At 65.3% G+C, this 56670-nt stretch carries 56 protein-coding genes and 4 CRISPR repeat arrays; of the genes, 43 read left to right on the top strand and 13 right to left on the bottom strand.

Features of this window, described 5'->3' with window-relative positions; translation table 11 throughout:
• Nucleotides 1–218: 218 nt before the first annotated feature.
• From ACLJRL_RS07030 to ACLJRL_RS07015, 4 genes are all read left to right on the top strand, one after another.
• Nucleotides 219–728, top strand: coding sequence for a hypothetical protein (locus ACLJRL_RS07030; RefSeq protein ID WP_410655245.1), 510 nt, complete (start codon nt 219–221; stop codon nt 726–728).
• A 107-nt stretch (nt 729–835) separates the two neighbouring features.
• Nucleotides 836–2725 (top strand): FG-GAP-like repeat-containing protein, encoded by a 1890-nt coding sequence (locus ACLJRL_RS07025; protein ID WP_410656141.1) that lies wholly within the window; start codon nt 836–838, stop codon nt 2723–2725.
• 268 nt (nt 2726–2993) lie between these two features.
• A complete protein-coding gene (locus ACLJRL_RS07020) occupies nt 2994–3821 on the top strand; it encodes a hypothetical protein (RefSeq protein ID WP_410655244.1) in 828 nt (275 codons plus the stop codon).
• 82 nt (nt 3822–3903) lie between these two features.
• On the top strand, nt 3904–4158 hold the full coding sequence (locus tag ACLJRL_RS07015) for a hypothetical protein (RefSeq protein ID WP_410655243.1): 255 nt from the start codon (nt 3904–3906) through the stop codon (nt 4156–4158).
• Nucleotides 4159–4296: 138 nt separating this feature from the next.
• On the opposite strand, the gene ACLJRL_RS07010 is transcribed toward ACLJRL_RS07015, so the two are convergent.
• On the bottom strand, nt 4297–4515 hold the full coding sequence (locus ACLJRL_RS07010) for a hypothetical protein (protein ID WP_410655242.1): 219 nt from the start codon (nt 4513–4515) through the stop codon (nt 4297–4299).
• A 103-nt stretch (nt 4516–4618) separates the two neighbouring features.
• Between ACLJRL_RS07010 and ACLJRL_RS07005 the strand changes: the two genes are divergently transcribed.
• The 8 genes from ACLJRL_RS07005 (at nt 4619) to cas6e (ending at nt 16353) form a co-directional block, all read left to right on the top strand.
• Nucleotides 4619–5065, top strand: a complete 447-nt coding sequence (locus tag ACLJRL_RS07005; protein ID WP_410655241.1) for a histone-like nucleoid-structuring protein Lsr2 — start codon at nt 4619–4621, stop codon at nt 5063–5065.
• A gap of 641 nt (nt 5066–5706) precedes the next feature.
• A CRISPR array of direct repeats spans nt 5707–6283; the repeat unit is 28 nt; unit sequence GGACCAGCCCCGCTCGCGCGGGGAGAAC.
• Nucleotides 6284–6375: 92 nt separating this feature from the next.
• A CRISPR array of direct repeats spans nt 6376–7197; the repeat unit is 28 nt; unit sequence GGACCAGCCCCGCTCGCGCGGGGAGAAC.
• 93 nt (nt 7198–7290) lie between these two features.
• Nucleotides 7291–7626: direct repeats of the CRISPR family, unit length 28 nt; unit sequence GGACCAGCCCCGCTCGCGCGGGGAGAAC.
• Between the two features lie 94 nt (nt 7627–7720).
• Nucleotides 7721–8177: a CRISPR direct-repeat array (repeat unit 28 nt; unit sequence GGACCAGCCCCGCTCGCGCGGGGAGAAC).
• 788 nt (nt 8178–8965) lie between these two features.
• Nucleotides 8966–11365 (top strand): CRISPR-associated helicase Cas3', encoded by a 2400-nt coding sequence (gene cas3, locus ACLJRL_RS07000; RefSeq protein WP_410655240.1) that lies wholly within the window; start codon nt 8966–8968, stop codon nt 11363–11365.
• Nucleotides 11362–11682 (top strand): hypothetical protein, encoded by a 321-nt coding sequence (locus ACLJRL_RS06995; protein ID WP_410655239.1) that lies wholly within the window; start codon nt 11362–11364, stop codon nt 11680–11682. Before cas3 ends, ACLJRL_RS06995 begins: the two co-directional genes overlap by 4 nt.
• Complete coding sequence (casA, locus tag ACLJRL_RS06990; protein ID WP_410655238.1) at nt 11679–13271, top strand: type I-E CRISPR-associated protein Cse1/CasA; 1593 nt, start codon at nt 11679–11681, stop codon at nt 13269–13271. Before ACLJRL_RS06995 ends, casA begins: the two co-directional genes overlap by 4 nt.
• Nucleotides 13268–13870, top strand: coding sequence for a type I-E CRISPR-associated protein Cse2/CasB (casB, locus tag ACLJRL_RS06985; protein ID WP_410655237.1), 603 nt, complete (start codon nt 13268–13270; stop codon nt 13868–13870). The genes casA and casB overlap by 4 nt, the downstream gene beginning before the upstream one ends.
• A gap of 16 nt (nt 13871–13886) precedes the next feature.
• Entirely contained in the window at nt 13887–15017 is a 1131-nt protein-coding gene (gene cas7e / locus ACLJRL_RS06980) for a type I-E CRISPR-associated protein Cas7/Cse4/CasC (RefSeq protein ID WP_410655236.1), read from the top strand.
• Nucleotides 15014–15712, top strand: a complete 699-nt coding sequence (gene cas5e / locus ACLJRL_RS06975; RefSeq protein WP_410655235.1) for a type I-E CRISPR-associated protein Cas5/CasD — start codon at nt 15014–15016, stop codon at nt 15710–15712. The genes cas7e and cas5e overlap by 4 nt, the downstream gene beginning before the upstream one ends.
• Entirely contained in the window at nt 15703–16353 is a 651-nt protein-coding gene (cas6e, locus tag ACLJRL_RS06970; protein ID WP_410655234.1) for a type I-E CRISPR-associated protein Cas6/Cse3/CasE, read from the top strand. Before cas5e ends, cas6e begins: the two co-directional genes overlap by 10 nt.
• A gap of 393 nt (nt 16354–16746) precedes the next feature.
• On the opposite strand, the gene ACLJRL_RS06965 is transcribed toward cas6e, so the two are convergent.
• Complete coding sequence (locus ACLJRL_RS06965) at nt 16747–17973, bottom strand: hypothetical protein (RefSeq protein WP_410655233.1); 1227 nt, start codon at nt 17971–17973, stop codon at nt 16747–16749.
• Nucleotides 17974–18712: 739 nt separating this feature from the next.
• On the opposite strand from ACLJRL_RS06965, the gene ACLJRL_RS06960 reads away from it, so the two are divergent.
• On the top strand, nt 18713–19618 hold the full coding sequence (locus tag ACLJRL_RS06960; RefSeq protein ID WP_410655232.1) for a DNA-processing protein DprA: 906 nt from the start codon (nt 18713–18715) through the stop codon (nt 19616–19618).
• Nucleotides 19619–20617: 999 nt separating this feature from the next.
• Here ACLJRL_RS06960 and ACLJRL_RS06955 read toward each other — a convergent pair.
• Together ACLJRL_RS06955 and ACLJRL_RS06950 are read right to left on the bottom strand one after the other, a co-directional pair.
• Nucleotides 20618–21435 (bottom strand): IS5 family transposase gene (locus ACLJRL_RS06955; protein WP_410655231.1). Its coding sequence is split into 2 segments (ribosomal slippage): nt 20618–21081 and nt 21081–21435, totalling 819 coding nucleotides; the frame shifts between segments, so codons are not numbered across the junction.
• A 1646-nt stretch (nt 21436–23081) separates the two neighbouring features.
• Nucleotides 23082–23561, bottom strand: a complete 480-nt coding sequence (locus tag ACLJRL_RS06950) for a GNAT family N-acetyltransferase (protein ID WP_410655230.1) — start codon at nt 23559–23561, stop codon at nt 23082–23084.
• Between the two features lie 185 nt (nt 23562–23746).
• Between ACLJRL_RS06950 and ACLJRL_RS06945 the strand changes: the two genes are divergently transcribed.
• The 11 genes from ACLJRL_RS06945 to ACLJRL_RS06895 all read left to right on the top strand — a co-directional run bounded on the left by ACLJRL_RS06945 (nt 23747) and on the right by ACLJRL_RS06895 (nt 31808).
• Nucleotides 23747–24112, top strand: coding sequence for an effector-associated constant component EACC1 (locus ACLJRL_RS06945; protein ID WP_410655229.1), 366 nt, complete (start codon nt 23747–23749; stop codon nt 24110–24112).
• Nucleotides 24109–25602: a caspase domain-containing protein gene (locus ACLJRL_RS06940; RefSeq protein WP_410655228.1), complete on the top strand. Its 1494-nt coding sequence runs from the start codon at nt 24109–24111 to the stop codon at nt 25600–25602. The genes ACLJRL_RS06945 and ACLJRL_RS06940 overlap by 4 nt, the downstream gene beginning before the upstream one ends.
• A gap of 672 nt (nt 25603–26274) precedes the next feature.
• Nucleotides 26275–26748 carry a YbaB/EbfC family nucleoid-associated protein gene (locus ACLJRL_RS06935; protein WP_410655227.1) on the top strand — a complete coding sequence of 158 codons (474 nt, stop codon included), beginning with the start codon at nt 26275–26277 and terminating at the stop codon, nt 26746–26748.
• The gene (locus ACLJRL_RS06930; protein WP_410655226.1) at nt 26745–27056 is read left to right on the top strand and encodes a hypothetical protein; all 312 of its coding nucleotides are present in this window, start codon (nt 26745–26747) and stop codon (nt 27054–27056) included. The genes ACLJRL_RS06935 and ACLJRL_RS06930 overlap by 4 nt, the downstream gene beginning before the upstream one ends.
• On the top strand, nt 27053–27442 hold the full coding sequence (locus tag ACLJRL_RS06925) for a hypothetical protein (RefSeq protein WP_410655225.1): 390 nt from the start codon (nt 27053–27055) through the stop codon (nt 27440–27442). Before ACLJRL_RS06930 ends, ACLJRL_RS06925 begins: the two co-directional genes overlap by 4 nt.
• Nucleotides 27439–28170 (top strand): hypothetical protein, encoded by a 732-nt coding sequence (locus ACLJRL_RS06920; RefSeq protein WP_410655224.1) that lies wholly within the window; start codon nt 27439–27441, stop codon nt 28168–28170. The genes ACLJRL_RS06925 and ACLJRL_RS06920 overlap by 4 nt, the downstream gene beginning before the upstream one ends.
• The gene (locus tag ACLJRL_RS06915; protein WP_410655223.1) at nt 28167–28766 is read left to right on the top strand and encodes a DUF3558 domain-containing protein; all 600 of its coding nucleotides are present in this window, start codon (nt 28167–28169) and stop codon (nt 28764–28766) included. The genes ACLJRL_RS06920 and ACLJRL_RS06915 overlap by 4 nt, the downstream gene beginning before the upstream one ends.
• Before the next feature lie 11 nt (nt 28767–28777).
• A complete protein-coding gene (locus ACLJRL_RS06910) occupies nt 28778–29179 on the top strand; it encodes a hypothetical protein (RefSeq protein ID WP_410655222.1) in 402 nt (133 codons plus the stop codon).
• 8 nt (nt 29180–29187) lie between these two features.
• Nucleotides 29188–29784, top strand: coding sequence for a DUF3558 domain-containing protein (locus ACLJRL_RS06905; RefSeq protein ID WP_410655221.1), 597 nt, complete (start codon nt 29188–29190; stop codon nt 29782–29784).
• Nucleotides 29784–31019: a hypothetical protein gene (locus ACLJRL_RS06900; RefSeq protein WP_410655220.1), complete on the top strand. Its 1236-nt coding sequence runs from the start codon at nt 29784–29786 to the stop codon at nt 31017–31019. Before ACLJRL_RS06905 ends, ACLJRL_RS06900 begins: the two co-directional genes overlap by 1 nt.
• A gap of 21 nt (nt 31020–31040) precedes the next feature.
• Nucleotides 31041–31808 (top strand): ESX secretion-associated protein EspG, encoded by a 768-nt coding sequence (locus ACLJRL_RS06895; RefSeq protein ID WP_410655219.1) that lies wholly within the window; start codon nt 31041–31043, stop codon nt 31806–31808.
• Between the two features lie 49 nt (nt 31809–31857).
• Here ACLJRL_RS06895 and ACLJRL_RS06890 read toward each other — a convergent pair whose 3' ends face one another.
• The 8 genes from ACLJRL_RS06890 to ACLJRL_RS06855 all read right to left on the bottom strand — a co-directional run bounded on the left by ACLJRL_RS06890 (nt 31858) and on the right by ACLJRL_RS06855 (nt 37108).
• A complete protein-coding gene (locus ACLJRL_RS06890; protein WP_410655218.1) occupies nt 31858–32088 on the bottom strand; it encodes a hypothetical protein in 231 nt (76 codons plus the stop codon).
• Between the two features lie 207 nt (nt 32089–32295).
• Nucleotides 32296–32559 carry a hypothetical protein gene (locus tag ACLJRL_RS06885; protein WP_410655217.1) on the bottom strand — a complete coding sequence of 88 codons (264 nt, stop codon included), beginning with the start codon at nt 32557–32559 and terminating at the stop codon, nt 32296–32298.
• Nucleotides 32560–32652: 93 nt separating this feature from the next.
• A complete protein-coding gene (locus tag ACLJRL_RS06880) occupies nt 32653–33171 on the bottom strand; it encodes a hypothetical protein (RefSeq protein WP_410655216.1) in 519 nt (172 codons plus the stop codon).
• Complete coding sequence (locus tag ACLJRL_RS06875) at nt 33168–34085, bottom strand: helix-turn-helix domain-containing protein (RefSeq protein ID WP_410655215.1); 918 nt, start codon at nt 34083–34085, stop codon at nt 33168–33170. Before ACLJRL_RS06875 ends, ACLJRL_RS06880 begins: the two co-directional genes overlap by 4 nt.
• A gap of 64 nt (nt 34086–34149) precedes the next feature.
• Nucleotides 34150–35034: a helix-turn-helix domain-containing protein gene (locus tag ACLJRL_RS06870; protein ID WP_410656140.1), complete on the bottom strand. Its 885-nt coding sequence runs from the start codon at nt 35032–35034 to the stop codon at nt 34150–34152.
• A gap of 475 nt (nt 35035–35509) precedes the next feature.
• Entirely contained in the window at nt 35510–35815 is a 306-nt protein-coding gene (locus ACLJRL_RS06865) for a hypothetical protein (RefSeq protein WP_410655214.1), read from the bottom strand.
• A 253-nt stretch (nt 35816–36068) separates the two neighbouring features.
• A complete protein-coding gene (locus tag ACLJRL_RS06860; RefSeq protein ID WP_410655213.1) occupies nt 36069–36722 on the bottom strand; it encodes a hypothetical protein in 654 nt (217 codons plus the stop codon).
• On the bottom strand, nt 36719–37108 hold the full coding sequence (locus ACLJRL_RS06855) for a hypothetical protein (RefSeq protein WP_410655212.1): 390 nt from the start codon (nt 37106–37108) through the stop codon (nt 36719–36721). Before ACLJRL_RS06855 ends, ACLJRL_RS06860 begins: the two co-directional genes overlap by 4 nt.
• Nucleotides 37109–37359: 251 nt before the next feature.
• On the opposite strand from ACLJRL_RS06855, the gene ACLJRL_RS06850 reads away from it, so the two are divergent.
• From ACLJRL_RS06850 to ACLJRL_RS06830, 5 genes are all read left to right on the top strand, one after another.
• The gene (locus ACLJRL_RS06850; RefSeq protein WP_410655211.1) at nt 37360–38250 is read left to right on the top strand and encodes a DUF5753 domain-containing protein; all 891 of its coding nucleotides are present in this window, start codon (nt 37360–37362) and stop codon (nt 38248–38250) included.
• On the top strand, nt 38219–38428 hold the full coding sequence (locus ACLJRL_RS06845; RefSeq protein WP_410655210.1) for a DUF397 domain-containing protein: 210 nt from the start codon (nt 38219–38221) through the stop codon (nt 38426–38428). The genes ACLJRL_RS06850 and ACLJRL_RS06845 overlap by 32 nt, the downstream gene beginning before the upstream one ends.
• A gap of 57 nt (nt 38429–38485) precedes the next feature.
• Nucleotides 38486–38752, top strand: a complete 267-nt coding sequence (locus ACLJRL_RS06840) for a DUF397 domain-containing protein (RefSeq protein ID WP_410655209.1) — start codon at nt 38486–38488, stop codon at nt 38750–38752.
• A gap of 265 nt (nt 38753–39017) precedes the next feature.
• Nucleotides 39018–40385 (top strand): MFS transporter, encoded by a 1368-nt coding sequence (locus ACLJRL_RS06835; RefSeq protein WP_410655208.1) that lies wholly within the window; start codon nt 39018–39020, stop codon nt 40383–40385.
• A gap of 86 nt (nt 40386–40471) precedes the next feature.
• Nucleotides 40472–41662, top strand: coding sequence for a GGDEF domain-containing protein (locus tag ACLJRL_RS06830; protein WP_410655207.1), 1191 nt, complete (start codon nt 40472–40474; stop codon nt 41660–41662).
• Here ACLJRL_RS06830 and ACLJRL_RS06825 read toward each other — a convergent pair whose 3' ends face one another.
• A complete protein-coding gene (locus ACLJRL_RS06825; RefSeq protein ID WP_410655206.1) occupies nt 41663–42058 on the bottom strand; it encodes a winged helix-turn-helix transcriptional regulator in 396 nt (131 codons plus the stop codon). It abuts the gene before it with no gap.
• A 305-nt stretch (nt 42059–42363) separates the two neighbouring features.
• Here ACLJRL_RS06825 and ACLJRL_RS06820 point away from each other — a divergent pair, with 305 nt between their 5' ends.
• The 14 genes from ACLJRL_RS06820 (at nt 42364) to ACLJRL_RS06755 (ending at nt 55816) form a co-directional block, all read left to right on the top strand.
• Nucleotides 42364–43002 (top strand): methyltransferase, encoded by a 639-nt coding sequence (locus ACLJRL_RS06820; RefSeq protein WP_410655205.1) that lies wholly within the window; start codon nt 42364–42366, stop codon nt 43000–43002.
• Between the two features lie 1153 nt (nt 43003–44155).
• Entirely contained in the window at nt 44156–44587 is a 432-nt protein-coding gene (locus ACLJRL_RS06815; RefSeq protein ID WP_410655204.1) for a hypothetical protein, read from the top strand.
• 80 nt (nt 44588–44667) lie between these two features.
• Nucleotides 44668–45366, top strand: a complete 699-nt coding sequence (locus ACLJRL_RS06810) for an SAF domain-containing protein (RefSeq protein ID WP_410655203.1) — start codon at nt 44668–44670, stop codon at nt 45364–45366.
• Nucleotides 45363–46232, top strand: coding sequence for a hypothetical protein (locus ACLJRL_RS06805; RefSeq protein WP_410655202.1), 870 nt, complete (start codon nt 45363–45365; stop codon nt 46230–46232). Before ACLJRL_RS06810 ends, ACLJRL_RS06805 begins: the two co-directional genes overlap by 4 nt.
• A 110-nt stretch (nt 46233–46342) precedes the next feature.
• A complete protein-coding gene (locus ACLJRL_RS06800; RefSeq protein ID WP_410655201.1) occupies nt 46343–47749 on the top strand; it encodes a CpaF family protein in 1407 nt (468 codons plus the stop codon).
• Nucleotides 47746–48672 (top strand): type II secretion system F family protein, encoded by a 927-nt coding sequence (locus ACLJRL_RS06795; RefSeq protein ID WP_410655200.1) that lies wholly within the window; start codon nt 47746–47748, stop codon nt 48670–48672. The genes ACLJRL_RS06800 and ACLJRL_RS06795 overlap by 4 nt, the downstream gene beginning before the upstream one ends.
• Nucleotides 48669–49574 (top strand): type II secretion system F family protein, encoded by a 906-nt coding sequence (locus tag ACLJRL_RS06790; protein WP_410655199.1) that lies wholly within the window; start codon nt 48669–48671, stop codon nt 49572–49574. The genes ACLJRL_RS06795 and ACLJRL_RS06790 overlap by 4 nt, the downstream gene beginning before the upstream one ends.
• Nucleotides 49575–49629: 55 nt before the next feature.
• Nucleotides 49630–50565 (top strand): hypothetical protein, encoded by a 936-nt coding sequence (locus ACLJRL_RS06785; protein WP_410655198.1) that lies wholly within the window; start codon nt 49630–49632, stop codon nt 50563–50565.
• A gap of 60 nt (nt 50566–50625) precedes the next feature.
• Nucleotides 50626–50880, top strand: a complete 255-nt coding sequence (locus ACLJRL_RS06780; RefSeq protein ID WP_410655197.1) for a hypothetical protein — start codon at nt 50626–50628, stop codon at nt 50878–50880.
• Between the two features lie 41 nt (nt 50881–50921).
• A complete protein-coding gene (locus tag ACLJRL_RS06775) occupies nt 50922–51347 on the top strand; it encodes a hypothetical protein (RefSeq protein ID WP_410655196.1) in 426 nt (141 codons plus the stop codon).
• Nucleotides 51348–51421: 74 nt separating this feature from the next.
• Nucleotides 51422–51814, top strand: coding sequence for a TadE/TadG family type IV pilus assembly protein (locus ACLJRL_RS06770; protein ID WP_410655195.1), 393 nt, complete (start codon nt 51422–51424; stop codon nt 51812–51814).
• Nucleotides 51811–52263 carry a TadE/TadG family type IV pilus assembly protein gene (locus tag ACLJRL_RS06765; RefSeq protein WP_410655194.1) on the top strand — a complete coding sequence of 151 codons (453 nt, stop codon included), beginning with the start codon at nt 51811–51813 and terminating at the stop codon, nt 52261–52263. Before ACLJRL_RS06770 ends, ACLJRL_RS06765 begins: the two co-directional genes overlap by 4 nt.
• Complete coding sequence (locus ACLJRL_RS06760; RefSeq protein WP_410655193.1) at nt 52260–52673, top strand: hypothetical protein; 414 nt, start codon at nt 52260–52262, stop codon at nt 52671–52673. The genes ACLJRL_RS06765 and ACLJRL_RS06760 overlap by 4 nt, the downstream gene beginning before the upstream one ends.
• Entirely contained in the window at nt 52670–55816 is a 3147-nt protein-coding gene (locus ACLJRL_RS06755) for a BTAD domain-containing putative transcriptional regulator (protein ID WP_410655192.1), read from the top strand. Before ACLJRL_RS06760 ends, ACLJRL_RS06755 begins: the two co-directional genes overlap by 4 nt.
• Nucleotides 55817–56670: the final 854 nt, after the last annotated feature.

Genomic DNA, 56670 nt, shown 5'->3' with positions numbered 1-56670 from the left:
AACGTGTCGACCTTTGAAAGGTGCTGGATAATCCTCAGTGGACGGGACGTTTGACCTGCTGAAGCGCCGCTTGTAGCATCTCGGCGGGCAAGGGGGTGGGACTCATGGCTTGAGAAGTCGTGGGTGTCCTGCGCGTCCGTCATCCGACGCGACAATTCTGGTGCGGCGACTCTTGTTCCTTGGTTGTGCTTTTCCAGGAAAGTGGGAGAACTGTGCTCATGCGTGTCAAGGGGGCCGTTTCGGCCGTCTTTGCCCTGGTGGCCGTCGGCTTTGTGTTAACCGCGGTCGACGCCCGGGGCGCTGACGAACCGGCGGTTTCGGCCGATGTCGGCCAGGTTTCACTCGTCGAGGACTATCAGCATCCGAACAAGGAGGGTGCGGCCGCCATCGGCCTGACGCTCAAACATGGAAACGGAAAGATATTCTGGGTCGACTGCGCGATAGGCGCAGACCTGGTCACCGTGGAAAGCGACAGCATTACCACGCCGAGTCACGTCGCGTGCTTCAAGGTCGTCGGCATTGATGGCTACCTGGCCTTGGAGATACCCTCAACCTACTTCGTGAAAGCCGGAAGCCATAAACTCACTGCCACGCTGACTGGTCGAGTCAACGGCCAGGACATCAAACGCGACTACAGCATCAAGCCAGGGCAACTGACCCCTGTCGGCGAACCCGTATACCCGGACGAAGGGCCAGCCGCCCTGGTCGAATTGCGATCGGTCGCTTGACGATCGCAATTCGCGTAGTTCTGCCTGACGATTCATGCTGAAGCGATGGGGATAAAATGAAGTATCGAAGACGGCGGTTTGCTGTCCTGTTCACCGTCACTGCGTTGGTGGGCGGGGCCTCCACGGTGCCCGCCCATGCCGTCTCCGGTGGGATACCTGTCACCGACGGGAACTACGGTTTCACTGCCAAGATCGACATGGAGGGTGCGGCCTGTAGCGGTGCTCTTGTGGCGCCGGACTGGGTCATCACGTCGGCGTCCTGTTTCGCCGGCAATCCGCAAGGTGGTCTTCCCGTCAAGGCGGCCACCGTCACCGTGGGCCGCACCAATCTCGCTGGCACCACCGGCAAGGTCGCCAAGGTGACGAACCTTGTGGCTCATGCCAGCCGCGGGGTGATGCTGGTGAGGCTTGATACGACGATCACCGATATCGCGCCGGTGTCGCTGAGGGCCGCTGCCGCGGTGGGTGGTGAGAAGGTGCGGTTGGCTGGCTATGGTCGTACTGCCACCGAGTGGGTACCGGACAAGCTGCATTCGGCGTTGTTCACCGTCGGCACCCCGACAGCCGGCGATGTTCCTCTCACTGGTGACAACGGGGCCGACGCGTGTAAGGGCGACGCGGGCGGCCCGGTGTTCCGTGAGGTCGCGGGCAAGGTCGAACTGGTCGGTGTGGTGGGCGCTTCCTGGGAGCACGGGTGTCTCACCGTGACCGAGACCCAGCAGGGCACTACCGCTACCCGGACCGACGATCTCATCGACTGGGTCCGGGATCAGATCATCGTGCTGGCAACGAAGGCGAACTCGCACGCCATCACGGTGAGCTGGAGTCCGCTGGCACCGCAGGACGACGCGGGATACCGGCTGTACGCCGCCACCACCCCGGAGGTGCCGATCGACGCGGCGCATCTGCTGACCACGACTCGGACGGCGACCTTTGTTCACAAGTCGTTGCGTGCGAAACAGAAGTGGCACTACCGGGTGGTGGCGAGCACCGGGGATGGGTACACGACCCGGCCCAGTGCCACTGTTTCAGCGACGACGCTGCCCCGGCCGGTGTCCGACTTCACGGGTGACGGCAAGGACGACATCGCCACCTTCGTCCGCGGCACCGGCGGTGACGTCTATGTAGCCAGTTCCGACGGCGGCAAGTTCGTCGGCGACGCGAAGCTGTGGCACGACTACTTCGCGGTCGGCGCCGAGGTTCCGTTGGCCGGGGACTTCAATGGTGACGGGAAGACCGACGCCATCACGTTCGTCCGGGGGACCCGCGGGGACGTGTACGTCGCGTTGTCGGACGGTTCGAAGTTCGGTGCGAGTGTGCTCTGGCATGAGTACTTTTCCGCCGGTGCCGAGATTCCAGTGGTCGGCGACTTCAACGGCGACGGGCTCTCGGATATCGCGACGTTCCTGCGCGGTACCTCGGGCGACGCGTATGTCTCGTTGTCCGACGGTACGAAGTTCGGTCCGAGCGTGATCTGGCACGACCTGTTCGCGACCGGCGATCAGATGCCCGTGATCGGTGATATCAACGGTGACGGCAAGGACGATGTGGTCGCCTTCGCTCGCGGAGGCAGCGGTGACGTGTTCGTCACCTTCTCCGACGGAACCAAGTTCGGTGCTCCGGCATGGGGCCACGAGTCCTTCGCCTACAACGACGAGATCCCCGCTGTGGGTGACTTCAACGGTGATGGCCGGGACGACATCTCGACGTCTGTTCGAGGTGCCGGCGGTGACCTGTACGTGGCGCTATCCGACGGTGCGAGGTTCGGTGTCGGCGTTCTCTGGCATGACAACTTCGGTATCGGTTCGGAGATTCCCGCTGTCGGTGACTTCAACGGCGACGGCAAGACCGACGCGGCACTCTTCAAGCGCAGCCCCACCGTCGACGTCCTCGTAGCCCCATCCGACGGCGCGAAGTTCGGACCCGCCGCGCTATGGCACGACGCGTTCGCCTACAACGCCGAGGTACCCGTCCCGCGGAGCATCCTCATTCTCTAGTGAGGCGACGCTGGGGAACCTGACCGTCGATCAGTGAGTCTTGACGGCGGGTTCCTCGGCGGCCGCGCGCATCACCGGTGGGTGAATCGCGTCGGTGGCGACCGTGCTCAGTCAGCGTCCAGGGCGTCGCCGGGGGCCTATGGTTTGTCAAGCTGCTGCGGCAGTGGGCATGCACGTCGGCAACACCTCCAGCTAGGCTGACCAGTCGCAGATCGGCGACATGAATCGGCAAGCGTCGGGTGCGGGCCTACGTAGCTGAGGGAGCTGGATGGACGAGGTGCAGCTGTCACCGGACCGGCGGCAGGTGGCCTCGCCTCTGACCCCGGAGATGCTGGCGCCGATGGACGAGCGCTGCGAGGTCGTGCAGTTCAATCAGCCCCTGACAACGGACGAATACCAGCGGCTGAGCGACTTTCTGATCGACTATCCACGGGTGACGCTGCGGGCGTACTCGTACTACCAGGGCAGCTTCACTGACTTCGAGTATCTGCGGTACTTCCCGCATATCCGGCATTTTGAGGGCCAACACTACCTGGCGGAAAGTCTCGACGGGTTGCGGCACCTACCGGATGATCTGGTGTCGCTGGAGCTGGGGAAGACCAAGAAGCGGTTCAGCCTGCGGGCGATCGAGCACCTCACGAACCTGCAACTGCTGGACCTGACCGGGTTTACCAAGGACATCGAGGTCGTCGAGACGATGACCGAGTTGCGGGCCCTGCAATTCCGGTCGATCACGCTGTCCAGCCTTGCTGTGCTAAGACCGCTGCAGCAGTTGGCCGCGTTCAACCTAATCGGAGGCGGCACCAAGGATCTCGACGCCCTGCCGCAGCTCGGTTCGCTGGAGGCCCTGGGGTTGTGGCAGATTCGCGGTTTGAGTGACGTGTCGGCTGTCGGACGGATCGCTACGCTGCGGTATCTGTCGTTGTTCGAGCTCAGGCAGGTCACCAGGCTGCCCTCGTTCGCCGGTTGCCCGATGCTGGAGGTGATCTCCTTGAACACGATGAACGGCCTGACCGAGATTCCGCCCGAGGTCGAGGCCCTGCGGCGGGCGGCGTCCGGGAAACACCCGGCGCTGGCGCACTGGGACGTCAAGTAATCCAGCTTACGGTAACTGGGTGTCCTGCGGAACTTGCTAAGCTGCTTGGGGCTCGGGTATCCAGGCCGGGGTTCGACGGCTGATGACCGTCGACGCTGGCCCCACCAGCCCGTTGATCAGACCGGCTGGCCAACTCGCCGATCTTGCTTCGTGGTCGGTTTCCTTCCATGCCGCCGGGATCGAGCTCGGCAAGCTCGCCCGAGCAGGAACCCTTCGTCGCGGCCTGCGGGCCGTTCTCGCCCATCACGTGATCTTCCATTGGAACCGAATGGGCTTGCCCTACAACGCGCAGAGCCTCCTTGCCCACGCCGCGAAAGCTGTTGTCTTCGAGGATTGAGCGTGACCGTCCGCTGCAACCAAGCCGCAGATCAGGTGGGCGCGACGCCGGTGGCTTCGTCGACAACGAGGCCACCGTGTCCAGCACCCTGTCCACCCAACTGTGGTCCCGGCGATCTTTTCCTTGCGCACCAGGCGATCAGGGCGCTGTGAAGCGGTAGTCCGCCGAGTCCCCATTGCCTGGGTTGGTGTGAAGGCCGTCCTCGACGGCCAGTTCGCTCATGCAGCTGATGACGGTCAACGCGGCAAACGAGTCGTAGACCAGGACCGACGTTTCCTTGTTCTTTTGCAGGTCTCGGTTCAGGACAGCCGCGGCGTGGGTCTCGTAGAACTTGGGCGGGCGGAATTTCGGAATCACGTCGTCCGATGTGTGTCCTGCCGCAACGCTGGTGAACTGCAGCTAGGCTCCGAAGTTCGTTGGCGCGTAGGGGCGCTGGTCGACTTGGTGAAAGGCTGTACGGATGGCTCAGAAGGTTAGTGTCGAGATTATCGATGATCTCGACGGTGGTGAAGCGACGCAGACGGTGCCGTTCGGGCTCGACGGTGTGCAGTACGAGATCGATCTCTCCGATGAGAACGCGCAGGCTCTGCGCGATGAGCTGGAACGCTACGTCGAGGCAGGTACCCGTACCGGCGGGCGCAAGCTCCGGGTCGCGGCCGGCCAGTCCACGGCGAATGGAAGCGGCGGCGCCACGACGTCTGCTGATCGTGACCGTAACCAGCAGGTCCGTGCCTGGGCGTCAGAGAACGGGTACGCGATCGCCGAACGCGGGCGCATCCCGAACGAGATCTACGAAGCGTTCGGCAATGCCGCGCCGGTCGAGGACGTTGAGCCGGATCCGGTGGAGGAAGCTCCGGTGAAGCCGGCACGCAAGCGAGCACCGCGGAAGAAGAAGGCTGAGAGCTAGCAGCCCGCCGGCTGCTCTGGTCCGGCGACATGGCGCACGGTGCATGTCGCCGGTTCAGGGCCGGTGCCGAGTCGCGGCCTGTTCGTCGGGCCGAGTAGCTGTGAGCACTGACAAAGTGAGAAGGGGCCGGATCGCAACCGGCCCGGTGATGACATGGCGATGGGCGTCGTCGTGACCGGATTCAGGCTGGCGTGGGGCCTGTTTCGCGTAGTGTTTGCAGCTGTGACAAGGTAATTTCTGCGTAAGTGCGGTCTCAGGGGTCGACACCCAGGCGCCAGATAACTGTCGGCAGTCACGTTGCTTGTGTCCGGTGTAAAGTCGCAACCGTCCGAGACTACAATTTTCGATAATCTGGGAGAACTGCTCAGGCCGCCGCCATAGTCGACATTGTATCCCCGCGCCTTGGTTCACGAGCAGAAAATGCGGATTGCCACGCATTCGCATGACGCCGGCTTCCTCGTCAATGATCAGTGTTTCCAGCACTTCGCCTTCCGGCAACGGCGGCGGCGAGCGGCGACGGACCAGCCCCACTCGGGCGGGGAGAACTTGAGGTAGTCGTGGATCTGGCCGACCTTGGCGGGAGCAGCCCTGCTCGCGCGGGGGAGAACAAACTACGAGGTGCGGCACGGTAGCTCTGCTACGGACCGGCCCCGCTCGCGCGGGGAGAACCAGGCGGCGCCTAACTTCGGCGGGCTGGAGTCGGGACCAGCCCCGCTCGCGCGGGGAGAACCGGCCGGCCTCGCAGGACGGGTTGCCGCACCAGGGACCAACCCCGCTCGCGCGGGGAGAACCTGGTCAGCCCGAACCGGCCCGATCGCTCGACCGGACCAGCCCCGCTCGCGCGGGGAGAACCGCCGCCAGTACTCGCCGATCACCGTGTCCTGCGGACCAGCCCCGCTCGCGCAGGGAGAACACCGACCACTTCGAGGTCTTCGGCGACGCCACCGGACCAGCCCCGCTCGCGCGGGGAGAACCGGCGGAAGCGAGCCGCCGACCGGATGGCCGCGGGACCAGCCCCGCTCGCGCGGGGAGAACCGGACGAGAAACCGGACGGGGAAGTCGTGCTACGGACCAGCCCCGCTCGCGCGGGGAGAACAGGTGCCCGTGTGCGCCGGTCGCGTCGGTGACGGGACCAGCCCCGCTCGCGCGGGGAGAACAAGGAGATCCACGAAGCGGGCGTCACCGTCGAGGGACCAGCCCCGCTCGCGCGGGGAGAACCGCGAGGCGGTCGACGAGCAGAACGCCAACGGCGGACCAGCCCGCTCGCGCGGGGAGAACGTCGCGCTCAAGCCCGAACGCCGCGTCGACAGGGGGCCAGCCCCGCTCGCGCGGGGAGAACGGCGACCTGGCCGCCTACTGGTACGCGGACCCGGGGCCAGCCCCGCTCGCGCGGGGAGAACCGGCCTTGACCGTCCTGGGTGGTTCTGCTGCCCGGGCCAGCCCCGCTCGCGCGGGGAAAACGACACGGTGATCGATGTCGTCGGCGGGCACGACGGACCAGCCCCGCTCGCGCGGGGAGAACGTTCTGATAATGCCTATTATCGAAACATCCGTGCGGACCAGCCCCGCTTGCGCGGGGAGAACTAGGGGGGTGTGTCTTGGTGTATGGGCTTGAGGGGACCGGCCCCGCTCGCGCGGGGAGAACCCCGGGGTGTGCCCAGTCGCAGGGATGACGTCGGGACCAGCCCTGCTCGCGCGGGGAGAACAAGCTGAAGCAGTTCGCCGAGCTGATCGGCCGGGGACCAGCCCCGCTCGCGCGGGGAGAACGAGCCGACTTCGGCCGATCTGGCGGCCGTCGAGGGACCAGCCCCGCTCGCGCGGGGAGACCCGAAAACCGGTCACCATCGGTCACCCGACTGCGGACCAGCCCCGCTCGCGCGGGGAGAACTTGGTGCGCTGCTCGGCAGTGCGATAGCCCGTGGGACCAGCCCCGCTCGCGCGGGGAGAACTTCAGTGACGCGTAGGAGTTCTCGACCGGCGCGGGACGAGCCCCGCTCGCGCGGGGAGAACTTTGACCTGTCTCCGGACGGCCTTCACGCCACGGGACCAGCCCCGCTCGCGCGGGGAGAACCATTCACCCCAACCGGCCAGCTTGCGCTCAGCCGGACCAGCCCCGCTCGCGCGGGGAGAACACGGACCGGCCTGATCCAGGGCTACTGCCAGGCCGGACCAGCCCGCTCGCGCGGGGAGAAAGGCTACATGGCGATCCTGCGGAACCTGAGGAACGGACCAGCCCCGCTCGCGCGGGGAGAACCGCGCCGGCCACGTCGCCGCCTACCGCGAACGCGGACCAGCCCCGCTCGCGCGGGGAGAACCACCGCCACTGCACGGAATGCCAGGACGGCGACGGACCAGCCCCGCTCGCGCGGGGAGAACAAGCGCCAGGGCAAGACGGCTGACGGCCAGTACGGACCAGCCCCGCTCGCGCGGGGAGAACCGTGCCGGGCGGCACGGCCACCCACATCTACAACGGACCAGCCCCGCTCGCGCGGGGAGAACCCCGCGCAACCCGACCCTGAACGACCTGGCGGACGGACCAGCCCCGCTCGCGCGGGGGCGACGACGCGCGCGGCGGAGGATTCGAACCTCCAGACGGACCAGCCCCGCTCGCGCGGGAGACGACACCTGGCGTTCGGCGAGGCCTGCGGCGATGGCCGGACCAGCCCCGCTCGCGCGGGGAGAACACTGCGGCGCTGATCTCCCCGAGACCGGTCCCGGGGCCAGCCCCGCTCGCGCGGGGAGAACGCCATGGGGGTCGCTGCCCGCGGGCACGACCTTGGGACCAGCCCCGCTCGCGCGGGGAGAACCTTTTGGGAAGGAACCCTTTCGTGGGTAGACAGGGACCAGCCCGGCTCGCGCGGGGAGAACTGAGTTGTCCAACGGGATGCGCGCGGTCTGGAGGGATCAGCCCCGCTCGCGCGGGGAGAACCTGCACGAGGCCTTCGCCAGACCGCGTCCAGAGGGACCAGCCCCGCCCGCGTGGGGAGAACATCGTCAGCAGGGCGGGCTACGCGCCGCAGACCGGACCAGCCCCGCTCGCGCGGGGAGAACTTCGGCCGGTCCGCTGCCGACGGCTCCGAGTGGGGACCAGCCCCGCTCGCGCGGGGACGACCGTGAACTTCTGGCAGGACAACAACACTCAGCCGGGACCAGCCCCTGCTCGCGCGGGGAGAACTTTGTCGGTGGCAGCCGGGCTGAATCGCCACGACGGACCAACCCGCTCGCGCGGGGAGAGCTCACAACGACGAACAATAGCTGCTGGTCGGGGCGGACCAACCCCGCTCGCGGGGAGAACGTCGAGCTCGACACCAAGAAGGCCTCCGCCGAGGGATCAACTCCGCTCGGGTGAGGGAACCTGGCCCCGCTGGTCGGGTTCAGTCACGACGTCGTCGGCTACGGACCAACCCCGCTCGCGCGGGGAGAACCCGGTGAGCAATCACCGTTTCACGTCGGCCTGGGGCCAGCACCGTATGCTCGCGGACGTCGTTGCGATTCCCTGCCGACCGCGGTAAAGGAAGGGTTGGCATCGGGTACGCGACGTCGCTGCTAAGCGCGTGGTGGGGCCAGTCCGGTGCACATGTGCGCCGGACGCCGCGGCCGACGAGGATGAAATGTTCGGGACGAGCCTTGCGTGAAGGCCGGTGATGCTGGCGTACGAGTTACTCCCGGGTCTATGGCTGCGAGTATTGGGTTGGTTAATCGCGGGCGCCGTGCCTTGAGATCGTGTCGGGCGTGTACATATTCGTCAGGTTCTTATCGATCCGTCGGGGCGGCAGTCTGGGGTTGTTGAAAACGTGGATCTTGTGGATGTATTAAGCGGATTTCTGTCTCAAAGGAGGGGGTGTTCGTGAGGAGTTCGGGGGTGGCTAGAGTAGCGAATCTTGTTGGGGGCGGCTAGGTGTGGTCGGAGAGAAGGGCTGGGCGTTGGGTTCTGTCTTTCCCGTGTCAGTGGTGCCGTGGGGGAAGTCTGAGGCGCATGGTGGCTGCCATCCGCTGATATGTCACTCGTTGGATACTGCCGCGGTTGTCCAACGGTTGGTTGACGTCGTTCTGGGCGTGACTTTGCGACAGCATTTGGCCAGGCTTTTTCCTGATCCTGCTTTGTCGCGGTCTTGGTTGCCGGTGTTGTGCGGGGTGCATGACATCGGTAAGTATTCGCCTGATTTTCAGGTGTTGGATTTCGAGCTTGCGGTACGGCGTTTCGGTGAGTGGGTGTTCGAGGATCTCGAAGCGGTGCGTAAGCCTGCTGGGATGGGGCGACGGGTGGATGCGCCGCACGGGATCCTGACTGCTCTGCACGTGAGGGGCATGCTGGAGTTGTGGGGCGTTGCCAAGGGGCCGGCGTTGGGTGTTTCGCAGGTGCTGGGCGGGCATCACGGCTATTTCCCGGCCGGCGAGGCGGTTGTTCAGGTGCGGAAGGAGCGCAACGCTCACGGTGGTGAGGTGTGGGCGGCGTGGCGTACGGCGCTGGTTCTTGATCTGGTCAGGCTTCGAGGTGTGCCGGATCCGAGCTTTGCTGGGTGGCAGGATTTGGTGCTGTCGTTGCCCGCGGCGATCGGGTTGGCGGCGTTGACGACCGTGAGCGACTGGGTGGCTTCGGATGTCCGCAACTTTCCCTTTCTGGAGCCGGGCGTTGATCTGGATGCGTATGCGACGGCTTGTGAGGTGAGCGCTGACGCGGCGGTCGCACGGTTGGGGATGTCGCCGTGGTCGCCGCCTGAGCGGACAACCTTCGGGACGCTGTTTCCGCACGAACCGCGTCCTGTGCAAGAGGTTGTCGAGCGTGTGGCCTCGGAGTTGACGGAGCCGGTTCTGTTGGTGGTGGAGGCGCCGACGGGGGAGGGGAAGTCGAAGGCGGCGCTGCAGGCTGCGACGTCCATGGTGCGTCAGCTGGGGGTGGCGGGTTTCTATGTCGCGATGCCGACTCAGGCGACCGGCAATCAGATGCTGGTGGAGATCCAGTCCATGCTGGATGGTCTGGGCGACGCGACCGCGGTGAATCTGGTGCATGCCGGTGCGAGGGACTTCCTCGCCGAGACGACGCTGAGGCCGACCGGGGTGGCGCGGGGCGAGGGCGGCGACGATGTAGCCGCCCAGGCCTGGTTTACGCGGAAGAAGAGCCTGCTGGCGCCGCTTGGGTGCGGGACGATCGATCAGGCGTTGAAGGGTGCTATCCGTTCGGGGCACGTGTTCGTTCGTCTTGCCGCGTTGTCGAACAAGGTGGTCGTGTTCGACGAGGTCCACGCGTATGACGTCTATATGTCGACGTTGCTGGAGCGGTTGCTGATGTGGCTGGGTGCGCTCGGCGCCCCCGTTATCCTGCTGTCGGCGACGCTCCCGGCTGGGCGCCGGCACGCGCTGATCGCGGCTTGGCAGGCCGGTCGCCGTGGGTGCTCTCCGCACCGGATTCCCGAGGTGTCCTCGACGGTGTCTTACCCGCGCGTCGCGGTCGCCACGGGAACCGGTGTCACCGAGCACCCTGCGAAGGTCTCTGACCTGAACAAGGACCGCCGGATTCACCTGAGCCGTGTCGATGACGATGAGATCGTTGAGTGGCTTCTTGAGCAGGCGAGCCGGGATCGTTGTGTTGCGGTGATTCACAATCTCGTGCGGCGGGCGACGAAAACCTACGACGCCTTGAAGGACCTGATCCGGGAACTTCCTGAAGCCGAGCGGCCGCTGCTCATCGCGATCAACGGCACGCTCCCCACAGGACAGCGCCGTGAGGTCGAGAAGCAGCTACGGCAGTGTTTCGGCGTGGACGGTGCCCGGCCGCGTCGGGCGATCGTGGTTGGTACGCAGGTTCTGGAGCAGAGTCTGGATCTCGACTTCGACATCATGCTCACGGATCTTGCTCCGATGGATGCGCTGATCCAGCGGGCCGGCCGGATCCAGCGGCATCGGCGCGACCAGTCGCGCGGAGAACTGCGTCTGGTCATCACCGGGGTCACTGACATGCCGGAGGGGCCGCGGTTCCCGCCCTATCTGCGGAACGTGTACGCGCCGGCCGTGTTGATGCGCACGTGGGCTCTGCTTCGTGACCGGGAGCAGATCGACTCACCCTCTGAGGTGCCGCACCTCGTCGATCACGTCTACGGAGGTGATATCGAGTGTCCGCGGGGCTGGGTCATTGCGTGGCGGAAGGAAGTGGAGCATCTTCGCGCCCTGCACGCCCGAGACAAAGCGGCTGCCGGAACCCTGTATCTCCCCATGCCGTACGCGGTCGAGGATCTTGCCGAGCTCACCGAGCGGCCGAAAAGTACACGGCAGACACGAAAGCAGCAGGGGAGGCGCCGATGACGGACGACGAGCTCCATGTCGAGCGGTCGGTCCGCGTGGTGCTGTATCGCCGCGACTCCGTGGGCACCATACGTCCGATGTGGAGTGACGGATCAGATGAGCTGTTGGATTCGGCCACTGTCCTGGTCGCTCCAGAAAACGTTCCCAGACAGGTGGTGCACGCCGTGCTGGAGTGCGAGGTGCCGTCCGAGTTCGCAGCGGATCCGTGGCTCAACGAGCACCGGGCGCTGGTCTTCGACGACAACAGGTGCGAGGTCGGCGGGTACACGCTGGCCTACCACGACCAGTTCGGTGTCTACGCGATCGAGGAGACATGACGACCCCTTTCGACCTGAGCACCGAACCCTGGATCGCGGTGGTTCGCCTCGACGGCACGCGAGGCGACGTGAGCTTGCGCGACGTGCTGCTGCAGGCACACGAGATCCGCAGGATCGTGGGAGAGACCCCGCCGATGACCGCCGCGCTGTACAGGCTGGTCTTGGCGCTGCTGCACAGGGTTTGCGGGCCGGCTCGCCGCGACGACTGGCGCGACCTGTGGTCGACCAAGGCGTTCGACGATGCCCCGCTGGTTCGCTATCTCGAAGCGCACGGGCACGAGTTCGATCTGTTCCATCCTGAGGTGCCGTTCCTGCAATGCGCGGCACTCCCGGAGGAAAAGGCAGGTACCGTCGCGAAGCTGATCCCGCACAAGTCCGTGGGAAACAACGCGACGTTGTTCGATCACACCGTCGTGTCGGATCGTGTGGAGTTGTCGCCGGCCGCGGCCGCGCGGTGGCTGGTGACCGCTCAGGCTTTCGACCCGGGCGGTATGAAAACCCCGTACGAGAAGGTCAAGTCTTCGAAACGTGCACCGTGCAGCAGCCTGGGGGTCGTGCTCGTCGAGGGACAGACGCTGAAGGAAACCCTCCTGTTGAACGCGGTCTCCTACGATCTCGAGGCCGAGAAGCCACCGAACACCACCCCGGAGGACGCTCCGGCCTGGGAACAAGAAGCGCCTATCCCCGCTCCGGGAAGTCGTCCTTTCCTCGGGTGGACCGACCTGCTGACATGGCCGTCTCGGCGTGTCAGGCTGCTTCCTGAGTCGGTCAGTGGAGAGCAGGTCGTCGCCCACGCGGTCATGACTCCCGGTGTGCGTCTTGAGGGCAACCCGCTCGACCAGGAGATCATGACAGCGTTCCGTACACCCCGTGCTGCGAACGGCAAGATAAAACCCGGTACCAAGATGCTGCCGATCCGGCTATATCCCGTTCGCGGGGTCTGGCGGCACAGCGTCGAACTGCTGTTGCACGACCCGTGGGAGGAAGAGCGGACACGGCAGCGTCCCCGTGCCCTGAAACAGATCGCCTCGTTGACCGAAGCCGGACACATCCCAGACGACACCGTCTACACCTTGCGTGTGTTCGGACAGAAGCTCGATAAAAACGCGTCCGTTGTGGAGGTGTATCTCGAGGAGGAGGTTCCGGCGCCGGTCGCCTTGATCCGGGCGACCGACGATGCACTGGCCGGGTTGATCGGTACCGCAATCGAACTCGCCGACGAAGCCGGTGCCGCTCTGCGAGGGATGCAACGTGAGTACCACAAAGACATGCGTGCCCGGCCGGACGTCACGCTGGACCTCGCCTACTGGCCGGCGCTGTCGCGGCCGTTCGAGGTGTTCCTGCGTGCGGTCAGCACCGCCCGGTTGCAGGCCACGTCGGAGCGGAATGCCGTCACGGCCTGGAGGCGGGCGGTCCTGCGGGTCGCCGAGGATGCCGCGGAGACGTGGGCAGCGGGTGTCGCGGCGTCTGATCGCAATCTCAGCATGCTCGGCAAGCAGCACGCGGTGTTCCGGAACCGGCTGTCCAAGATCGCCCGTGTCTTCGACGCCCGGGCCGCCAAGTACCTCACGAAAGATGAGACCGAGTGACCACCTCCGTCGCTGAACGACGAGACACCTTCGTCAAAGCCCTCCATGCCCTGCAGGCCGGAGCCGGCTCTGGCATCCCGAAGCGGCAGTCCGAGTGCCGGCAGGCGCTCGCCCGGCTGCGCCGCAGCCTGACCGGCCCGCGGCAGCAGACCGCGGCCTACGAGATCGTGTTCCGGCACGATCCACCGGAGTCCGAGCAGGAAGTCTGGCTCCTGGTAGCGGGCCTGTTCGCTACCCATCCCCAGCCTGCGAGACGCGGGCACCGCTCACTGGGCGCCTCGATGCGGGCACTGCGGGAGAAACGCGGTGACGCCGCCGCCCGCCGTTTCGAGCAGCTACTCGGCCGGGAACGCGATGTCCTGCCGCATCATCTGCGCCAGATCGTCCGGCTGCTGGCCAGCGACGACATCCCCGTCAACTACTCCTCGCTCCTCGACGATCTCGTCGTCCTGATGGGCGACGGCTACCGCGACAACCCGGCCCACCGGATCCGGCTGCGCTGGGCCCGCGACTTCCACAGCCCCGACTACACAGCCACTGCCTCCGGCACTACAGCTTCGACCGACGACACAACAACCTCTTCGCCCACACCGGCCTGACCTTTCGGAGACCTTCGTGATCATCGAGCTTCACCTGCTGCAGTCCTTCCCGGTGAGCAACCTCAACCGCGACGACGTCGGCCAGCCCAAGACCGCGACCTTCGGCGGAAGCACCCGCGGCCGCATTTCCAGCCAGTGCCTGAAACGGTCCGCGCGTCAGCTGTTCACCCAGCACGGTCTCGACGAAGCGGAGACCGGTGTCCGCACCAAACGCCTCCGCAACGACGCCGCCGAACTCCTCGTCAAACGCGGCCGGGACGCGGAGACCGCGCCCGGTGTCGTCACCGCAGGGCTCGAACAACTCGGCTTCGGCGTGGACCAGGCCAAAGGACTGACCGAGTACCTGTTGTTCGTCGGCCGGACCGCGATCACCCACCTCGCCGACTACTGCGACGCGAACTGGGACACGCTCCTGGCCGCGTCCGCGGGGAAGAACGGGAAGAAGCCGGCTAAGGCCAAACCCGGCAAGGACGCCGCGGCCGAGGCCAAACGCATCCTCGACGCCACCCGGGTCGCTGATGTGGCGTTGTTCGGGCGGATGATCGCCGACAATAAGGACTTCAACGTCGACGCCGCGTCCCAGGTCGCGCACGCCCTGTCCACCCACTCGGTGGCCACGGAATTCGACTTCTACACCGCCGTCGACGACCTCAAGCCGGAAGCGGAATCCGGTGCCGACATGATCGGCACCGTCGACTTCAACTCCGCCTGCTACTACCGCTACGCCAACCTCGACCTCGACCGGCTCCGCTCCAACCTCGACGGCGACGACCAGCTGGCCAACCGGGCCGCGGCCGCGTGGCTGGGCGCGTTCATCCACGCCGTCCCCAGCGGCAAACAGAACTCGATGGCCGCACGCACCATGCCCAGCACCCTCCTCGGCGTCGTCCGGGACACCGGTGCCTGGAACCTCGCCAACGCCTTCCTCAAGCCCGTCACCGACACCGACCTCATGGCCGGGTCCACCATCCGGCTCACCACACACTTCCAACAGCTGCGCGGCTTCTACGGCGACAGCGGCATCCGCGCCGCCATCGCCGCCTCCGTGACCGGCGACATCCCCCAAACCGACAGCACGGACACCGCTGCCAGCATCGACGAGTTCACCACCGGTGTCCTGACCGCGGCCGGTGCGGCGACCGCATGACCGCCACCCTGGCGTTGTGCTTCGACGCCCCCATGCAGTCCTGGGGCACCCGCTCCCGCGGCATCCTGCGCGACACCGCCCGCGAACCCACGAAATCCGGCGTCGTCGGGCTCCTGGCCGCAGCCATGGGAGTGGAACGCGACGACGAGGACAACATCGCTCAACTGGCCGGCCTACGCCTCGGTGTCCGCGTCGACCGCGAAGGACTCCTCGAACGGGACTACCAGACCGCGCAGAACGTCCCCACCACCCTCGGATCCGGACACCGCACCGTCGTCAGCGAGCGCTACTACCTCGCCGACGCACTCTTCCTCGTACTCCTCGAAGGCCCTGAGACCCGGCTCGCGCAATTGAGGGACGCCATCAACGCGCCGCGGTGGCCGTTGTGTTTCGGCCGACGTGCATTCGTGCCCGCTCGACCGCTCGTCTGCTGCCTTCGCAACGAACCCCTCGACCACGTTATCCAGGATCACCCCTGGCTCGAGCATCCCGAGCGCGTCCACGAGCCGGCCTTCGAAGTGGGTCTGCGGACCATGCTCGACGGCCCAGTGAACGCCGCCGGTGCCGAGCTCCGGCACGACGTCCCGCTCTCCTTCGCCCACGACGACCGACGCTTCGCCACACGCGCCGTCCTCACCGGCGACACACCACTCACCCCCGACATGATCACCACAGGAGTGCCCTCGTGTTCCTGAGCAAACTGACCATCGACATCCGCTCGCGCTCCTTCCGCCGCGACTACGCCAACGTCCACGACATGCACCGCACCCTCATGTCCGTCTACCCCGAAGTACCGTCCACCACCGACAAACGACAAGCACACGGCGTCCTATGGCGACTCGACAGCAACCACGGCGGCTTCACCCAATACGTCCAAAGCCACGCCGAACCCGACTGGACCAAACTCCCCGCCGGACACCTTGCCGCCCCACCTGAAGTACGACCTCTCCGGCCGGTACTCGACGCCATCACCCCGGGCCGCAAACTCGTGTTTCGTCTCGTTGCCAACCCCACCAAATGCGACGGCAAAACCCGCAAACGAATCCCACTGCGCCAACCAGTCGACCAACTGAACTGGCTCATCAGGAAAGGCGAACCACATGGCTTCGTCATCCCCGCCGCCAGCGACGGCCACCCCGACCTCGCAGCAACACCGACCGCCACTATCACCGGACAGAAGACGAAGTCAGGGAAGATAACTATCGAGCCGGTCCGCTTCGACGGACACCTTGTCATCATTGACCCGGCCGCCTTCAGCGACGCCTTCGTGACCGGGATTGGCCGGGCCAAGGCCTACGGATGCGGACTGCTCAGTCTCGCGACCGTCAGGACCTGAAAGCGACTTGGCGGCCCGCGGCCTCACGGCTACGCCAGAATCGTTTCTACGACAATGATTATGGCGCACCTGGTAGGCTATTGTGGACGGTGAAGTATGCGCTAAGGCGAGCAATGCGTTAGGTGGGGCGGGCTCGTGACGCGGCAGAGGGGCCCTCCGGCTCGGCGCTCCGGGTGCGGCATGTTGAGGCCTGAGGACGCCTAGCCTGACGCCGAATCGAGCACTGACGTTATTCCGCCGCGTATTCTCTATTTCTATGGAGTTGCCGCGAAGAATATTGGGACTGGCCCGGCAAGGTGGGATCTTGGGAGTAATGCAGTTGGAGTGGCGCGATTATGCAGTGCACGTTGAAGGCAAGATTTGAAACTTCTTCTTTGGTGGTAAGTTGCGCGACTAAGGTTGCTCTGAGTTAATTTTTGACGTCATAAGGGCGTGGAGTTTTGCTGCTGCGTCCGAGGTTACGGTTGGCTGGATATAAGTAACGTCAAAGGAATCGGCGGTAAGCGTGTTTAGGGAGTAGGGTTGCAGGGGTGTGCCTTCTTTAATTTCATAGTGAGCATGGTTATTTCCATACTTTCCCAAAGTTACCATCACGATTCGCCCAGCGCCAGCCGCGACGAGAAGAAGGCGCGCCCATTCCAGGGACATTCCGTTGGTAGTAAAGTCATCAAAGACAACGACTGTCCTACCTGTCAGCCTTTCGTGATACTTAGCGCCTAAATGTACTGTTTGCGCCTGCGTGGCAATGGATACGTTGGCTTGGCGGCCTTCACTCTTCGCCCGCCATCGCTCCAGGCTAGTGTCGGGTGCTTCAACGGCTCGGACAAGTAGGTCGTCTCTGTAGTAGCCATGGAAGAGCTTGGCTGCCTTGTCTAGGTAGTCCTTCAGTTGTGCGCTGACCTTTCCTTTCTTGCTGCTTGGATACACGCAGATGTATGGATTGGGGGGAAGTAAGCCTTCTCGGTAGGCGCTAGTCAGGGCAAAAAGCATCAGAACGTCACGCGCGTCATCCTCACCTATTTTGATTTCTTTGTCGTAAGTGAAAACGTCTTGAAGGGAGAATCGTCCAGTTCCACTTGAGCATGGCAGGGAGGCGCTGGCCGGCAGTAGTGAGCGCAAAGCCCAGCTATTGCTGTCCAGGCGGTGGGACCAGATTGATGGTCCAGTCAGAAATGTATTAATGAAGTGTGGGATTGACTGGGGAGATTCTGCGACAAGTGACGTTGTGCCACTCGGGGCGGCGCCGACCCAGTCGGCGTGAAGGTACATGACGCCGGAGTTTATTGCAGTACGCCAGTCCATAGCTGTGCTGCCTACGTATAGTAGGTTATGGTATTCAAGCGTAGTTGCGGTCGTGACTGCGGTTATCCAGTCTGGGGAGCCGCGCCTCTTTCCGCTTATGATGTCATTTTGGTTAACCAAGAGATCTGCTGGAGGGTATCCGAGTTGCTCTAGATGCAATTGCTGACGCCCTGTCAGGGGATTAGTGGAGAAGAGGCACCATTGCAACCCCTGCCCTTTCGTCCAGTTCAGCATCTCTCGTGCTGCTCGAGCTCGATCGGTGCCGGGCTGTAGCGATAGCAGGGTCTTGTAGTCGAAGATCACCAAGTTCAGGCTCATCGTCACCCCTCTCTTGCGTGAGAGGATATCGCCGCGCGGGTACGACTGCTTAGAGCATCGCCGGGAGGTGCATGCTTCACCGGAGACCGTGTTTGATTTTGATCTTGAGTGCAACGGTTATGTCACGTGTCGAAGCCGTCCGCAGCAGCAGTTGCTCGCCGTTGGGTTTTGACTTTCAAAGGAGTTGCTTGGTTAAATACTGGCTAGTCAGGCCGATTCCTGGCATGAGTAGCGGGTCGTGCTCGCCAAAGTTCCCACGGTCAAAGTGTTGCGCGATCGCTGCGACCATGTGACCGTGAGTCACGTGTCCAGTTGTCTGCGCTGGTGGCTGTCTAGAAAGTGTGCGGTCGGCTGACGGTCTTAGCCGGCGACATGGGCGACGTGCAAGTTCGGGGGCTCGATGCGGCAGGCTTCTTGGTATTGACTGGAGGGATAGCCAACGAGCTTGGCGAATCCCGCATCGTGAGAACGACTGTGGTCGTTCAGGTGGTTGCAGGCGATCCACCTGCAAGAATGTGCCGCCACGGCTCTGGGGTGTCGCCAATAATGCCAGCAGTCGGCAGGGTGCTGAGACCGTGCCGATCCCCAGTCTGTCGGCGCCAGGTGCTCGCCGCCAGCCAGTCCAAAGCAACCTTGCTAGGTAGCCGTAGTCGCGCTGTGCACCCAATCGGTTACAAGGTCCGGCGTTATGCTCGACATATCTCGCGAAAGTTGTCGTTGCAACCGATACTCTGGGGTTATGACTAGCCGAGCTGAGCGTGGTGCACTGATCGCACTGCTCCAGGATCGGCCAGGCGGAGCGACCTGGCGCCAGATCACCGACGACGTTGGTGACTGCGGCAGTGCAGTCGAGGTCTATCAAAGACTCGTTGTGAATGACCTGTTCAGTGATCCCGGCGAGCAGACCGAACGCTTCGAGCAGGCTGAGGGCGAGGTCACCGCTTGGGAGTCTGATGGCATCGGTGTCCACACGATGCTCGACGAGACCTATCCTGGCCAGCTTCGTGACGTCTTGCACATGCCGCCGGTGGTTTTTACCAGGGGAAACGTCGAGTCTGACACTCGTGCGGTTGCCATAGTGGGGTCGCGGAAGGCTACTGACGATGGCTTGCTGATTGCTTCGAGGTTGGCGACTGGCCTTGGCGAGCGCGGCTTTACTGTCGTCAGCGGCGGTGCCGCTGGCATCGATGCTGCCGCTCACACTGCCGCCCTTGAAGCGAAAGCTCGCACCGTCGCTGTTATAGGCACTGGCGTTCGCAAGTACTACCCGGCAGAGAACCGAGAGTTACACGATCGCATCGCCCGCGCAGGCATGGTGCTCTCCCAGTTCTGGCCAGACGGTCCTCCCACCCGGCAGAGCTTCCCGATGCGCAACGCTGTGATGTCGGGCTACGTAACCGCGACAGTCGTTGTCGAAGCTGGTGAGAAGAGCGGCACACGGATACAGGCACGGAACGCCGTTGAACACGGTCGCCCAGTACTTTTGACCGAAGGTGTTGTGCGTGCCAACCAGTGGGCACGTGCAATGCAGGAACAACCCGGAGTGCACGTGGTGCGAGGGCTGTCTGATGTCCTCGGCTTCCTCGAGCAAGCGGAGGACTCGGACGCCGCGATGCGGCGATTGCTGGATGTGGTGCGAAGCTGACAACCTCATCCAATCCACGATGGACGCCTGCTTCTGTCGAGCGGGCACGTGCTGTTGTTCGTGAGCGTGTCGGCGGGTTCTTTCGTAACGCCGTCCATAGACCCTGGCAAACCTGCTCAGTCTGCACGGGGCTTGTCGATGGATACGACCGCTGCTTCCGCTGCAATCAAGCGAACAGGGCATGGGGCTCCCAGCTCGCGGATGTGGTCATGCCATTGGCATACGCATACAGGCGCTCAGACGTCCACCGGGCACAGGCAGGTAGGCACCAGTCAGAGCAACACATGTGGTCCTACAAGGAGTTGCAGCCTGGGCCCGGCTGCGTTACTGATCTAACAGCGATGTTGCTAGTCGCACTGCAATGGCACCGATCCTGCGCGGAGGCTCGCGCCGGGCTGCCTTGGCAGTGTTGGTCGGTTGTCCCCTCCAGCAGGCACACGCGAGTAGGGGCGCACCCTCTTGTTAGGGTCGGGGAGGGCGCCGGTCTTGGAGGTCACGACGCCGGCTTGGCCATAGGACGAGTTGAGTTGAGTTTGGCCGACTCGCTGTTTGACGACCGTGAGGTGCGTGCTGATCGCTTCAAGGTTGGCAGCCCGAGTTCAGTCAAGGATCGCCACGTTCTCCTTCTCGAAGACACATGGGTTACTGGAGCATCTGCTCAATCAGCCTCGGTGGCTTTGAAGCGCGCGGGAGCCGCCGCAGTGACGATTCTCTGTCTAGCTCGGTGGATACGTGAAGATGGCCGAGCGGGCGAGCAACAGTTCTTCGCCAGTCTAGCCGAGCCCTACGACGCCCGCCAGTGTCCGATCGTCGGGCGCTGCTGCTCTGGGCCGTTTGGCTCTCACCTGTAGTTCATATTGCCCGGCTAAGCCCACTGCGGCCTTCGATGCATTGTGCCTGGCCTTCGCAGGATACAAGGTCAAACGCCCGACTTCGCTACAGTAATGGGCGTCGCAGATATTCCTGAGGAGAAGGCTGAACAATGCCTAAGAGCTTGTCTCATGTGGTGAGTTTGCGGAGTTTCTTGTAGCAGGTGAGGCTGGCTCCGAGGATAAGGAAGGCGAGGAAGTGCTCGGCTTTGCGTTCGTAGCGCAACGTGAGGCGTCGGTATCCGGTGAACCACGCCATGGTTCGTTCGATCACCCAGCGGTGCTTGCCGAGTTTCTGGCTGGATTCGATGCCTTTGCGGGCGATGCGGACCTTGATGCCCCGGTCGCGAACCCAGCGCCGCAGATCGACCTGGTCGTAGGCCTTGTCGGCGTGCAGCTTGGCCGGTTTCCGGCGGCGCGGGCCGCGGCGGGACTTGATCGCAGGAATTGCCATCACCAGCGGTTTGAGTGCGTAGGAGTCGTTCGTGTTGGCCGCGGAGATGGCGACTGTGAGCGGCAGTCCGGCACGGTCGGACAGGGCATGGATCTTCGAGCCGGACTTGCCTCGGTCCACCGGGCTGGGCCCGGTCAGAGACCCCCTTTTTTCGCCCGTACGCAGGCACCGTCCACGATCGCGCGGCTCCAGTCAAGCAGACCCTGGCTGTCGAGTTCGTCAAGTATCGCGTGGTGCAAAAGTCGCCAGAGCCCGGCTTTGGTCCACTGGCCGAAGCGACGGTGCGCGGTCTGGAACGGCACCCCGAACGACGGCGGCAGATCCCGCCACGCACACCCACTGGTCAGCACATACACAATCGACGTGAACACCGCACGAGCGTCCAGTGGTGCAGTGCCGCCGCCCTGCGGACGCGACTCGAACGCAGGAATCAACGGCTCCACCAGCTCCCACAGCTCATCCGGAACCAACCTCAACGACAGACGATCAGCCACACCCAAGATCATCCCTCAAGAGCGATCAATCACCACGTAAGACACGCTCTAAGCTGACTGTCGTCGCATCGGTACTTCCAACGTCGGCTACGAGGTCCTGCTTGCCGTGATCCGTCAGGTTCGCTCGGCGTCACCGTAAGGGTATTGGAGCTCGATGATGAAAGCTATGTTGTGCCGTCGGTGGGTAGTGCGACGTTGGTCTGCGGCCTTTGCAGAGGCTTCGGTGCACGGCGGGCAAGTCGAGTTTCGGGTTTGCGGGTTCGGGTGGGGTACTTGTCATGAACACCAGCTCGCAGACAGTCGCTCGCTTTGTCACGGGAGCAACTCGGGGTCGGCGCGAGGACGTCGCGGGCTCTGGTAGCTATGGTTCGTCCGGGAGCGCCCGGGAAGTATGACCAATCCAGAGTTAGAGGTGGCTTAACTTCATCCTGTCGCGTATGGCCGTTTCTGTCGTAGCGCGCCTACGCGTTCCGGACCTGTCGGAGCCACGGCCGGCGGAGGTGAAGACTGTCGACAAAGCATGTAGCACGCGTTGGACAAGCGGGGAGAACACCGGCGCTTGGCACCTCGAGACGACGACGAATGAGACTAGCTCCTCTCGTATGGGCAGAACCGAGTGTCGCGTGACTCCACTTACCCTTACGCCGCTGCGGCCCACGCGGCCCTGGCCGCGTTGGAGAAAACCCAATTGCAACTCGGTGCGGGTGGCTTTCCTCCGCCTTGCCAGGAACCACGTGGATCCACAGCGGACGCAAAGCAGCGGGATCACGCGACGCTAGGGCCGTTTCGATGCTGGACAGCCTCGCTCTCGTGAGGAGAACTGCGAGCAGCTGCGGCTGCGCCGCGCTACCTGTGGACCATCCCCACTTGCGCGGGGAGAACATCAGGTAAACGGATTCGATCTCGAATCCCTCGGGACCAGCCCCGCTCAGGCGGGGAGAACAGCTAGGCGGTGGCCTTGCTGATCGTGTTCTTGGGACCAGCCCGCTTTGCGCGGGGAGAACGCCTACCGCGAAAGCGGGAACTGCCGGTGGGGCGGACCAGCCCCGCTCGCGCGGGGAGAACCCGCCGGCTTGCTGGGCGTAGATGTCGGCGATGGGACCAGCCCCGCTCGCGCGGGGAGAACGTGTAGTCGCCTTCCCACACCTCGACAGTGAACGGACCAGCCCCGCTCGCGCGGGGAGAACACTTCTTGACGTGCGAATTTACGCCGCGGGTGATGGGTCTTGCCGCCGAGATCGTCGGCCAGTCGCGACCATTTTCTCACCCGCCGACAACCTCTGGCGCGTGACCCTTACCGGAGCCATGTGCGAACATATGTTCTACTTCGTCGGTTCCGTGGCGGGTCGTGGCGTGAGGTTGAGGAGGTGGGCGGGCTGAGTTGGCTGCTGCGGGAGCGCGCTACTGGGCGTGAGTGGCGCGTCGAGACAAGTGAGATGGCATGGGAAGCTGGCGGCTATGACCCGGGACGTTTCGAGGTCCACGTCCTTAGCGAGCGGGTCGTCGGCGCACCGGACGGTTATCCGAGCCCGACGCTTTCGACGGGTGCCGCCGAACAACGCGGCTGACAGCGGACTGCGGGTCGAGCTCGTCGGTAGGTAGGCCTGTATCGGCGCTTGGGCGGCGCCAATGTCGCAGTAGTGCGGCTACGTTAAGTGCTGCTCGTAGACCGCGCGGTCCTTACCAGGGCCTTTGAAATCGGAGGTGACCCAGATGTCGTTGACCTTGTAGTCGCTGGTGGGCTGGTTGACGAATCCCATGGCTGGCCAAGCGGCGTGTGCGGCGGTGTTGTCTGGCTCGGACGTGAGGTAGAGGCGCTTGGCGTCCCACGAGACAGCTTGGTCACGGACGGCCGCGATCAGGGTCTTCGACACGCCCCGCTGTCGGTAAGACGGATGAGTCATGACGTCCTGGATGTAAACGTCGCCCGGGGTGTCCTGGCTCCGGAATGCCATGACGGCTCCGGCGAGCGTGTCGTCGATGGTGGCGACGAGGCAGGTCGAGGAGAACAGGGTGGCGTAGAGCCAGTAGTCCGAGTAGGTGCGTGGCCGAATGTACGGCTCGCCCAGTTCCATCAGGTCGATTACCTGAGGAATGAGCTCCTGGCGAAGCGGTGAGATCTTCATATAGCTCCTCAGCTGGCCGAGTAGAGCGAGTTCGGCCCCGAATTTCCCGGACATCGCCGACGAGCTCGACGGTGCGAGCCTTACGACATGGTCGTGCGGTCGGATCCGCTTCCAGCCTTGCCCGGGCGGTGACGCGCTACCCTCCGGAGTTGACTGGAGACGCACTGCGGCGGGAGTTTAAAACGATGGATCAGGCGGCGAAGATCACGCTTCTCGACGGCGTTCAGCTCGACGCCGAACGGCGGTTCCTTCGCGACTGGTTCCGGACTGCTCCTGGTTTCCGTGGATCGGTACGCACTCCGACGCCGCCTCCGGAGTCGGGAAAGCTCGGTGGCGTCTCCGATGTGCTGGTCGTGGTTTTCGGGGCGGGCGGAACCGCCACGTTGTTCGTCAAGCTCTTGGCGGATTGGCTTGTCGCCCGTCGTCCGAAGGTGCGCATCAAGGTCACCGGTCCCGACGGCCGGACTGTCGAGGTCGAAACTGAGAACCTGACCGGAGATCAGCTCACCGACGTGGTGTCGAAGATCGTGCACCCCGAAGACAGGGCATGAGCGCCCCTCATTCCAGCGCGTCTTCGGCTGTGCTGGTCGGGAGCAGCCGCTTCGCCGATCACGAGCTGCTCAACGTGCCCTCGATCCGTACGAACATCCACGACCTCGCCTTCGAGCTCTCGCTCGAAGGGCACGGTTTCCTGGCCTCGAGCAGGATCACGTCGGTGATCGACAAGGAATTGGCCGAGGTCGGCGGCGCGGTGCGGCAGGCATGTGCCACCGCGACCGATCTCCTCGTCGTGTACTACGCGGGCCACGGCCACCTCGATCATGCTGGCGAGCTGTACTTGAGCTTGCCTGGGACGTCACCGGATCTCCTGGCCTGGACGGCCATTCCGTGTGCGGCGTTGCTCGCGGAGATCGACGCTTCGCCCGCTCGGCAACGGATCCTGATCCTGGACTGCTGCTACGCGGGCCGCGCGGCGCTCGGAGGGGAACCTCATGACGACCTCATTCAGCAACTGCCCGAACCGGAACGGACCTTTGTGCTCGCCGCGACACCAGCCCACACCCGTGCCGACGCGCCCGTCGGTGCCCGGTACACCGCCTTCACCGGCGAGCTGATCGAGCTGTTACGTCACGGCGCGCCCGGAGGCCCTGACCTCCTCGACGCGGAGTACGTCTGTAGCCAGCTGCAGACCCGGCTCACCCGTCGCGGGCTGCCGGCGCCCTGCCGCAAGGCGACTGGCAGCATCCGGTCGGTCCTGATCGGGCGGAACTCCGCGGCCGGCACCTTCGTGCCGGACGAACCAGCGCCCAGCGTCGAAGACCACGTGGAGCACAGCACCGCCGCCCCGCCGGCGCGGACAGGGCGGCTGTCATGGGTTCCTGATCCCGGGGGAGACGTGGTCCGGCGGCTGGACTCGATCGTGGAACAGGCACATGCCGCGGACGGGATGGGTGGTGCTGGCCGTTCGGAACGCGCGTCGGAGCTCCTCGAGGAGTTGATCGCCGACGCTTCCCTGCTCGTGGGCCAGAACGACCACCACGTTGTCCTGCTGAAAATCAAGCGGGCCGGGTGGCTGAGGCGAGCCGGCGCGATAGACGACTGCCTCGAGGTGTGCGAAGACGTCCTGTCCGGATACGACGAACTGGATCTCGACAACCGGTGGACCCGGGCCGTGGTCATCGACTACGCCCACGTCCTCGGCGAGTCCGGGGACATCACCAAGGCGAACGAGTACGTCGACCTGGTCACAGCCGAGACGGATGGCCTCGTCAACGACTACGACCTCGAGCCGATCGTTGAACTTCGCCTGGCGCGTATCGAGTGGGAACGCCGCAGTGGAGACCTGGAGCAGGCAGCCCTACTGGCCGCCGACCTCCTGGGCTATCTGAGGGTCCGCAACGGTTTATCTGGCGAGCTGACTTGGCAGGTGGAGAGGATCTACAAGAAGCTGATCAAGAAGATCGGCCAGCGCCGCGGGATAAGGCTTCGGCTGCGTGCGGCGCGCACCACAGCAGGCACCATCCTCAAGGACAACTGGTAACCCTGCTCCACCCAGCCGTGGGCGTGGGCACGCAGTTCCCGAGGCGTAGTGAGGAAGTGACTGCATCGCGCCTGGCGCCTCGCCGATGGCGATCACTATGACGAGCTGCCGTACCGGCACTACGCGCACGATGAGGGCCCGGGTTCCCGTAGCCCGCACTTGGGGTACCGACGTGACTGTGTCGGGCAGCTATGCGCTTGCACGTAGCGAGCGTGAGTTGACCGTTGCGATGCCAGGGCACGCCAGCTCAGATGGCGGGTCCGGCGCGCAGAGGGGGAGGGAGCGCGCCGGCCCAGTGACACCATGCCACACATCGAACAGATGTTCAGCCCAGCGCACGGTAGCTGACGGTCGCGTCAGCCGGACGCGTTCGATGGCGATTCCGGCCGGGTGAAGGTGCCGTATGGGCCGGAGAGGTCACGTCGGACGGTCTGGCATGTTCAACCCGCAAGCGGGCAAAGCCGCTGGCCCGGCGGAGAGGGTTCAACCGGTGGACGAGGTTGCCGAGATGCGTGGTCCATCTGCGTGATGGGAACAATCAGACACAAGTCTGCGAGTTCGACTACGCTGACCGCTCGACCGATTACGCTCGTGAGTTGATCGCGGGCGATGCGGTCGGGCCGTGGGGGCGGCTGGTAGGGGAATGTCGGGCGACGGGGAGGGCGAGCCGGCGTGTCGTTGAATGTGGCCAAGTTGCGGCAGCAGGCTGGTGAGCTTGATGTCGAGCTGGAGCAGGCCCGGTATACGGGGAGATCGGCTGACGGTATCGCGTCGGCGATGGTGACCGGTCAGGGCAAGCTCGTGGATCTGACGATCGCGGATCACGTGATCCGGAGTACGCATCCGCAGCGGCTGGGCCCCGCCGTCTTGGAGGCCGTGTCTGAGGCCCGGCGCGGGGCCTCGCAGGCTGGTGTCGCCAAGGTGCGCGCGGTGGTGGACAAGGACCAGGAGTGGGTCCCCGAGCCTGGCTCCGGAACGGCAGCGGCCCAGCGGCATGACTCTGGAGCGTCAGCTGCCCAGGAGGGCGGTGCGGCGGCCGCGCCTCGTGGAGCGCGCCGAAACACCGAAGAGGCTGAGGAAGAGAGTTTCGATCAGCTCGACTTCCTGGACGACGATCTCGAAGACGAGGGGCGGGATCGTTGGTGAGCTACCAGGATGAGCTGTATCACCTGGCAAGGGAGATCGACGCGACGGTGGCCGCGGTCGAGCAGGCCGCGACCGGCGCCGCGCGGGCTCGCGTCACATGGACGTTGCCGGGAGAGCTGGGGTCCGTGACGGTGACCGGGGCCGGTGAGCTGGTCGACGTATCGGTGGACGTGGCCGCGATGAAGGCCTACAGCGCGCCGAGCCTGTCTCGTCAGCTGCTGCTGGGCATCCAACGGGCAGAGGAGACCGCGGCCCAGCGATATGACGCGGCGATCGCGGCCGTTCGGGATGAGGAGCGGCTGGTATGAGCTTTCCAGATCCGTTCGACCCCGACCCCGGTCCCGGTCAGGGCTATCACGTCTACCCGGAGAAGCTGCGAGCTGCGGCCGACACGATCGCGGAGGCGGCAGGACTGCTGCAGCACTTCGCGATCGTGGACCTGGCGAACGTCGCGCTCGGCCCCTACGACCTTGGTTTGCCGGGGACAGCGACGAACCTGATGCCCGGGCTCGACGGCCTGGGGACGGTGGACCGGTACAACGCGGCCATCGACGCGATTCAGCGGATCACGGCCGAGAATTCGACTCAGCTCGCTGTGTTGAGCGCGGCTTTGGGCAAGGCCGCGAATCACTATGAGCAGCTGGATCAGGAAGCGTATGAGCGGATGAAGAAGCTGGAGGGTGAGATCAAGTGACCACTCCCGACCCGGGCCAGGCCGCCGCGGATCTCGCCAGCATGAGCTACCCGGAGGCCGCGGACCAGAAGATCCGGGAATACGCGGACCTGATCGGCGCGTACGGGATCATCGGGCTGCTCGACAAGCTCCGTGTGTTCGTTGCCGGCGACCTGAAGAAAACGCTGGGTCTCGCGGAAGAGTTCGCCAATCAGAGCAAGTTGAAGGATGCGGCCGAGAAGGTCAATGACGCCAAGCTGTCACTCAATGCCGCGTGGCATGGTGACGCGTTCGACCAGTACTCCATGTATTCCGGAATGGCCGTCGACAGCCTGAACAAGGGCCAGGCCTCCGTCACGAGCTTGACCAAAACGATGAGCACGGTCGCGATCACAGTGATCAGCACGTACAAGAATCTTTTGCTCGCGCTCGGCAACTGCGCGGCGAACCTGGCGCAGCTGGCCGGTAAGTTCGCGATTGTCGCTGGCTCTGTAGCGCTTCCACCGCTTGCGGTTTTTGCGGTCAAGGATTTCGTGGACGCGATCAACTCGGCGTTCGAGAAGTTCTGGCGTGACTGCAACACGCTCCTCGCCGGCATGATCACCGACATGGGAGCGCTGGTCGGAAGCGGCCTTGAGCTGACGGCCATCGAAACCACCTTCCCCAAGATCCCGGATGTCGGCACGAGTGCCGAGGTGGTCGGGGAACACCGCCGCTGGCGGATCAAACCGGGAGCCGATCCCTCGTGACACGACACCTCGCCCGAGGACTCGCCATCGTGATCGCCGGCGGGCTGGTGGTGCTGGCCGGCTGCGGCACGAGCCCACCGCCTCCGCCACCGGAACCATCGGTGTCGGTCCCGCCGATCCCCGCACAGCTGAACGGCGCCAAGTTCAAGGCAGATCCGTGCGCGGCGATCACCGTGGAACAGCTGCAGAGCATGGGTTTCGCAGACAACGGCACCGTGCAGCGGGGCCAGGATGGAAAGTGCCTGATCGCGTTCGGCCGGTTGGTCGAGGTGACCGCGCTATGGCATCCGGTGCTGGAGGACAACATCAGCACGCTGTACCGCGATCACGCTCGGGGCCGCCACAACCCGAAAAACTGGGAAGAAGTCACCATCAACGGCTACCCCGGGGTGATCACGGAGATCGAGGAGAACATCCCGACCAAGAAGGACGAGGGGCCTCTGGCGTGCAGGCTGGCTCTCGGAGTCGACGACACCACGCTGGTGTACGTCGGCGCCAACACCCGCGGCCGTGCGGAAGCCGGTCCCTGGAAGAACGATCCCTGCGGCGCGGCCAAGAAGATCTCCGAGTTCGTCATCGACAACCTCCGCGGCTAGGAGAGGACGGCATGGCTGAACAGAACACCATCGGTGGCGACTTCATGGCGGGTCTGAACTTCTTCGTCTCCGACGACCTCAACAGGGCAGGTTCCGCGGGGGGCTTCACCCTGAGCCACGAGGACATGGCCGCGGAGCTGGAGAACCTGCGGCGCCTTCATAACCGGATCGAGATCCAGCGAAGGCGCGCCGCTCCTCTGTGGTCGATCGTGTCGCCCGGCAGCGACCCGGCATCCGTGCGTAACACCACAGCCAGCAACGCCTCTGGAGAGTCTTACGACGATCTCCTTACCCAGCAGAGTCAGTTCGTGGCGACCATCATCGGAAAGATCGAGACCGCCCTGGGGATGACACAGCGGCACGAGGAGCAGGCTGCCGCGGAGATCGGCAACGTCGGTGGAGGACACTTCTGATGCGGTATATGGCCTTGACGGTGCTGGCGGCGGCCTCGGTCCTGCTGCTGGCCGGATGCACCGAGAAGCCGCAAACGCCCCCGGCCACCAGCTCGGGACCATCGTCGACAGCTGCTCTGCCGTACGCGGACGCGCCGAGGGTCGGCAACCCCATGCCAGCCTCGGTGATCCAGCGTGATCCGTGCGAGGTCCTGACCCCGACGCAAATTTCGTCGCTGTTCCAACGCCAGCCGGAAGTCCAGCCGGCCCAGGACACCGGGATCGCGCGGGATTGCCGCTGGGCCGACATCAGCCGCGGTTCGAGCATCGGCATTCAGATGCTGTACGCGGCGCGGCACGGCCTGAGTCAGTTCTACGCGAACAAGCAGAGATACAAGTTGTGGGAGCCGCTGGAGCCGGTGCAGGGCTATCCGGTCGTCGCCTACGGGGGGAACGACACGCGGCAGACGCTGGGGGACTGTTCGGTGCTGGTCGGGGTCGCGGACAACGCGGTCTTCGAGGTCGATGTGAACGTCGTCGACTCGAAGGTGGGGACGGTTGATCCCTGTACGGATGCCCGAATGGTGGCGGATCTGGCCGTGACGACGTTGAAGAGCGGTGCCTGATGAGCTTCGCTCCGACCGAGGCCATGATGGCCTATCTGCAGAAGCTGCAGGCCGAAGGCAAGCTGATCGTGCCCGCCGACCTTGTCCGCATGGTGAAAACCGGGCCCGGTACGGCCAGCCTCGGCGAGGCCCAGCGTGCGGGAGCGCTGCAGGCCCAGGAGCAGCAGGGTATCGAGGCGGACACGCTGGCGGCGGTCGCACGGCTGGAGAACGCCTGGTCGGGACAAGGTGGTGACGCGGCCCGGGCTGGGTTGCGGCCGCTCGCGCAGGCCGCGACCGAGGCTTCGGCCGCGCTGCACAACAGCCAGAACACGCTGGCAGATCAGGATCACGCGTTTCAGGCAACGCGGGATTCGATGGTCGAGATCTCGGCTACGCCGCCTCAGCGGAACGTCCTTGATGTCGCGAGCCCGTGGGATACCGACACGGAGATCCAGCTCAACGAGCGCAATGCCGCGATCCAGCGGAACAACGAGATCTACAACAGCTTCACCCGCACCAGCGATGGGCACGCGCAGGCGATGCCGGTCCAGTTCGGCCAGATCGCTGGCGAGTCCGACGGGGCCTTCTCCGTCGGCCAGACCACGGGCACTGGTGGCGCCGTGGAGAAGCGGGAGATCGCGGGACCCGGCCGGGCGTCCGACGGCGAACCTGTCCGCGTCACTGGCCGCCTCGTGCAGGCGGATCATCACCCCGACGCTGGGCCTTGGCCCGATGGAGAGGCGTTGCCGAACCAGGCTGCGGGCGGCCAGCGGCCAGACAGCGTCGCTGTGTCGCCGGGCAGGGAGGGGACCGTGGCCGCTGGGTTCGTGCGCCCGGCTCCGTCAGGCATCGATTTCCCGAACCTCCCGGGACAAGGCTGGGGGAACCTCCCGGCTGCGGACGCGCTGAACTACGTGGCGGGACCGGACCGGCCTGGCGCCGGTCCGGTCGTCGCGCCGCCCTACGGCAGGGCCGGGACGCCCGGTGCCGGCGGGCCAGGTAGTCCGGGACGCCCGGTGGGGGCGGGTCCTCTGGGGCAGGGGAATGAGCCTGCCGGGCGGGCTGGTGTGGGCGGTCAGACGGCTGCGGGCAGCCGCGGCACTGGGGCCGGACCGGTTGTACCGGCGGCCGGGCGCGGTAAGGGTAAGGACGAGGACAAGGAGAAGAAGTCCCCGGACTATCTGCAGGAGCCGGACCCGCAAGGGCTGTTCGGCTACACCGGCCGGGTACCGCCGCCGGTGATCGGGAAGTAGCCGGCAGAGGGAGACAGAGGGGTGCTCGACGAGCCGGTGACGGTACCGCGCCTGGCAGTAGCTCAAGCGTGGGAGTGGGAAAGGATCGGGCCGGTACATCCGGTGATCGGCCCGGTCGACGTGTGGGTCGAACCCGACGCGGAAGGCGAACTTGAGGAGCTGACTCGGCAGGCCCTGGCGCAACCGGGCTTCTACGAGCTACGACGAGGCCGGATCGCCGGATGGTTCCGAGACCTGATGCTGGCCATCGCCTCGTCGAGCTACGAATGCTATGGCTTCTCCGCCGACCGCACTGGTCGGCATCGCTCGATTTTGGCGGTGCCGTCCGGAAAGCACGGCGCCCTCATCACGGTTGAGGACGACCGTCTGACCCTGGAACAGGTCCGAGGCGCCAAGGTCATTCGGTCGGTCGTCGAGGCACTTCCGACCTACTCCGCCGCCACGGTCGTCGAGCAAGCGGTCCCGCGCACGGAGTACCTGGCACGTATGAACGATGACTCGTACATCCTGGACACAGAGAACGACTACACCGCTGTTGATCCGGCTGACGAGCTTCGCACCCTGATAGCCGAAAAGCGGCAAGCCAGCCACCAGCTCTACGTCGCGGCCCGCGCGAATGGGATCAGACGCGCCAGCGTCCCGCTGACCGCGATCGACACCGCGAACCACGGCAGGATCCTGACCTATCTCCGGCCGGGAACCGGCGACCTCGAGATCGCCTGGGGACCCGGCAGCCCGGCGTACATCACCGAAACCCTGTACAACACCCTTGAGGCGTTGCGGTCCTGATGCTCGCGCAGGGGCGCCTCCGAGCAACCTGTGCAGAGAAAAGGGGTTTCTAGCCGTCCTGTTCGTCGGGGCGGTGTTCCGGTGCCGGGCTCGGTGCGTTCCACGCCTCCTGTTCGGACGCGAACGTCCAGAGAAGCCCAGCCGCTGTCGCCAGGCGGTCGGCGAGGTCGCGTTGCTCCTGGACGGACAGATGGTTGGCGAGCAGCGCGGTCACCGCCGGTGGAATGGTCGTGGCACAGGCGTTCAGCTCCCGCACCAATTGCGCGGTCTTACGATTCATGATCACCTCAAGGGATCTGCGTCTCAGGCTGGTTCACCTGTGGACGGACCAGATTCAGGTATGTCACAGAGAGGAAATGGCGTCGCTTGCCCGATTCGAGTGCAACAGGCGTGAAGAACCATGGCGAGCTGGTCGCGATGGCGACCGAGTCCACTGTGGATACGCGCCACCGGTAGGCGTATCCACAGTGTGGAGATTGCCGGGTATTCACAGTTGTCGTTGCATGCTCATCAGCGTGGAGCTCAGAGTCGTCTGCACGGCTAGGAAGTCGGTCAGGACTTGGTTGCCTCTGGCGAACAGGGCGAAGACGTGGTCCACGCCGGCCAGGTTGTTGTATCCGGCGACTGATGCCGAAAAGAACGTTTGCGCTTCGTCCCAACGGTATTCGATCGCCTTCTGGGAGGCGTCGATGTTGTCGGTTATGGCCTGTCGTACGTTTTCGAGGTCGCGGCGAGTGTCGGCGCTGCTCATGGTGCTTACTTTCGTTCCGGGAGAGGGATGAGTGGGCTGCCAGGGCGGGCTCTGGCGGACGATGTCGGCGGGGGGTCACGGTCGCCGATGAGCTCAGGGAGCCGGGCGACCGGAAAGGGAGTTCTCCTCGGCGGTGTGGCACGGGAGGTCGAGCTGCAGCCACAGGATCCGGTCTGCGGTCGTCTCGTTCCGGTTGCCGTTGCGGATCACGTCGCGGTGGTCGGTGACGGCCCGCGCGAGTGTCCGCAACGCAGTTCTCAGCTCGCCGATGACGCGGGTTTCGTTGAGCAGGCGGACGCGGCGTGTGAGGCTGCTGCGGCGTTCACACGCGCGGTTCACGAAATGGATCGTGCGTGATTTCCATTCCTCGTACTCGACTGCCGCGCGCTGGCGGTCCTTGTACGTGCCCTCGACGGCGCGCAGGTCGGCTTTGCGGTGGAGGAAGGAGACTTCGACCTGTTTGATCAGTAGTCCGAGCGCGCGGTGGGTCTGCCGGAGCCGCTCATCGTCGGCGGTCATCGCCTGCCATCGCGCCTTATCCGGCCGGTTGATCTCGTGGCCGACCTCGGTGACGGCTGCACGGTCGTCGTCGACTGTGTAGGGGAGCCTCATGTCCCGGACCTTGCCGCAGTGTCACGGTGGCCCGGGGTGCGCGCCCCGTCAGGTTCCAGGCGATGCTCAAGGTCGGCCAGTGTTCGGATGAGCCATTCCGTGGTGTCCCAGTGGCTGAGTGACAGTTCCGCCAGACGCGTTGTCTGTGTCTCGTAGTAGGCGAGGTCGTGTCGTTGTTCGAGGAAGGCGCTGAACGTGGGGTGCTGAAGGTGGAGAATGGGCGGATGTTCGTCGTGCCGGTACACGGTGAACGCGGTGGAGATGCCGGACATGGGCGCGTCTGCGGGAACGAGGTGGATGCTGCAGCGGGGTGCGGCGGCCAGGACCGCCAGGTGGGCCAGCTGGTCGCGGGCGACCCCTAGGCTCCCGGAGTGGGCGAGCAGGGCTGTTTCGGGAATATAGAACGTAAAGGGACCTCGTTGAAGGCTGGAGTGTGGCTGCCATCGGAGGCGGTCCTGGACGGCGGCGTCGAACTCTGGCCCGTCCTGGTGGCCGTGGCGACGAAGGGCGAGGCGGATGTGCGCTTCGGTCTGGAGCTGACGGGGGATGTCGCGGGGGTCGTAGGTGGTGCAGGACATGCTTTCGGTATCGAGCAAGGAGACGAGGAGAAGGCCGTCAGGAACCTCCCGCGGATGTGGCCGCACCTGATAGCCGTCGTCAGGAGCGCGGTCCAGTGCCAGCAGGCGATCGAACTCCGCGGTAGTGGCCTTCGCTCGCGCGACGTAGAGCGCGATCTTGCCATCGGGTGCTTTCCACCTGCCGTTCTCCAAACGCGACACCGCCGAGGCGGGCCACTCCAGCATTCGGCTCATGTCGCTTCCGAGGTACCCGGCCCGCTGCCGGATACGCCGGAGCTCGGCGCCCAGCTCCCTCCTTTTCGCACTGGAAACGTATTCAACGCTGGTCGGTTTCATCGGGGTCCTCGTTGTCGTGCTGCGGGACACGGTGTTGAACTGGGCCGGTGTCACGTGCTGCCTATCAGGTCACTGTGGTGGCGATAGCGTTGATTCTGTCGACGGATTCCAGCTCGTTCAGGGCCGTTGTCTCCAGTGTTCTGATCTTCTGCTGATACGGTGCCAGGTCGCCACCTTGTTCCGATATCACCATTGCGGTCAGGGTGTTGACGGTCAGGACCGTGTCGTCATGCGCATTCTGAAATAAGGCGAACCCATTTCGGATATCGCGGTCGACGCCCGTGGCGGGAACAATGCGAATGTGACAGCGTTGGCGGCATGTCGCCAACGCGAGGCGAACAAGCTGTTCACCCATGTGGTCGCGCATGGCCGGGTTACGAAGAGCGAACTCGTCAATATAGAAGGTGCTGTCACAGTCTCGTTTGTCGTCCTCGAACACGGCCTGCCGCTTCTGGCGGGCAGTCATGCCCTCGGCGATGACCTTGCCTGGAACAAAGTGCCCGCGGCGCATGACCGCCTCCGCGTACTGTTCGGTCTGCAGGAGGTCCGGGATGTCGTACGGTTCGTAGACAGTGATCGACCGTGCGGTCGAGGCCAGGAAAGCGAGAGTGTGCAGCCGGTCGGGCAGTCCGGCCGGATGGCGCTGGAGGCTGTATCCGTTGGCAGGCAGCTTGGCCAGTGCCATGACACGCTGAAACTCGTCCGGGCTCACGTCGGCGCGGGCCAGGAAGTTCGCGATGTCCAAGATGGGTGCTCCGCGTGTCCCGTGCTCCGCATGGGACACCTTCGGGTTGCTCCAGCCCAGCGCTCGGGAAAGTTCCGGCTGGTTGAGACCTGCGCGTTTCCGTGCGCGGTGCAACGCGGCGCCGACCTCCCGGCTCTTCGCGGTTGTCTTCTCCTCGCGACGGGTTCGTGAATCCGGCTGAGGAGAAGAGGATGACTCGGGCACGGCGGTCAAGATATTCCTTCCACTTGATTGCTATCCATGAACCCCGTTAATGTCGAGATTGGACAGTCGTAGAGGCGTCTGGTTGTTCAAGTCGGTCGTGGTCGGCTAGGTTCCGGATAGTCGCGGGTAACAGATTTCGCACCAAGTCACCGTTTGGTCGGCAGGAGGAAATGGTGGGCCGCAGAGCTTTCCGCAGTGGCTCACGCTGACCACGATCCGTCCGTAGCGGAGTCGCTTCAAATATCGGGGTGTGACCCGGTGCAAGACGATACGGCGAAAGAACCAGAACTCGATCAGCTCGGGCGCGACCCCGTCGAGTGCGTCGCTCATCCCATAGTCGGTCACGGCACTCACCAGTCCGTTTCATTCGGGATCCCCGGCAGGAGGGCGAGCTTCGCCCATGGGCGGCTGAGTGAAACCCGCTTGCGCGCGGCGACTCCCAAGTCCGGTCGCCGAAGTCCGGTCTTCGCGCCTGTCACCCACCGGTCGCCTCGCCGATCTCGCCCCATGCAAGGACGTCGAGGAGCACCTGCTCCAGCCTGTCCACGGACTGCTTCAACGGGATGACGTTCAGATTGACTGTCAGCTTCCCGGGCTCGTTGCAGTATGGGGTTTCGGTGAGTGGCCATCGGTGCGTGAACGAGTCGAACCGGGTGTCGCGTGCGAGCGGCATGCGGTCTTCGAACCGGCCAAGGTCTCGCTTGTGCCCGTAGAACACTTGAGAGAGATCGGGGTTCTCGCCGAAGGCGAACCGATAGCCGCGCGCTTCGAGTTGACTCACTGCTTCGGCGATGTCTGGTGTGAACCAGTTCGGATACCGGTTCACGCCGGCCGCCGGGCATCATGGAGAGCGGCGCCCTCCGGGAGAGTACGGGGCCTATGCTCCCGGAAGGGCGCCGCCGGCCGGTCATACGCGGGCGGAGGCTGACTCGCGCGCACGACCGGGGTCAAGGGAAAGAACGAGTTGAAGGCCAGGATCAGGTAGTCCAGCTCGCAGGCGGGGGGAGTCGCCTGGGGGTGCCGCTTGGCGCTCACTAGGGCACCGCCGCGAAGAACGTGGTGACAGCTCCGGGGGCGTGCTCCAAGCTGGCGCAGCAAGGCAACGAGCCGACAGGGAGAACGCACAAGGCAGAGGTGCTCGTGCTGCTGGCGAGGTTCGTCCAGGTCAGACATCGGCCGCACTGGAAACCGGCGGCTGCTGGTTTGAGACTGCCGCTCGCGTCAGAAACGCAGTAAGTGCCACATACGGCGACATAGCATCGGCCGACCCGGCGCGCACGGGAGTGGACGAAATGCCGGACACCTGCTGTGCCCGCGGTTCGCGGGTCGGCCCACCACACGCCCGAGTTTGTTGCATGGGGCGCCGGGGTCATGACTTTGTCGCCTTCGGTAAGCCACTTGACCATGCACTCGAGGACATCCTCAAGAGCGCCTTGCTTCTGCCGGGGAGCCGGTCCGGACGGGTTGTTGATCCGGACACCGCTCCAGGCGTAGCTGACTCGGCCCTCGCCGCGGGCGATGACCACGCGATCGAACCGTTCGTCAGCGAAGCGGTCCCCGAAGACGTTCTCTACGCTCTCGGGTTCCGTGCCGAAGGTGAAGGTAAAGCCGAGCTCGATGAGCGTCCTGAGACTCGTCGCGGCCTGCTCGGAGATCCAGGACGGGAACTCGTCTTCTGTCGTCATCATGCTGCTGTCCGGCTTGAGTGGTCGGCTTCACGGCGAACCTGCGCCGGAATCGTGACGAGCAGCAGCCGAGCGGGGATCCCGTCGAGGTACGGGCGGACGTGATTCTCGCTCCAGCGGTCGTCCACTGAGTCCGGAAGCACAGTCGTATCGATCTCGCACATGGGTACAGCTCCGCGCGCCGCTGGCCACATCTCGGCGGTGATCACCGCAGGATGACGCCGCACGTACTGGGCCGAGTGTCGCCCATACCGCGCCATCCGGACATCACGAATCTTCAGGGCCACACCACCCGTGAAAGCGCCGCAGGCCAAGCCAGTGCCGACATACACACCCGCATCGGCGCCCGCCAACAGATCTGAGACAGCCAAAGCCGCGACCAGCGACACGTGATCAACCCCTCAATCCGCCAGCAGGTGGACGCCCTGCCGGAGTTCGCGGAAGTAGTTCGGGGCAGGTAGGGGCTCACATCGGAGCCGAATCCGGGCCCCTACCTGCCGTGTTGCCGGTTTGACTGGTATCTGAGCTGATGTACACCAGATCAACCGACACTGAGTAGTATCACTCGGTGCATGATGCACCGCAAGAGGTGCTTTTGAGTGAACGTCTGAGATGCATGGAGGTCGCTATGGTTGCCGCCATGGCTGCGGTGAAGACGCGTCGCAAGGTGGCGTTTGGGAAGAAGATGGCGGCGGTGCGGCTGGCCGCACAGGGCAAGCCTCGGACCGCTGAGGCGGCTGCCGCCATCATGGTTGCGGCGACGACGGTGACACGCCTCGAAGCTGGAAGTTCATGCCCTGACTGGCCGACGATCCTCGGTCTGGGTCGCTACTACGGCCTCACAGACGAGCAGATCAAGTCGGAATTGTTCCCACTCTGGCAGAGCGCGAGACAGAGCAATAACACGATCGTCGAGCATGCAGCGAACCTGCCGCCGAAGTACCTGTCCTTCCGGCAGGAAGAGGCCGATGCCACGGATGAATGGATCTTCTGCGTAGCCGCCTTGGGAGGCCAGCTTCAGCTCGGGTCCTATGCGGTTGCGCAGGGCCGATGGCGTGCTCAGAGCTCCGAGGAAGGTTGGAAGCAGCGAGTCATCGAGGAGCGCCGTGACCGGCAGAAGCTCTTGTATCGCGACCCGCCACTTGGTCTTCACGCGATCATCTCCGAACATCTCCTGTGGCAGATGATCGGTGGCCGCGAGGTGATGGTGGGGCAGTTGGAGCATCTGCTTGAGCTGGCCGAGCTTCCTCACGTGAGGATTCAGGTGGTCCCGATCGGCGCAGACGCCTGGGCTACCAATCCCGTGACCCTGTTGACGTTTGATGATGACGACCCCGACCTTGCCTACCTGGAGCACGCGGGTGGTGGCGTCACGGTAGAGAATGAGGTCGATGTACAGGCTCTCAAGGACACCTTCCAAGCTGTGGGCCGTAACACAGCGTTACCGGAAGATCGGTCTTTGGAGCTGATCGGAGCAGTACTGAACGCAAGAAGGAAGAATGAGCAGCCGCAGCCATTTCGCCCTAGGTAGACCGGTCAAAAGCTCCTACAGTCAGCCCGAAAACGACTGCGTTGAGCTGACACTCAATGTGGAGACGAGGGAGGTGAGCGTAGAGAACACCACGGACCGTAGCCAGGGACGTCTTACCCTCTCGCCCGCCGCCTTCGCGGGTTTCCGGGAAGCGGTTCGAGAGCAGCCGTCCGCGTAGCGATTGCCCCCGGCTGTCGGTGCCGGGGGCATCGTCTTAAGATCTGCGGAGACTTAAATGAGCACTGCCGACGACAAGGCCGCCGTCCTGCATGAGCTCGACCTAAGTACCGCGGAATGGATAAGGGCGGTACCTGCAGGGGTCAATCTGGACGATTGCGTCGAATATTTCTTTGTGCGGCACGCCGATGATGTCACCTATACCGCCATGCGGCAGTCCTCGCCGCCGGATGGTCATGTCCTTGTGTTCACGCCGGCCGAGTGGCGCGCGTTCGTAAGAGGCGTAAAGGATGGCGAGTTCGATCTACCAGTGGTAGGCGAGTAGTTCCGAGGTGGGCAGGATGTGGCCCAGCGGGCAAGGTCCTTCGCGGCATCGCTGGAGCCGATTTGAGCGTCTACCTGCCAGCGAGGCCTTGCAATAGAATTTTCACGGATAGTGATCGCTACGTGCGATCGGGTGAACATTTGCGGATGGTATCCATGCGGCGACTCTCCGGGCATACCGTGGCTGGTCCAGACGTGTGACGCCTTCAAGGCGGCTGGATCGTCACAACCGCGTGGTGGGAGGCCAAGTGCGGGGTGTGGGAGGGGTGGGTTTTGCCGACTCGTTGAGAGTCGGCGAGTTTCGTGCGCTGTGGTCAGCTGAGGCTGTTTCGATACTCGGTGATCAACTCGCGAGGGTCGCTCTCGCGATCATGGTCTTCGACCGGACGTCGTCAGCCGCGCTCACCGCGCTGACCTACGCACTGACGTTCGTTCCTGCCGTTCTCGGCGGGTTTCTGCTCTCGGGGTTGGCCGACAAGTTTCCGCGTAAGCGTGTTCTCGTGCTGACCGATCTGGTGCGTGCGGGGCTGGCTGCGGCGATGGCCGTGCCCGGTGTGCCGCTCTGGGTGCTTTGGGCATTGATCGGTCTGTTGACCATGGCGTCGGCGCCGTTCAAAGCGGCTCAGCTGGCGCTCTTGCCGGACGTACTAGGCGACGACCGGTACCAAGCTGGTCTGGCGCTTCGTCAGATGACAGTCCAGATCGCCCAGGTTGCCGGGTTCGGTCTCGGCGGCATTCTCGTCGGAGCGCTCAGCCCATCAGGTGCACTTGTAGTTGATGCCGCCACCTTTGGGCTGAGTGCGTTGATCATCTCACTGGGAGTTCGGCCAAGCAGGGCGGCGAAGGAACGCGCGGACGAAGAGGGCGGCGCGGAGGTACAGCGCCGCGGCATCGATTTCAGGCTGGCAGTGCCGTTCGTCTTAGGGGCATTGATCGGGCTCTTCGTGGTGCCCGAGGGCCTTGCTGCCCCGTACGCGGGAGCTCTTGAAGTCGGCGCGGTCGCGATCGGTCTGCTGATGGCAGCCGATCCTGTCGGCAGTGTCATCGGAGCTTGGTGGGCGGCAAAATCCAGGACGGCGACGATCCCGGCCCGCCGGGCTGTCGTGATACCGGCGGCGCTGGCGGGGGTGCCGCTCATCGCCTGTGCGTTCTTGCCGGGAATCGGTTGGGCGATCGTGTTGTGGGCGGTGTCCGGCGCCTTTTCGACGATCTACTTGATCCGCCTGCAGCCCATGATCGTCGCCGTCGTGCCGGATTCCCGGCGCGGCGCCGTCATGGGCAGGTTCAGTACCACCGTCTACGCAGGCCAAGGTGTAGCGATCTTGGGCGGCGGAATAGTGGCCGAACTCATCGGGCCGGCGTACACCGTCGCTGTCGCCGGGGCGCTGGCCACGGTTCTGGTCTTGGCCGTCGGTGCGGCATGGAAGCTGGCTCGTCCTCGGCGAGCTCGCGTCACCGAGGACGAGCCTGCACAGGCTGAGAAGGGTGCACGAAGACCATCAGACTTCCTTGTTACGCATCGTGGCCTCCTCCCGGAACGTCCGGCAGCAGGAGGAGACGCCGGCCATGAAGCGGCGACTTCGGGGACCGGCTCCTCCTCCAAAGGAACGGAAGTGAGGTCAGTATGCCGGTAGAGTCACGGAGCGCGCATGGGCGTAGCCCGAACGGACGCGTCGGTTGGTCTGTCTGGTCTCACTCTCTGTATGCGCGCGGGTTCGTTGTGTTCATCGAAATGGCCGCAATTGCCGCGGTCGGCGTCAGTGCGGCTCTTGATCCACCCTCGTGGGCAGACTTCCGCGTCTGCCTGTTCGTGATGGCCTTCGGGCTGATTGCGGCTGAGTTGGCGCGCACCGTTGAACGACGTCGTCGACGCTTCGCGGACACGCCACACGTCAATTTCTCGTCAGTGTGGACACTCGCTGGCGCTCTCATCCTGTCCCCGGCTGTCGCTGCAGTCCTTGCTGTCGTTCTCTATGTCCACCTCTGGCTCCGTTGCTCGCGCGACGTGGCCGGGACCTTCGCCTCGAGGTTCGCGTTCAACGGCGCCAATGTGATCCTGTCCTGTCAAGTGGCCGGGTGGTTCGCCCAGCGAATGCAGCTGGTGCCCATGACGCACGAGTTCGACTTCGCGGATGCTCTGGTGTGCGTTGCCGTAGTCATCGTGTACTTCGCCGTCAACTCGACCATTGCTGCAGTCACCATCGCGATCGTGCGCTCGGACAGGACGCTGACGAGGCTGCTCGGAGAGTTCAACGAGAACGTGCTCGAACTCGCGACCCTGTTCATGGGTGTTGCGACCGCCATCTTGCTCAGCGTTCACCCCGCGCTTGTGATGGTGATCTTCGTACCGTTGTACGGACTCCACCGATCGGCGCTCATCAAGCAGTTCGAACATGCGGCCACTATTGACTCGAAGACCGGCCTGCTCAATTCACTGGCTTGGCACGCCCTCGCCAAGGCCGAGCTCGCGCGGGCCCGACGTAATAACGCGCGGATCGGGATCCTGATGATCGATCTCGATCACTTCCGTCGCATAAACAACAACTTCGGCCATCTCGCAGGAGACCGAGCGCTACGAGCCGTCGGACAGGTCCTTCAGGATATCGCTGGTGAAGACTACTGCGGTCGATTTGGCGGCGAAGAGTTCGTCGTACTGGTTCCTGGTGTAACTCCGGACGAGTTGGAAGGGTTCGCCAACCGAACTCGCGAGGCGATCCTCCAGGTGCGGGTCGAGGGGATCCACGACCAGGCAGCGGGCGTGCATCAGCCGGTTAGCGCGTCGATCGGGGCCGCTGTGTTCCCGGACGTCGGTGCGAGCCTCGAGGATGTACTCCTTGCTGCCGACCTGGCTCTTTATGCCGCGAAGGACAGCGGGCGGAACCAGGTCCGCATGATGAGGAGCGATACTTGATCACGTGCCGTCGTCTGAGGTGCCGGCTGTCAAGCTGTCGCGGTTTTGCTGGGCCCAGCTTGCCAGCGGCCGGAGCGCCCGCAGCAGTTCCTTTCCTTTGGGAGTGAGCCGGTACCAGACACTGTTGCCCATCTGATCGCCGTCGGCGCGACGGATGATCAGACCGTTCTCTTGAGCTCGTTTCAGCGTGTTTCCCAGCACCTTGGGCGTGACCGGCTTTGGATGAGACACCCAGCCGACACGTGCTTCTGCACCGTTCACCTCTGCCATGAGATCCGTGTATCGGCGCTCTCCGAGCGCGAGGGTGGACAGCATGGCCACGGTCCATTGACCGTTCAGCATGGCCAGCGCCTCATGGAGACTCTGGCGGTAGGGGACGTCCCAATCACTGATCACGACCATTGCCTACCACGGACGAACTTGCGCCAGCGCAATTCAACTGGGATTTACGTCGACCGTTCGAGTGAAGATCGCCCTGGTGAGTCCAGGATCAGTCGGTACTTACCTTGCGGATAGTCGGGGTTGACCAGCTAAAAACGGATTGTCCGGACGTTCAGTGCCGGAATGGAAGTGAGCAGGTGGCCGGCTGGGTTCGGATGCGGCGAGCACGCCGAATCGAGCCGGTCGCCACCGCAGGCAAGGAGGCGAGGCCATGACGGTTCATCGTTCGTGTCTGAGTGCTTCGCAGGGGAGGGCCGACAGTGGCGATCTTGGAGTACGCAGTCGGAGCCGGGAGCTTCGCAGCAGGACCGGCGTTGCTTGCCGCTGCGGAGCGCTCGACGAGCACGGTGCTGGTGACCGGGGCTCGGACACGGTTCGCGGTCGCGGCCACGATGTCGGCCGCGACGGCGGCGTTGAGCTGGTTCGGCTGGCTCCGGCTGGGAACGACGCCGAGCTGGCTGGTCTGGTGTTGGGTCTGCGCGCTGGGATGCGGCCTCACGCTCACGGATCTCCGAAGCCGACGACTCCCGTTTCCGATGGTGGCGGCGCTGGCAGGCGGTTGTGCCACGACCTTCTTCGGTGTTGCACTCATCGACGGAGCATGGGCCAGGTTCGGCTTCGCCTGCGCGACCGCCGTGGTTACGTTCGGCCTCGCGTCACTTGTTCAGATCTGCGCGCCGGACCACACCGGAGGAGGCGATGCGGCGTTGTACGGCGCGCTCGCGTTGTTCCTCGGTTGGTTCGGTTGGAACGGCTTACTGCGTGGCCTGCTGATCGCCAGCGGTCTTACCGCGCTGATCGCGCTCGTGGTCGCGGTGTCGTCCAGGAGCGTGAATTCTACGTTCGCTGCCGGGCCGTCACTGCTCGGCGGAGCGTTGGTGAGCGTCTTCGTGACGTAGACATTCTGGCGACCGTACTGGCGAAGCCTGGCTCAGTATCGGAAGCACTAGGGGAGGAATCTGTGAGCAACTTCGGCCAGCGTTGTCGGCTGCTAACCCTCGTCTCGAGCGGCATGGTCGTTCTGCTCTCCGCAGGATGTGGAGGCGACAGCGCACCGCCATCGTCGACCGCGCCCACGATGGCGGCTCCAGCACAGGCGCCGACGGCATCCGCGCAGGAACAGCGGCAGGTAGTCGAAGCGGCCTACACCCAGTTTTGGCCGCGATCACTGGCCGTGCCGAATTCTCCGGAGGTCACGTGGCGGGAGGAAATGGCTGCACTGGCGGTAGACCCGCAACTGTCAACAACCCTAGAGGCCATGCGTCGAAATAAGCTGGTTGGTGTTAAGCCGTATGGGGATGTCACTACGCGAATCAATAGCGTTGATGTTCGCGGCGATCAGGCTACGGTGCAGGACTGCCAAGACGGATCCCGCTCGGGGCAAGCCGACGCGACTAACGGTGATCGCAAGACCGTCGGTTCCCCTCGTATCCCAATTCACGCCAAGATGGTTCGCGATACAGCGGACGGGCGATGGAAAGTGTCACAGCTTCACTATCCAGGCGGGCCGTGCTGATGGGAACTCGGAACGCAGTAGCCTATGCGGCGGGCGTAATCGCTGTTATCGGTGGCACGGCTGGACATGCCGCAGCGCCAGCTGAGGCCGCCCTTGGCCAGCCCAATCCGCAGGACGACGGCCAGGTCATTGTCGTCCCAAATGACACAGATCAGTTCGGTCAGTACGCTCCGCCGAGTATTGACATGCGAGCGCTAGACCAGGGAGGTCAGGCGCCTGTCCGGCCAGGTGGACCGGGAAGAAAACCGGTGGGCCAAGACCGCCGGGCGGCGGCTGCGAACGGAGCGCCAGAGGCGCCGGACGGGCTTCCTCCAGGTTGTTCCCTCGGTGGTTTCGGTGTCGGTGGCACGCCTGGTGCTGGTCGAGCAGGCGGCAGCGCGTTCGGGATCCGCTGCCTCCCGCCGCTGCCTGCCGACGACGAACCTGCGGCTCCAGGAGGACCGCCGGCTCCGCCGTTGCCGACTCCGGCGCAGCTCGCCGCACGCGCATTCGAGCAGTTGCAATTACCCCGGCCGGTTCCTCGGCACTCGCCGGACGTGCAGTTACCCGACGGGCGGGACGCCACGATCGTCGGGGAGAACACGTGGATCTGGACCGACCGGAGCGTGTGGAAACCGGCGGTGGAGCGGGTTCAGGTCGGCACGGTGTGGGCCGAGGTGACCGCGACACCGACGGGAATGACGTTCAACTCGGGTTCCGACAGGTCGATGACTTGTTCGGGGCCGGGAACGCCGTATGACCGTTCCTACGGGCTGCACGCCGCCAGCCCTGATTGCGGCTTCGTGTACACCCGCAGTTCAGTCGGTCTACCCAACGATCAGACCACTGCGGAGTGGGCGATTCAGTGGTCGGTGAGCTGGATCGGATCGACTGGAAGTGGCTCCGTGGGCGGTGATTTCCCGCTGTTGCAGTCCCGGGCGAGGTCGACGTTCGCGGTCGCCGAGGTGCAGGCCCTGCGCGCGAACTAGAACCGCACTCTGCGAAATTGCAATTGAACGCTTTCTAGGCGCACCAAAGCCGCGATTCTGGATTGTGGAGGAATACCACTATGGGTACCGCTTTGTCTTTTTCCCGATCGTCGAATTCGCATGGCAGCGACTCGGGCTTCGTCGAACAGCCCGAGGACGACGAGGTACCGAGGGTGCCACGGCGACGGCGGTGGTGGTTGTTGGGGGTCGCGGTGGTGTTGGCCGCGGTCGTCGCGTTCGGCAACTACGCCCTGATCACGGGGCAGGACGACCGGGTCGACGTCCTGGCGCTCACCCGAGAGGTCGGCTGGGGGCAGACGATCGAGGAAAGCGATCTCGGTGTGGTCAAGGCCGTCCCGGACGAGCCGCTGGTTTTCATCCCGGTCGGTGACAGGGACAAGGTCGTGGGGCAGGTCGCGCGGTCGATCTTGCCCGCAGGGACGGTGCTAGCGCCTGGGCAGCTGTCTGTGCAGCCGATTCCGGGGCCAGGGGAGCGGCTGGTGGGCCTACCCGTTCGGCCGGGTCACCTGCCTGCCCGTGGCTTGTCGGCCGGGGATCTGGTGCAGGTCACCCCGATCGAGGGCGGCACCGGGCCCGACGTCGGGCAGACCCCGGCGAGCACGTCCGGTCCGTTTCGTGCGCGGGTGCTCGGCGTCGGCCTGCCGGACTCCACCGGGGCGGTCACGGTCGATGTCGTCGTCGGCACGGACGCCGCGCAGGCCGCGACCAGCGCTTCCGCTGGCCAAGTCGTCATGGTCCAGCTCGGACCGGGCGCGTGAGAAGACCAACTGCCGAAGGAATGGTGAGGGAGATGGCGATGATCACGATCGTGTCGGGTAAGGGGTCGCCCGGCGGGACCACGACGCTGGCCGCGTTGGCGGCGGCCTGGCCTGCGCCGGTGCTGCTGGCCGACTGCGACCCCGCCGGGGGCGACGTGGCGCCGGGATGGCTGGGGCATTGGGTCGTGAACGGGTTCGTTCGTACTGACGTCGGCCTGTTGTCGCACGCCATCGCAACCCGGCACGCGATGGCAGGGGATCCGGCGACGCTGATCGAGCACGTGCAAGCGGTGCCTCCGGCGCGGCATGTTGGCCTCCTGTCCGGGCTGAGCACCCCGAGCCAGCACACCGCCATCGGCACAGCCGGATGGACTCGTCTCACCGTGGCGTTGGCTGCGTTCAAGACCGCCGCCGGGCATCCGGCCGACGCGCTGGTCGACCTCGGCCGCTTCAGCTCGGCGACGCCGTGGCCGATGTTGCTCGCTTCGGACCTCGTGCTGGTGGCAGTGCGCCCGACGCAGCGGCATGTGCTGGCCGCGCGCCCCGTCTTGGCCGAGCTCGCCGAGCGGATTCTGCCTCAGCGGTTGGGGCTGGCTGTCTGCGCGACAACGCCCGCGGGCACCCGCGAAGTCCGCGTGGCGCTGGGGCGGGAGGCCGCGGTGGAAGTTCCGATGGCCACGCGGACAGCGGCGGTGTTCTCCGACGGCATCGACGGGGGAGCCCTTCCTCACCGGTCGCCGCTGCTGCGCAGCGCACGCCGCATTGCGCGTCGCCTGCACAGCACCTATCACGCCTACGCGCCGAGCGAACCACGCGTTCCGGCCGCGTCGGCACCGGCTCGGTTGCTTTCTGGAGGTACACGATGACGTTGCCGCGCAACGCGTTCCGGTTTCCAGGTGATCCGGCTGTCCCGCCGTATCCAGCGACGCTGCCGCCACCGCGGAGCAACTCCGCGACAGCGATACCGCGCATACCGGTGCCACTGCCGGACAGCGTGCAGGCACGGCGTTTCGATTCCGAGGCCATCCGAGAGATTCGAGAAGCGGTCGCTGCCCGGCTGGAACGGGTCGCCGCGGGTGAGTCCCATGTGGACGCACCGCTGACGACCGAGGAGCAGCAGGCGCGGTTGCGTGCCTACGTGGCTGACGAGGTCGCCGGCTGGGTGCAACGCCGCGCGACCGCCGGACACGCGCCGCTGCCAGTTACCGAAGAACAGCGATTGAACCGAGCGGTCGTGGCGGCGCTGTCGGGGCTGGGTGTGCTGGAGGAACTGTTGGAGCGCACCGATGTGGAGAACATTCACGTGCACGGCTGTGACCGGGTCCTGCTGGAGCTGGCGGACGGCTCGGTCGAGCAATGGCCGCACCCAGTAGCCGATACCGATGCCGACCTGGTGGAGATGCTCGCGGCGATGTTCGCCCGCCAAGGCCAGACCTCCCGCGAGTTCAACGCCGGCCGCCCGCTGGGAAACTTGCGGATCGGCGCGGGTGGTCCGCTGGGGGCGCGGGTGGCCGCGGTGATGGAGGTGTCCGACCGGCCGCGAGTGGCGATCCGCCGCCACCGATTGGCCGACGTCGGCCTGAACGATCTCGTGGCCAACGGCACGCTCGATCCGCTACTCGCGGCCTTCCTGCGCTCGGCGATACGGGCTGGCTGCAACGTGATCGTGTCCGGCGGCCCGGCCGCGGGCAAAACAACTCTGCTGCGCGCGCTGTGCACGGAGATCCCGGACTACGAGCACGTGGTCACCGTCGAGGAGGAGTACGAGCTCGGTCTGCACATCGGTGCCCGGCCCTTGGTCACTCCGTTGGAGGCCCGTCCGGCGAACTCGGAGGGGATCGGGGAGATCTCCTTGGACGACCTCCTGAAGCAGACGCTGCGGCACTCGCCGAGCAGGGTGATCGTCGGGGAAGTCCGTGCCGGGGAAGTTACCGCGATGCTGCGCGCTCTCGGCAACGGTGCCACGGGCGGCATGTGCACCCTGCATGCCACGAGCGCCTCTGCGGTGTTCGACCGGATCGGCGCGCTCGGGCAGCTCGCCAATCCGCCGCTGGCGATCGATGCCGCTCACCAGTGGACCGCTTCGGCGATCGACCTCGTTGTGCACGTCGCCCGCGTCGACCACGACACGCCCGGCGGGCGGCGTAGGCAGCGGTTCGTCACCGAGATCATCGAGGTCGGTCCGGTCGGCGATTCCGGCCGCCCGGACATCACCAGGATTTTCGCCCCACGCCCGGCAGACGGCCGCGCAGTCCCGGCCTACGCACCGACTCGTGACCTGCTGGAGCGCTTGGCGAGGCACGGGTTCGACCGCAACCTGTTCGACACCGCCGGTGCAGATACCTGGCACACCAGCAACATGCCGGTCGGGGGCAGGCGATGACGGGCCTGTGGGCGGTTGCGCTCGGCGTCGCCGCGGTGGCGGCGATCGCATGCGCCGTCGCGGCCTTCCGCCCACCCACCGCGCGGTCGACGACACCGCTCGCGGCGCGCAGCGCGGGCTGGAGGACGTTCGCGACACGGGTACCGAGGTGGCGGGTCGTCGTCGCGGTCGCTGCGGGCGGTGTCGTGTGGTGGGGCACCGGCTGGCCGGTCGCCGTCATCCTGACCGTCGCCGCGGTGCTGACGGTGCCGATCCTGGCACGCGGACACGACGCCCGCCGTGTGATCGCGAGGTTGGACGCGCTTGCGAGCTGGGTACGGCGTCTCGCCGACGTGCTGGCCTCCGGCGCCGGCGGGCTGGAGCAAGCGATCGCCACCTCCGCCCGAACCGCCCCCGAGGCACTGGTCAGCGAGGTCGAAACCCTGGCGGTGCGGCTGCGGACCCGCGGTCTGGAGGCCGCGCTCCGCGCCTTCGCCGAGGATGTGGGCGACGAAGCCGCCGATGAAGTGGTCCTCGCGCTTATCCTTCGCGCCCGCGCAGGCGGACGCGGACTGGTCGACATACTCGACAGCAAGGCCACCGCCCTGGAACGCGAGGTCGTCGCCCGCCGCGACATCGAAGCCGACCGCGCGAAACCCCGCACCGATGTCCGCGCCATCCTTGGCATCACCGCGCTCTTGCTCACCGGGTTGATCGTCTTCGCGCACGAGTTCCTCGCCCCGTTCAACGACCTGCTCGGCCAGCTCGTGATGGCCGGGATCGGTGGCCTGCTGGGCGCGTCCGGGTGGTGGATGCACCTGCTCACCCGAATTCGCCGTCCAGCGCGGCTGCTCGGCGCGACCTCGAGGATCCCGCCCGGGACACCGAGACAGAGGAGCACCCCGATCGTTGCCGCCCGCCTCGACGTGGAGGTGTCACGATGAACCCCGGGATCACCGCTGTCGTGCTCGGTGCGCTGGGCGGGCTCGCTCTGGTCTGCGTGCTGCTGGCGCTGGTGCGCCCGGCACCTGTCAACGTGGCCGCCGCGGTCGCCGAGCTGGACGACCGCGCCGCCCGCCGTGCTGACGGGGCACCGCCGCGCAGCCGCTGGTCCACCCGGATCGAACGCCTGGCAGGGTTCTCTGGACGGTCGTCGAACCGCTGGTGGGGCATTCCTGCCGACGATCTGGACGTGCTCGATCAGACCGCCGACCACTACCTTGCCCGCCGTCTGGCCTGGGCCGGTGGCACTGCCGGCACCGTGCTCGCCGTGGCCGGACTGGGATGGTTCGGCGGGATCGACCTCTCCGCCACGGTGGTGCTGCTGGCCGTGACAGTGGGCGCGGCGGCAGGGGCAGTGGTGCCAGTCCTGGCCGTGCAGGAGGACGCCACCCGGGCGCGGGAGGAATTCCGCCGCGCCACCGCCGCCTATCTCGATCTCGTTGCACAGGAACGCGCCACCGGCCGAGCCCCCAGCCAGGCGCTGGGCGAGGCGGCCGCGGTCGGGGACTCGTGGGTGTTCGCCCGGATCAGCCGCACCCTCGGCCGCGCGACGCGTGCCGGTCACACGCCGTGGGAAGCCCTGTCCCGTCTGGGTACACGGATGAGAGTGGTCGAACTCGCGGATCTGGCTGACATCCTCGCCACCGCGGCCGACGGTGCCGCCGTCTACACCACGCTCATCGCCAAATCGAGCGCGCTGCGCGCTGCCGCGCTGGCCGCCGACAAAGCCGACGCCAACGCCCGCTCCCAACGGCTCGCGCTTCCAGTGGCGTTGCTACTGGTCGCGTTCCTCCTCCTGGTGATGTACCCCGCAATGATCAGGCTGGCCACCGGCGGCGGCTAGTGGAAAACGCGCGACGACACCCGCCGTTACCGGCCCTTCGAAGGGAGAAACCTTGATGCGCGAACATGATTCACCTGCGACAGTGCCGCCGGTGCTCGACTGCGCGTTCCCTGACGGTTACGACACAGTGCTGATCAATCCTGCGATCACCACGCGGCAATGGCGGCGCAGGCAATCCCTCGCTTTCCTCCACCCGGCAACCATCCTCAAAGGACTCTTCTCCGCTGGTCTGGCCATGCAGTTATCCGTTGCTGGTCAAGGCTTCGGCGAGAAGCTCGGCATCGGTCTCGTGACCTTGATTCTGGTACTGGGCGTATGGCGCGCCCTTAGCCATCCGTCCGTTGAGGACCCGCTCCGGCGCGAAGCCGCCCAACTTCCTCGGCTCCGACGTGGCGAGTTCTTTCGTCGCAGCGACTTCGACGGCCTCGGTGCAGATCCTGGCGAACGGGTAGCCGAGTTGCTCGCGGGGCTAAGGGAACTGCACCGCAGCCCGGCGCGCGCCTGGCTCGACCCCGCTCTGCCGGGCGAGGTCCACAAAGTGGTGTGGCGGACCTTGGGCTGCCTGGACCGCAGCCGGGACGCCCGCGCTCTCGCCGACGAGGTCGCCGCCGAACCGGACGCCGGCGACAACCTGGCAGCCGCAACGCGACAAGCGGTCGACAACGTCGACACCTGCCTGCACGAAGTGACCCGGCATGTCTGGGGGTGCGTCTTGATCTGTCGCGCGTGGGAGCAGAAGATGCGACGTCAAGACCTTGCTGACCGAGTCAGCCACGCGCTTGTGAACGCTCCGGGACCTGACCAGCTCCGTGGCTTGTCCCAGGACTCGGACGCGTTGCCGCGAAGCGTGTTCGCCCACATAACTGCCGCACGGGACGTTACTCATGCCGGGCTATTCCCGTGGGAGCAGTCACCGTCCGAGTGGCCCGAACTCGTTCTCCTCCCGTCCCGCGACTCGTCGACCTCACTGACTACCTACAGGCAACCATGACAGCGAACTGGCCGAAAACCTTACAAGGCAACCGATTCGTCGTAAAGGAGATCGATACCTATGCTCAATCACCTCGACCGCTACGTGACCACCGCCCGGCGATGCGGCACCCGGCTCGGACTGATCCTGACCCGATGGGTGCTCGCCCTCGTCGTCACTGCAGAAGAACAGTGCAAGCGGGCTCGTGCGTCGGGAGACCGCGGATCGGAGTCCGTGGAAAAAGCCGTCCTCGTCGCTATCGGGCTGGCCGTGGCGATCGGGCTTGCCTTCGCGATCCGTGCCGCTGTCCAGAACTACCAAGGGCAAATCAAGTAGACCTGCACTCTCTGGAAACCCTTTACCCCAAGGAGTCCACGATGCCGACCACCGAGGAGATCGAACGACGTGTCGAAGCAGCCGACGCCGTCCGGAGCGAGAGGAGGTCTGCCGCAGCGCGATTAGTCGGCGACCTCGCAGAGCGTCACGCCGAGCTCGCCGAGCAACTCGGCGACGTCGAACGGGAACTGGGTGACGTGCTGGCCGAGTCCGGGGACGTCATCGAGATCGACGAGCTGGCCGCGTTCACCGACGTGCCCGCCGCCGAACTCACTCGATGGCTCAACAACGGGAAACCCAGCCGTACCAAGCGAAGGAAGCCCGCCGGTGGCGCGGCGCACACGAAGACTGCCCAAGCTCAGAAGACAACCGCTTCCCCCGAGCCTGCGACGCTGAAGCCATCCCCATTGCAGGATATTCCCCTCGCACGCGGCGGCACGGTGACGACCCCTGCGATGGTGCCGTGATGGAGCTCTTGCGTCCCAACCGGTTGAAGGGGCGACCTGTGTGGACACGTTGTCGAGCGTTCTGTCGGACGCGGATGCACGACGACGGCGGAGCGGAGTCTGTCGGCCTGGCCGTGTTGTTCCCATTGGTACTGCTGCTGATCCTCGCGGCTGTGCAGGGCGGGTTGTGGTGGCACGCGCACTCCGTGGCCGCTCAAGCTGCACAGGCCGGCGTGGACGCCGGTCGCCCGGTCGGAGCCACCCAGTCCACAGCGACCGTCGCGGCACGCTCGTTCGCCGACCGCGCAGGCCGCGGCGTCCTCGCCACGCCTGAGATCCGTGCCACCGTCACCGCCGAAACCGTCCAGGTCGTTGTCTCCGGCACGACCATCCGCCTGCTACCGATCCCTGGTTTGGACATCCGCGTCGAATCGACTGCCCAGGCAGTCAAGGAACGATGGTCACAGGCCGCCGGGGGTGGCTCATGACCCGCCGAGCACACGCACATCGCCTCGGTGAACGACCTTGGAGTGATCTCGGCTCCGTCAGCGTCGAAGCTGCCGTGCTAGTGCCTGGCGTGATCTTCGTCGGCCTATTGATCATCGCCGGTGCGCGCATCAGCTCGGCGCAGCAAGCCGTCGACAATGCCGCCACCGCTGCCGCACGAGCGGCTTCGATCGCCCGAAGTCCCCTCGCGGCACAGCAGTCTGGAACGAGAGTGGCCCGCGAACGCCTCGGGCGCGAGGGCATCACATGCCAGGAATCCAGCGTGTCAGTCGACGCCAGCCAGATCGTTGTCGGCCGTGCCGGACAGGTTCGGGCAAGTGTGACCTGCCGCGTTGCACTCAGTGACCTTGCGCTGCCGGTTCCCGGCGGGAGTCGTGCGATCACGAGTACCTTCATCAGCCCCGCTGACCCGTACCGGGGCATCCCATGACGACCCGGACAAAGCTGCGGGACACGGGTTCGGTCAGCGTGATAGTGGCCGTCCTGGTGCCTGCGCTACTGCTCGTCTTCGCCTTGGTGGTGGATGGCTCTGCGCGGTTGCGCGTCATCGCCCGTGCCGACGCGCTGGCTGCTGAAGCCGCCCGCGCGGCCAACACCGCGGTGGACACCCGAAGCCCAGCGATCAGCATCGACACAACGAGCGCAGCGCGCACTGCCGCCGACTACCTCGCCCGTGCCGGGTATCCCGGTCAGGTCAGCGTCGCCGGTCCGCGCGCGGTCCGCGTGTCCGTCACCGTCACCGAGGCCACCCCCATCGGGCTGCTCGGCGGTACCGTCGAGGCCACGGGCACCGCATTGGCTGAACTCGGCGTCGGAACCCGCACCGGCGATCTGCCATGACCACCGCATCAGCACAGCGGATTCGCGGGGCATGCGCCGCGCTGGCCTTGCTTGCCTTCATCGCAGGGATACCGTGCGGACTCCTCGCGCTCGGCGCCGACCCCGCCCGCCTGCTTTCCTTCCCCTGGCCCGATCCCGCTCCGATCAGCCAATGGCCCGAACGGATCTGGAACATGTTGCGGTGGGCGTGGCTCACCGGCGACCTCGTGATCTGGCTGCTCGTGGCAGTGGCCTGGGCTGGCTGGCTCCTGCTAACCCTCTCTGTCACGGTCGAAGTGATCCGCCAGACCGGACACGGCATCGGTACCGCCCGCGGTCTGCTGCGCCGAGTGCCGCGCGGCCGATGGATCGCCGGACTTGTGGCCGCCGTTCTCGTGGCTACCTCGGCCGGTACCGCGGCGGCATCGACAGCCCTGGTAACTCCGGTCGCGGCCACCGCGCCGCCGTGGCCACACGAATACCCCGTCACGGCGGCCCGGGTCCACGCGACGGACACTGCAACCGATCAGGCCGCGGACACCGTCGACACCGCGACCACACCGGTTCCGGCAGCGGCGCGAACGGACGACGCTGTGCCCTACACGGTGGTGCACGGCGACACCCTGTGGGACTTGGCCAAACGTCACCTCGGCCGCGGTACCCGCTACCACGAGATCGTGCGGCTCAACCCCGCGCTGCTCGCCGACAGCCCAGGCGACCTGGAACCGGGGTGGACGCTGCTGTTCCCACCGGATGCCATCGCCCTGCCCCATCCCGCGGACATCACCACAGCGAGTGGGCGCACCGTCATCATCAAGCTCGCCGACACGCTCTCGGGCATCGCCGAACACGAACTCGGCGACCCGGGCGCCTGGCACGCGATCTTCGACCTCAACGCCGGCCGCACCCAACCCGACGGCCGCGCGCTGCGCCACCCCGACCAGCTCTTGCCCGGCTGGCAGCTCGTCCTGCCCGCTCAGGTGGCACCGCCATCGGCGGAGCCAACAGAACGGCCCGCGACGTCACCGAACAGCCCGACAGCCGCGCCTGCCCCAGAGGGCCCGACTAACTCCGTCGAACAGCCCTCCCCTCCGTACTCGCATCGAGGAGAACAGCCGGACATGCCCGAGGCGCAGCCAGGAACCGGTATCGCACTGCCGACCGGCGCGTTCGTCGGCCTCGGACTGGCTGCCCTGATCACCCTCGCGATGATCACCGTCCGGCTCCGGCGCCGCCGCTGGTACCAACCTGGCTCACACGACGACGCTGACCCTGCCGGCCTCCCGGTCGTACGCGCACTGCGCATAGCCCACGACATCACCACGTACACGCCAACTGCTGCGCCCGCACTATCTGGACATGTACGGCCAGCCGACATGCGCACCCGCGAACGAGCCCAGGCCACGGTCCGTGCTGTGCTGCCGGCGCCCCAGGACTCCTCGCTCGGCGTCCGCGACGGGCACGCCATCGCACTCGACCTCGCCAGCACGCGGGGCCTGGGACTCACCGGTCCCGGTGCCCACTCCGCCGCGCGGGCCTTGATCGTGACACTGCTCGCGCAGGCCGCCAGCGACGGTCTCGACGCCATGATCGTGATGCCCGCCGACGATGCCCGCTCGCTATTCGGACACGACCTGGCGGATCACGTCCCAGACCGGCTGCGCATCGTCGATGACCTGCCCGCAGCCCTGGGGACGTTGGAGGCCGAGCTGGTCGCCCGCACCGACACCGGCGACATCGCGAAGGACGACCCATCGGCGAACACGGCGCACCCGCGCGGCGATGCCGGACCTGCCGTGGTGGTGGCCACGCCCACCGCGGGCACGAACCGGCGCGCACAGGCCATCCTCGACAACGGCTCGCACCTCGGCCTGGCCGGAGTGTTCCTCGGCCCCTGGCACCCCGGCGACACCGCTCGTGTGCGTGATGACGGCACAGTCGAAGCGACCAGCCCCACCCTGAACGAAGACTTGGCCGACGCCCGACTGTTCACACTGCCGGACACCGACGCCCGTGACCTACTCGCACTCCTCCACGCGGCCGACTCAGGCAGCAGCGGCGACCCGATCCGAGACCGCATCGCCGCTGGCAGCGCCGTGGAACCGGGCACACAGCGGCAAAGCCGGGCCGAGAGCACAGAGACGAACGCCAAACGACTCGTCTCCGAGTACGAGTTCGCCACAGCAGCGCCCGACGCCGCAGCCGCGACCCCACCGGCAGCGGCGGTCGTCCGCGACAATCCCGGCGAGCACCCGACCGGACGGTCCGAACCGGCTGAATCCGAGAGGGAGCCCACCTCGCCGGAGGCCGGTAGCCGTCCGCACCACTCGGCCGCCCGGCTCGACGACAACCGAACGCCCGCGCTGCGCCTGCCCACAGACCCGTCCCCGGTCCGGCCACTGCACCTGCAGGTGCTCGGCCGGCTTCACCTGAGCAGAGCGAACCCCGAACCCCGCGACCTCGTCGACCTTCTCGCTCCGCGCCAACGCGAAATCCTGGTCTACCTGGCGCTGCACCGTGACGGGTGCCGACGCGAAACCCTCAGCGCCGCGCTCTGGCCGGACGCTCCCGGCGGACGCCCCTACAACAGCTTCCACGCGACCCTGTCCCAGCTACGCCGCAGCCTTCGTCGGGCAAGCGACGACGAAACCCTTGACATCATTGTCAACCAGGACAGCCACTATCGGCTCAACCAGCCGATAGTGACCGCCGACCTCTGGCAGCTCCAGGACGCCATCACCGCCAGCCACCAGACTGCCGCAACGGACGCCGTCGCGGCGGCGAACCGCGTCACCGAGTTGTACCGCGGAGACCTCGCCGAAGGCATCTCCGCGGATTGGATCGACGGGCCGCGCGAAGCACTCCGGCGTGACGCCCTCGACGCGCTCAGCATCCTGATACGGAAGATCAGAACCGACAGCCCCGAACAGGCACTCGCCCTCCTGGAACAAGCCCGCCACCTTGACCCCTACAACGAGGCGATCTACCGCGACCTCATGCGCCTACAGGCGCGACTCGGCCAACACGACAGCGTCCCGCGCACCCTGAACTTGCTCACCACATCGCTGGCCGATCTCGACCAACGTCCTGACCGAAGCACCCTCAGCCTCGCAGACGCTCTGCAACAGCCGAGAAATCACATGTCCCACCGACAAGCCAGCTAAGCGAGCCTCGCGCCTCACGCAGGAAATAGACTCGGGTTTATTGCGACCGACCAGTTTCCGGAGCCTGTCCTTCGCTAGTCAACCTAGCTATACTGAGCTGGTTCCTTACGGAGGCTTGAGCGCCGTGACGTGAACTTGTTGGCGTATTCTGGGATCAGCGGTGGTAACCGCGAAGCAGAATCTCAGCAGGACTAGGGTCGGCACTCTGCCGTGTGCAAACGGAACGGACTCGGCTGCGAGATCCCGTAGACCTCTCGCCCGTCCACCTTCCTCTCGGCCTTCCTCTCTGTCTTCTTTTCGGGAGTCCTACTAGAGAGGAAGGGTTGCCTCAAAGCCTTGTCGCAGGCCAACGCTGGGCAACCCACTTCCTCCGTGTCCTCCGACTTCGATGCCGGCAGGCACGTGAACAGTCGGCTTGGGTGGGGTGTTGGCTGTCTGATACTCGCGTTGCCTTCCGTCCTCAAGTTCTGTTCTATTGTAGGCAACCTCTCTATTATTCCCCTTTCCTCTCGGCTCTTTCTTTCATTTTTCTTCTTAGTCTAAGTGGCCCGCGTGGTGCATCTGTCTATTTCTTGCGGGCAAGATAAATCTCAACAATACGGAACCATGAGTCGCAGATATTGACAACCACATAAGCGGCGTGACCGCAAGTGGTGCGAGTCGAAAACCGTGAGATAACCAAGGGGAATTCTTGCGCTGGCTGGCGCTGTGCGGGTCGCGGTCGCGGGCGCTGGCTGGCGCTGTGCGGGTCGCGGTCGCGGGCGCTGGCTGGCGCTGTGCGGGTCGCGGTCGCGGGCGCTGGCTGGCGCTGTGCGGGTCGCGGTCGCGGGCGCTGGCTGGCGCTGTGCGGGTCG

It is taken from the genome of Amycolatopsis sp. lyj-112 (assembly GCF_046549055.1).
GTDB lineage: Bacteria > Actinomycetota > Actinomycetes > Mycobacteriales > Pseudonocardiaceae > Amycolatopsis.
This window is presented reverse-complemented; position numbering and strand designations above follow the sequence as displayed.

What these genes read in the sequence shown, in the direction of transcription:
- ACLJRL_RS06890 (WP_410655218.1), bottom strand. Translation starts at nt 32,088, where the DNA reads ATGAATCGTAAGACCGCGCAATTGGTGCGGGAGCTGAACGCCTGTGCC.
- ACLJRL_RS06770 (WP_410655195.1), top strand. Translation starts at nt 51,422, where the DNA reads ATGCACGACGACGGCGGAGCGGAGTCTGTCGGCCTGGCCGTGTTGTTC.
- ACLJRL_RS07030 (WP_410655245.1), top strand. Translation starts at nt 219, where the DNA reads ATGCGTGTCAAGGGGGCCGTTTCGGCCGTCTTTGCCCTGGTGGCCGTC.
- ACLJRL_RS06900 (WP_410655220.1), top strand. Translation starts at nt 29,784, where the DNA reads ATGAGCTTCGCTCCGACCGAGGCCATGATGGCCTATCTGCAGAAGCTG.
- ACLJRL_RS06845 (WP_410655210.1), top strand. Translation starts at nt 38,219, where the DNA reads ATGAGCAGCCGCAGCCATTTCGCCCTAGGTAGACCGGTCAAAAGCTCC.
- ACLJRL_RS06765 (WP_410655194.1), top strand. Translation starts at nt 51,811, where the DNA reads ATGACCCGCCGAGCACACGCACATCGCCTCGGTGAACGACCTTGGAGT.
- ACLJRL_RS06810 (WP_410655203.1), top strand. Translation starts at nt 44,668, where the DNA reads ATGGGTACCGCTTTGTCTTTTTCCCGATCGTCGAATTCGCATGGCAGC.
- ACLJRL_RS06850 (WP_410655211.1), top strand. Translation starts at nt 37,360, where the DNA reads ATGGCTGCGGTGAAGACGCGTCGCAAGGTGGCGTTTGGGAAGAAGATG.
- ACLJRL_RS06875 (WP_410655215.1), bottom strand. Translation starts at nt 34,085, where the DNA reads ATGAAACCGACCAGCGTTGAATACGTTTCCAGTGCGAAAAGGAGGGAG.
- ACLJRL_RS06755 (WP_410655192.1), top strand. Translation starts at nt 52,670, where the DNA reads ATGACCACCGCATCAGCACAGCGGATTCGCGGGGCATGCGCCGCGCTG.
- ACLJRL_RS06995 (WP_410655239.1), top strand. Translation starts at nt 11,362, where the DNA reads ATGACGGACGACGAGCTCCATGTCGAGCGGTCGGTCCGCGTGGTGCTG.
- ACLJRL_RS07015 (WP_410655243.1), top strand. Translation starts at nt 3,904, where the DNA reads ATGACCGTCGACGCTGGCCCCACCAGCCCGTTGATCAGACCGGCTGGC.
- ACLJRL_RS06795 (WP_410655200.1), top strand. Translation starts at nt 47,746, where the DNA reads ATGACGGGCCTGTGGGCGGTTGCGCTCGGCGTCGCCGCGGTGGCGGCG.
- ACLJRL_RS06905 (WP_410655221.1), top strand. Translation starts at nt 29,188, where the DNA reads ATGGCCTTGACGGTGCTGGCGGCGGCCTCGGTCCTGCTGCTGGCCGGA.
- ACLJRL_RS06945 (WP_410655229.1), top strand. Translation starts at nt 23,747, where the DNA reads ATGGATCAGGCGGCGAAGATCACGCTTCTCGACGGCGTTCAGCTCGAC.
- ACLJRL_RS06940 (WP_410655228.1), top strand. Translation starts at nt 24,109, where the DNA reads ATGAGCGCCCCTCATTCCAGCGCGTCTTCGGCTGTGCTGGTCGGGAGC.
- ACLJRL_RS06910 (WP_410655222.1), top strand. Translation starts at nt 28,778, where the DNA reads ATGGCTGAACAGAACACCATCGGTGGCGACTTCATGGCGGGTCTGAAC.
- ACLJRL_RS06960 (WP_410655232.1), top strand. Translation starts at nt 18,713, where the DNA reads ATGACTAGCCGAGCTGAGCGTGGTGCACTGATCGCACTGCTCCAGGAT.
- cas5e (WP_410655235.1), top strand. Translation starts at nt 15,014, where the DNA reads ATGACCGCCACCCTGGCGTTGTGCTTCGACGCCCCCATGCAGTCCTGG.
- ACLJRL_RS06860 (WP_410655213.1), bottom strand. Translation starts at nt 36,722, where the DNA reads ATGATGACGACAGAAGACGAGTTCCCGTCCTGGATCTCCGAGCAGGCC.
- ACLJRL_RS06880 (WP_410655216.1), bottom strand. Translation starts at nt 33,171, where the DNA reads ATGAGGCTCCCCTACACAGTCGACGACGACCGTGCAGCCGTCACCGAG.
- ACLJRL_RS06925 (WP_410655225.1), top strand. Translation starts at nt 27,053, where the DNA reads ATGAGCTTTCCAGATCCGTTCGACCCCGACCCCGGTCCCGGTCAGGGC.
- ACLJRL_RS06790 (WP_410655199.1), top strand. Translation starts at nt 48,669, where the DNA reads ATGAACCCCGGGATCACCGCTGTCGTGCTCGGTGCGCTGGGCGGGCTC.
- ACLJRL_RS06775 (WP_410655196.1), top strand. Translation starts at nt 50,922, where the DNA reads ATGCCGACCACCGAGGAGATCGAACGACGTGTCGAAGCAGCCGACGCC.
- ACLJRL_RS06950 (WP_410655230.1), bottom strand. Translation starts at nt 23,561, where the DNA reads ATGAAGATCTCACCGCTTCGCCAGGAGCTCATTCCTCAGGTAATCGAC.
- ACLJRL_RS06760 (WP_410655193.1), top strand. Translation starts at nt 52,260, where the DNA reads ATGACGACCCGGACAAAGCTGCGGGACACGGGTTCGGTCAGCGTGATA.
- ACLJRL_RS07020 (WP_410655244.1), top strand. Translation starts at nt 2,994, where the DNA reads ATGGACGAGGTGCAGCTGTCACCGGACCGGCGGCAGGTGGCCTCGCCT.
- ACLJRL_RS07005 (WP_410655241.1), top strand. Translation starts at nt 4,619, where the DNA reads ATGGCTCAGAAGGTTAGTGTCGAGATTATCGATGATCTCGACGGTGGT.
- ACLJRL_RS06885 (WP_410655217.1), bottom strand. Translation starts at nt 32,559, where the DNA reads ATGAGCAGCGCCGACACTCGCCGCGACCTCGAAAACGTACGACAGGCC.
- casA (WP_410655238.1), top strand. Translation starts at nt 11,679, where the DNA reads ATGACGACCCCTTTCGACCTGAGCACCGAACCCTGGATCGCGGTGGTT.
- ACLJRL_RS06780 (WP_410655197.1), top strand. Translation starts at nt 50,626, where the DNA reads ATGCTCAATCACCTCGACCGCTACGTGACCACCGCCCGGCGATGCGGC.
- ACLJRL_RS06785 (WP_410655198.1), top strand. Translation starts at nt 49,630, where the DNA reads ATGCGCGAACATGATTCACCTGCGACAGTGCCGCCGGTGCTCGACTGC.
- ACLJRL_RS06965 (WP_410655233.1), bottom strand. Translation starts at nt 17,973, where the DNA reads ATGAGCCTGAACTTGGTGATCTTCGACTACAAGACCCTGCTATCGCTA.
- ACLJRL_RS06840 (WP_410655209.1), top strand. Translation starts at nt 38,486, where the DNA reads ATGAGCACTGCCGACGACAAGGCCGCCGTCCTGCATGAGCTCGACCTA.